Here is a 51,688-nt window from a genome sequence, read left to right as displayed (position 1 = left end):
TAATGTTGTCATTGATTTCTTTATGGGTTTTCTCATTTCTTAGCTTCCTTACTTTAAGAGTACCGAAGAAGCTTCCTATAACTATCGCTATGACTGCCCCATAGCCTTCAAGAGAAAACTTTAGACTCTCATCTATTTGAAAAAGGGTGTCTACAAAGAACTGATAAGCAGGGACCGAGAAGAAAAGAAAGACCGTTCCAGGAACGACTTTTCGAAGTTTCTTCAGAGTTGATAATTCCATAGTGTTTTGGCTCACATATCTTCTTTGCGATTTATGATCTCAGAACCGCAGGCATTTAACGCCGCACACAGGGGACGGCCAATAAGCGCAACGTTTTGACGGTCACAGCGACTAACGGGAGCGACTGCTGTGCCTTGTTATGCTTTAATATTGCTAAATATATACGCTGCATACAGGGTATCAATTAAACTTCTTATTAAATGCTTCTTTACTGATCTTGCGCTCCATCTGAGAATTACATTTGGGGCACATTACTTGCTTTTTACCGCCAATCGTCCATTTATAGTAGGTCTTTTTAATCGACTGACCACAAACATCACAAGAGGAAGGTTTCCCGAATATTGCGCCCAAAATAATTATTACAATTATTCCGATAACCCATTCCATGTTTCGCACTCCATAATATGACCTAATCAGCATAACAGCTGTATAGTGCGCATGCGCGTTTTAGTCCTCAGAGGAGTGTAAACGCGCATCGCCATCTGTTTGTATTAGCTGGATATAATTGAGTTTAGTCTTAATATCCCTTGCAGCTAAACGCGCATGCGCGGTTTCCAAACCTATTATCTACTCGCTGTATTTTTTAACTTTATGAATTTAATAATATTTCCTAAAATGTTACGGAAATAACGCGCAAACTTAGCTGCAAATTCCCGGCATATTGTCAGGAACGTCAATAATACTGTATAAAAAATCAGTTCTGAGGTGCTTTTCATGAGCGCCGTAAACGCTACAACCCAAGCCCTACAAAAAGCGTTAAGTAAAGCCATGGCTACCGCACGGGTGCAAACTCTGTTCGCCCCTGTATTCCGCTGAAAACGGAAAAATGCTATTGCTTTCCGCCTTAAGCTTAAGGAAGTGCTAAATTCAAGCTATTGAATTGGTTATACAATAGCTAGCATTGGATGTGAAAACAATTAGCCAAAGGTCAAGTTTTTGACAAAGACTACAAAACCCTGTTGCATTCTTCCCTGTTTTCAACGGTCACAGTCCCACCTAGTACTGGCCGAGCTTCCGGCCACGGTGTAGCCAATCACCTGCAGTGCGCCTTTCGCACAGGCGAACCAGGGATGGTGAGCTGGCCGTTAAACAGGGAAGTTGTTGTGAACCCGTCCATGTAGCCTCGACGAAAACGTCCCTGTTTTCGACGGTCACAGTTCCGCCTGTGCCTGAAAATGAGGTGTATGCCTGCAGATCTTTCAAATAGTTCAAGTTACTCAGGGCTAACAGAATTGCACTAATTCCCCCCTCGGTGTCGCCGAAAGCCGTTGGCGCAAATAACGTGGCTGAGGCATGGATGCCGAAGCAGCGCCAGTCGAATCAGGGATGAGCGTCTGAAGCGGTAGTTATTTGCGCCATTAGGCCGAGGGGCTTTCGACACCGTGTGGGGGCGGCAAGGGAGATCCAAGAGGGGATTGCTGCAGATCCTCTCTTGGTCGGGTGTGGGGCGAAGCTCCACGACTTTAGGCCGCTGGCACAGCGGCTATCATAGCTTCCAGCTAAAAGTTCCTAAATTAGTACTGGCCGAGCTTCCGGCCACGGTGTAGCCAATCACCTGCGGTGCGCCTTTCGCACAGGCGCTCCTGTGACTCGGCGAGAGTTGCATAGCAACATGCTTTCGAGCGCGAACCAGGGATGGTGAGCTGGCCGTTAAACAGGGAAGTTGTTGTGAGTACGTCCCTGTAAGCTCTGCCTCGCCATCCCTGGCTCGGAAGGTCACAGTTCCGCCTGTGCCTGGAAATGAGGTGTATGTCTGTAGAAATATAGGCAATTTTAAGCAACGTTATTTTTGCAGAATTGCACCAATTCCCCTTCGGAGCCGCCGCTGGCGTTGTTGCAAAGTGGCGTAGCCTAGACAGGTGAGTTGACGCAGTGCACAAATGGGGCTTATTCGCAGCTTCCTTATTCGCACCTTCAGCCCCTTTGTTTTTTGATTGGTTTTCTTGAGATTAAGCCAAGATTATTTCCATTTATCTCTGAGGAACTCAGGCTCCATATATTCGTCGGGATAACGTCTCTTGCTGTCCCGGCGGCGTTGTTTGACCCGTTTGTTCTTTTGCTTACCTCTGACATGATCTCCCCATGGAGCATCGTTGTCGTCGAAATCATAGTGGTTTGACATGATCCATTTCCAATAACACAGTGCATATAGGTTGCACCGCTCCTTTTTACCTAAAGCGCCGGTCAAGCTAAAGTGAGAAATTTAGCGTCTCAAGGTAAAAATTATTGCATGTCTGTCCACGGTTATCTTCAGGCATAAACCTGACTCTTGCTAGCCTTGTTTACGAAAACGAACAACAAACATCCCATCTGCATTGGCTTCAAAGGGCCAAATCGTCAAATACTGCGTCTGTTCACCGCTGAATGGGTGGCTGAGCGTTTCCAGAGTAAACTCGGTCCGCTTGGTCAGGAAGGCATCGACCACCTGGCGGTTTTCGCTGTCCGCCAGGGAGCAGGTGGCGTAAACCAAGGTGCCACCTGGCTTGATTGCATCGCAGGCGCGGCTGAGTATGTCGAACTGCAGCGCGGGTTTATCGCTGATGGCCTGGCTGTCATCCAGCCAGCGCATGTCCGGATTTCGGCGCCAGGTGCCGGTGCAGCTGCAGGGGGCATCGACCAACACGCCGTCGAAGGCTTCTCTGGCAACCGGCAGGGCATCGCTGCGCCAAGGCGCAACCTTGATGTTGAAACCGGCGCGTTTGGCACGCTTTTCCAGTTCATTGAGCGCAGCCGGGCGGATATCCGAGGCGGTAATAGTGCCAAAAACGCCTTTGGCGGCGCTATCTTGCTGCATCAGCGAGCTGAGTTGCAGGCTCTTGCCACCTGCGCCGGAGCAGGCGTCCCACCAGTTTTCGCCAGCTCTTGGGGCGCAAACCTGGCCTATGACCTGGGAGGCCAGATCCTGCACTTCAATAAAACCTTCTTTATAGAGTCTGATTTCATTGAGATTGATACTCTTGCTGCCAAGGCTGATGGCGTCATTGAAGACGGGCGCGGCGCTTGCGTCGACTCCGGCGCTTCTGAGTTCGGCCAGGGCCTTGGACAGCGGCATATTTTGCACCCTGGCCCAGATAGGCGGGCGACTGCAAAGCGCGTCTATCAGCAGCTCTTCCCGGGCCTCTGGCAGCGGCGCCACGGCCTGCCAGAACCAGTCCGGCGCCAGGTCTCTTGCCAAGACATGTTGGCCAGAGACCTTGAATACCAATGCGGCGGCGGCTTTGGGGGCCAGAGCCTGCTCAGGCAGGGCGAATGACTTGCCCGCTTGTTGCTGCCAGGCACTGATAATGTCCGTCCAAGGGTGAGCTTCTATTGCCGCCGCCAATGCCAGGCGCTGAAACCACAGGCTTTGCTCATCGATAGCTTCAAGTTGTCGCAACCAACCCCACCAACGAAACAGGGCAAACAGGGTCTCCCGAATGACTCTTCTGTCTTTGGAGCCGTGTTTCTTGTTGCTGCGGAAATAGTTCGCCAGCACCCGATCGGCACTCTGACGACTGTCGAGGATTTCGGTGAACAGTGTGTTGATGGTGTTGGCATAACTGGCGGCACGTTTTTGGGCCGGAGTCAGTGAAGGGCTTGGCGCGGTCAAAGGTTTCTCTGCATCAAGTAGGGATAGCAATGGCGCCAATATTAACAGAAGTGCCGTGGCCTGTCCCCGGCACCTTGTTTTGCTAATGTTTAACTAATGTTTACCACACTGCTCAGACTTAGCGGGTAACCATTTGCGCTATCTGTTTGGCCCGGTCTTCATCACTCAACTGGTCCCTGGACTCTGGGGTGACTATGCCTTTTTGACAGGCCGGGCGCTGGGCCAGCGTATCCAGCCAACGTTGCAGATGAGGCAGGCCTTGAATATCTATGCCGCTCCAGTCGTAGATCCGCACCCAGGGCCAGGTGGCCATATCGGCTATGCTGTACTCATCACCGGCCAGATAGGCATGTTTGGCCAACTGATTATCCATCACCTCAAACAGGCGCCGGCCCTCTTTTTGATAACGCTCTATCGCGGCCGGGATCTTCTCCGGAAAATAGCGGTAGAACACATTGGCTTGTCCCATCATGGGGCCTACGCCGCCCATCTGGAACATCAGCCATTGGATGACCTTGGAGCGATTCTTGGCATCAACAGGTAAGAATTTCCCCGTTTTTTCAGCCAAGTAAAGCAAGATGGCACCGGATTCAAACACCACGAAATCATCGTTATCCCTGTCTATGATGGCCGGGATCCGGCCGTTGGGATTGATGGCTAAAAACTCGGGCTGTTTCTGTTCATGGGCACTGAGGTCCAGATGGTGTACCCGGTAGGGCAAACCCATCTCTTCCAGGGCTATACTGATTTTAAAGCCGTTGGGTGTGGCGGCGGTATAGAGTTCAATCATGTGTGTCTCCTAGATTTTATCCTTGCTTTTATCCTTGTTTTGGCTGGCTTATTGCCTGGCGTTGTCCGGTTTGCTCATACCAGCTCTGCAGTACAGGGAAAGGCTGCAGTGAAATCTGCAGATTTTTGATGAATCCCAATAAGATATAGGCGGTAATATCGGCAATGGAGTAGTTTTCACCGGCCAGATAAGGGGATTCACTCAGGCGCTGCTCCAGCAGAGGCAGGAAAGATTCCAGACGCTTGCGGGATTCTTCGCCCCAGGCTTGAATGCAGGTTTCCCGGTCGCTGTAGATGCCGCTGATATTGCGAAATGCCTGAAAGGCAGGTAACAACCCCTGCAGTTCAACGATGCGCTGCCACATCTCCACCTTTGCTCGCTCCAGCGGCGTGCTACCAAAGAGCTTGAGCTCGGTAGGGAACAGCTCGTCGAGATAACGACAGATGGCCACAGACTCGCACAGATAACTGCCATCATCCAGCTCCAGCAGCGGAATGCGGCCATTGAGACTCTTGGCCTTGAATTCGGCCGAGAGATTTTCTCCGCCGCGAAGATCGACGTTTACCCGCTCGATATCTATGCCTTTCTCCGCCATGAAAATACTGACTCTGCGGGCACTTGGGGTAGGTCCGAGTTCATACAGCTTCATCTATCTTTCTCCATCTGTCTTGGGCCGTTTTGCCCCTGTATGAGGGAAGGTGCGAACAAGTCCTCGCGGCACTCTGGCTTACACAGCAATTGGCATTCAAGGCATCTGACTGAAGGCATGCCGGGGCCTGTCGAAGTCGGATAACGCAGAGAGCCGATTGTTGTGCAAGCCCCGAAGGGCGTGGCTTACAAGCCTGCCTGCTGTGTTGTGCTTCTTGCAAAGGACTAGGGCCATTTGCTGCGAGCCACGCCTTGCATCCAGGCTTGTAAGCCGACGCAGAGCACGCATGGGACTTGTTCGCACCTTCCTTAGTTATTTTCCCTGGCTTGGCTGTCAGGAAAATGTATTCAAATCTTTTTCGGAACGATCGTTTAGGTTAGACTTTAGGGGATATCAGAACGATCAGTCAAGAATTAATTTGGCTAAATATACAGCACGTCATTCGCTGGAAACGCTTGGGAGCAGTATGGCAAGAAGTTGCAATTTTGACCGGGAAGATAAGCTGAAATTGGCAATGGAGCTCTTTTGGCAAAAGGGTTATGCCGCCACCTCAGTAGCGGATCTGGTCGAGCATCTGGGGATCAACAGATTCAGTCTCTATAACACCTATGGCGACAAGCTGAATCTGTACCGGGAGGCGCTGCGTCTGTATCTGCAGCAAAACTCTTTGCCAGCGCTCGACAGCCTGCGTGCCGAAGGCGCAGGGTTACAGCAGGTAATTGATTACCTTGAACAGTTTGTGGCCCTGCAGCGAGAGCAAAAATACGGCTGTTTCCTGCAAAATGCGCTGCTGGAGATGAGCCTGGAGGATGCTGTCGTACAGCAAGAGAGTCGGCACTTGTTTGACTCCATCAAGGAGGCGTTTGCCAAGGCGTTGACCCACGCCAGAGAGCGCGGCGAGCTTAACAGCGACAATACCGAGGCGCTCGCAGCCTGGTTACTGCTGCAACTGCAGGGAATTCGGGTGCTCGGCAAGGCCGGTTTGCATCAGGAGTTGCAGCAGGCACTGAGTGTGATGCGCGCTCAGCTTGGACGTTGAGCCAGATTGTACCTGGGCGGTTTAAGCCCGGGTACGGCAATCAATAATCCAGGAACAGACATCAATAATCCAAGTCCAGGGCGAAACACAGATAACGCATCAACGCCTGGGTGTGTTGGAACTCACTGGCACAGAAGTCGACAAAATCGCTGCGACAAACCTGCTCTTTTGTCAGCATCTTAAGCGCCACATAGTCTTTGCGTTTCAACTCGTTTATCAATGGGTGGCTTTTATCGAACCCCTTGGGGGGCCGCACCAGGCTGTCACCGTCCATCGTAAACCCCTGGCGCTGTAATTCCTCCAACGCCTTGCTGTAGGCGCGTGGGTTGTCGTCGATACATTGCCTGATGGCGCCGAGCACCTTGGATTCGGGGCGCCAGATCCCGGCAGCGATAAAGCAGCCATCGTTGGCCAGATGCAGATACAACCCGGGAGCGTGAACATCCTTACCCTGAAAATGGCGAAACTGGATCCCGACATTGAGCTTGTAGGGCGACTTGTCGTGACCAAAGCGAGTGTCCCGCTGTGGTCGCATCAAACTGCCTCCGACCTTCTTGGCGACCGCCGTCAATCTGGGAGACAAGGCCTGAATAGGCTGCTGCATCTGTTCAATAAATGTCAGTGCCGGCCCCCTGAGCAGGGTTTCATATTCGTCCTGATGTTGCTTGAACCAGGCTCTGTCGTTGTTGTTTTCCAGCCGGGTCAGAAAGGCAAAACCTTGTTCGCTGAAGCTCATCTTTGTTCTCCATTTTCTTCACGGCGATATCTCAGGTGAAAGCCTGTTGTGAGTCAAGCGGTTTTACATTTTTAAAACAAAGATAACCAAATTGGATCCTGTGTAAATATCGGTGAGAATAATTCTCATTTGTCAGCTTGATTCTTATAATGCCGCCTTATTTTTAAGGGGAGATGATAGATGACAAGCGAACAATCCCGGCGAATGGCGCCGAGCGGCAAGCTGCCATTACTGCTGTGTGCCTTGGCGCCCTGGCCCTTGCTGGCCGCCACTTCTCAGCCGTCCAAGAGTGGTAGCAGTGTGCTGGGTGAGCCTAAGGTGGAAGCGATAGAGATCATAGAGGTGCGTGGCCAGCCTTTTCGTCGGGAACTGACGCTGACCCGTCCGGGCGAAGCCTTGGTGACATTGGAGGACATAGAGGAGCAACAGGCGGGAAACTTTGCCGAAGTGCTGGACACTGTGCCCGGCATCACTCTTGATGGCGGCCCCCGCAGCGGTGGTGAGAAAATCAATGTCTGGGGCTTTGGTGAGACAGAAGATCTCAATGTCTATGTCGACAACGCCCCGGTCGGGTTTGAACAGTATCGCTACGGCTCTTTCTTTATCGACCCGGATATGGTCAAGCGAATTGAGGTGATCAAGGGCGCCCACGATCCCCGCTCCGGCAATGGTGGTTTCGGTGGCTCCATGTATGTGGTGACCAAGAGTGCCGATGATTTTCTGGATTACGGCAAAAACTTGGGTGCCAGAGTCAAGGCCAGCTATGCCGATAATAACGGCTTGGAGACTTACACAGGTACGCTTTATGGCCGCTTGAACTCAGGGCTGTCGGCACTTGTTAACTACAGCTATAAAGATGCCGGCGATCTTGAGCTGGGCAACGGCCAGGTGTTTCGTTTCTCAGGCTATCGGCAAAACAACCTCCTGGCCAAGCTGGATTATGAGCTAGGGGCGCATAAGTTGTCTGTGAGCTATACCTCCTACGATGATGAAGGCCGTAAACCCTGGGCCAACCGTCGCGGCGAAATGCCCACTGTATCTGAGTTCAATATCAAAAAGTACGGCTCTTTTGAGGCGGCAGAATACGCCAATACCGCCCTCAACAGTTACAAAGACCGCACAGTTTCACTCAACTACCGTTATACACCGGCCAGTCCGCTGTGGGATCTGCAATTGGCGCTGTCCAGCAGCAGTAACGACAGGCACTGGGTAAGGCCCCAGATAGCCTTCGATAAGATGTTTGTTTCTGTGGGTAACTTTGGCCACGAGTCTTGGCTCGAATACGACAGGGACTTTATCGATATCAACAACACCAGCCAGTTGGGTGACCACTTGCTGACTGTGGGGCTGCAGTACCGCTCGCTCGATCGCCGCTCACTGGTATTCAACAAGAGTTATCAGAACAAGGCGGAGAAAAACTTCGGCCTGTACACGCCTTACTACCAGCCTGGAGGTCGCCAGGATACCTACGCCTTTTATATCAGCGACAGCATTGCCCTGACGGATAACCTCATTCTAAAACCATCGCTGCGTTTCGACAGTATTTACAGCATAGGCCATGGCAATCTGGCGCCGGATTACAACGACCCCAGTGTCGGCCATGATTTTTCCTCTACCCGCCACAGCGGTTGGTCGCCAAGACTTGGGCTGGAATACCGTCTCGGTGATGTCAGTTTCCTGACCCTGGACTATGCCTACAGCCTGCAAGCACCTGTGGTGGATGAGATTTATGCGGTGCAATATGCCAAGGCCAGTAGTGCTCAGGCGACCAGTCGCGGGGTAGATGTCGAGCGGCTGCACGCCTACAAGCTTGGGCTGAGCAGCGCCTTTGATGGGGTCTTCGCCGGCGATGACAGGCTCTCGACCCAACTGACTCTGTATTGGAATCAGGGAAAACAGGATATCGCCCAGCGCAAAGGGCTCTGGGTCGACAAGAGTCAGCCATTTGAGAGCGGCTATGTGAATCTCGACGGCTACCATATCTACGGTGGCGACTTCGAGGCTCAATACCGTTGGCACGATTGGTTTGCCGACTATACGGCTTCCTATACCCGAGGCAAGCACAGCGGCAGCCTGCGTGACAGCAGTGGCAGGGATGAAAACCTGGCGGACATTCCTCCGCTTAATATGCGTCTGCACCTGGGGTATTACCTGACTCCCGAGCTGTCACTCTCCTGGCGTGGCAGTTGGTATGATGCGCAGCAGAAGGTGCCGGATGAGGGCCTGTTTGTCAGCGACAGACCCAGCCAGGCCTATTTTCTGCAAGACTTGTATCTTGCCTTCCAGCCGGAAGATATGTTGCAGGGGCTTGAGCTGAGGCTGGCGCTGCGTAACCTGACCAACCAGTATTACAGTCCGCATCTGGCCGATGGCATTGCGGCTCAGGGACGGGACATTCGCCTCAGTCTGGCGTACCAGTTCTGATAAAACCCCAGTTATTTTGTGCTTTTGTGAGCTGCAAACCTGATCAAGCTCTGATTTTGCGGCATAATGTGCGTTTTGCCTGACCGAAGAATATTAGTAATGACTTCAGAAACTGAACTGCAAAGCCGCTGTGGCGGGAAATGTGAACTCTGTGGAGCCGAAGGCGCTCTGTCTGTCTACGATCTGCCTCACTCGGGTGATCGCACCGACGGCGACATCATGATCTGCGCTACCTGTGAAGGTCAGATTGCCGCCCCGGACACCATGGATGTTAACCACTGGCGTTGCCTGAACGACAGTATGTGGAGTCAGGTTCCTGCCGTACAGGTAATGGCTTACCGCATGCTCAAGCGCCTCAGTGGCGAAGGTTGGGCCCAGGATCTGCTGGATATGCTTTATCTGGAAGAGGATCTCAAAGCCTGGGGCGATGCCGAGTCTCTGGCGGCCGACAGCGATGATTCGGCGCCGACACTGGACAGCAATGGTACTCAGTTGGCCGCCGGTGATACCGTAGTGATTATTAAAGATCTCAACGTGAAGGGCACCAGCTTTGTGGCCAAGCGCGGCACCGCCGTGCGTAACATAGCTCTGACCAACAACCCTGAGCATATCGAAGGCCGGGTCAATGGTACCCGCATCGTTATCCTGAGCTGCTATGTGAAGAAATCTTAAGCGGAGCTGTTCGCTTCTTCGCTGATTAATTCAGTTAAAAAAACGCCGCAGAGATCGATTTCTGCGGCGTTTTTCATTTCAGGGCTTGGGATTTGTCGCACGCTGGAATATGATTCCTTGTTAAGAATCTTGTTATCGAGATAATTATGTCGCAGGAAGAGCTGAAAACACAAACCCACAAGCCACAAGCCCACAAACCACAAGCCAAAGATATCAAGGATGGCGTAGACACCATAGTCAGTCAGTGGCTGGCCGCCGGTGTTACTGACGATCTGCAACCGATGGAAGTCTTTGGTCGCCTGGCCAGAATACATAAGCATATAGAAACCGAAATCCTTCGCTGCCATGGCGAGTTCGGTCTGCGTCAGGGGGAGTTTGATGTGCTGGCAACCTTGCGTCGCAGCGGTGAGCCTTACACTCTGACCCCGGGGCAATTGCACCAGAGCATGATGCTGACCTCAGGCGCCATGACCAGCCGTTTGGATAAGCTGGAGCAGAAAGGGCTCATCTGCCGCAGTCACTGTACCGAAGACCGTCGGGCGGTGAATGTACAGCTTACTGCCGAAGGCAAGGCCAAGGTAGAGGCCGCACTGCCGGCCCATATGGCGGCTCAGCAGCAGTTGCTTAAAGGGATCTCGGTCAAAGACAGGCAGAAACTGGCTGCGCTGCTCAAGGGCTGGCTGGGTGAACTTGAGTCCTGAGCCTGATGAGCTTCCGGTGCAGACGACCGCGATGATCCGCCCCGGCAAGCCGGGGATTAAAAGCAAGCTGGCCTTTAAGTGACTTCAATCCTCCAGAGGGTGCAGATCCGCCACCAGATAGACCAAACACAAGCTGTTCAGTGGCATTACAGGGTTACTCCAGATCATCCGGGTGTGGCGTCCGGCTTCACCGAATACCGCCAGCAGCAGATCCGAGGCACCATCCAAGGCTCTGGGGTGGTCGAAAAAGCCGTCGGCCACATTGAGCACTCCCTCGAGGCGGATAATCTGTTTTATTCGTGAGAGGTTTCCCAACGCCTGTTGCAATTGGGCTATGGCGTTGAGCGCCGCCAACTGACAGGCGGCATAGCCATCCGACAATTGCAGATCTACCCCTAGCCGACCCTGATACTTTATCTTGCCATCTTCAAAGGGAAACTGGCCTGAGGTCAGTAGTTGATGGCCGCTGATCACTACAGGCTCGTAGTTGCCGAGCGCCGAAGCGACCCGGGGCAGACTCATTCCCAGGGCGTTGAGCCGCTGCTCAGGTGTGTCATGCATCATGGTTCGATTCCTCACAGGTTTGACGACGCCAAAGGGGAGACAGCCATTGGGACAGGATAACCGGATGAGCACTCAGCCAACGTCCGGCAGCTTCTTCTGCGCTAAGGCCTTCGCGGTTGATGGCATAGTCCAGCTCGGCAATGTCCCTATTGAGCATCCGAATATTATCCAGCACCCGCAGCTGAGCCTGAGTAAAGTGACCGGCGGCATTTTCTGCCAGCAAGAGTACGGCGCGATCTTTGCCACCCAGCAGACCTTTGGGATCCTTGAGTTCCCGTATCTTGTATTTATGATGCAAAAACTGGGGTTGCCACAGGGGCACCACGGCCCAGGCCTTGTGTTGCAGTGCATCCTCAAAGGCGTCGAAACATTGCTGCTCAGTGCCGGTATGGAACTCATAGCCGGCCTGTTGCAGACCATAATCCTGCATCATCTGTTTTGAGAAACGGCTGATGCCGGCACCCGGGCCAATGCCTTGAATGTGGCGGCGCATTTTCTCCAACACGCCTGGGCGCAGCAGATCCGTCACCGAATCCACTTGCTCTTGCGGCACATATTCTGGCACGCCCCAGAGGGCATAGGGTTCATAATGCAGCCCCAGTTCCCGCACTTCTAGATTTTGCCTGACCTTATCCAGATAGATGCCGTGGCTGTGGGGTAACCAGGCGGAGCAGAGCAGATCAAGCTCGCCCCGGCCCAGGGCGTCGAAGTTGGCCTGATGATCGGCAAAACTCAATTGCACCGATTTACCCATGATATCCAGCACATGGACAACAATGGCGGCAGTGGCCCGGTGAAAGCTGAGATTGGTGACTCCCAGCCGCAGCGGCGTTTCCTTTGATGCTGAAGAGACTGCTTGGTTTGGTATCGGGTTTGGCATGGGGTTTCTCCTGTCAATGGTATGGCCGTTAGGATCAGCGAAATCTCAGCTTGGGCATGGCTTCTCCCAGGACCTTATTGTCCGGTGAGAAGGGAAAAATCATCTCGACGGTAATGCCGTTGGGGTCTTCCAGAAACAGTTGATGTTCAAGAATTTCAGGGACCTGCCGCTCACGAAAACGCAGTTCAAGTTCAAGCAGTTTGTGCTGCATGGCACTTAGGTCTGCGCCGCGAAAGGCCAGATGATCCACGACGCCGGAGCCATTGGTGCTGCGCCTTTGTCCCAGGTAGGCCTCGAGTGCCGGGTTTTGCTCGGCGGCCACCAGATGCAGCACAGGTTTGTCTGCGGCATACAACCAATAGCCCGGAAAGGCGAACGCAGGGCGGTAGCCCTCGCTCAAGCCGACAACCCGGCAGTAGAAATCACGGGTCTGCTGCAGCTTACTGCTGCGCAGCGTGTAGTGATCCAATCCCTGAATATTCATGATGGACTCCTTGGTTTCAGTTTCCTGCTACACCAGCGCTCAAAGGTTTGAAGCGGAAGATGTAGTAAGGGGGTTGGTTTTCGGCCTTGCCATCGTTCAGTGGCGCAGACAGCGGCAGCTGTGCGGCGGCGCTGTAGAGGAAGCCATCGGCACCCAGGCTGACACCGTCTGGCCAGATCATTCTCGGATCTGCGGCAAAGGGGCGATACTCACGACTGCTTGCCGGAATAATGCCGATACGGCGCTCGCCGACTTCGGTGAGATAGAGATTGCCGTCGACATCTATGCTCAGGCCGCCGTTATTGGGTTTGCGGGCCCAAAACTGCACCTGATTGGCCAGCACGCTTGCCGGCAGGGAAGGATTGGCCAACGCCAACATGGGGATCCGGTACAGCTCCCCCTTGTTGAGCGGGGCAAAGTAGAGCCACTCTTCATCTTTATCCATGGCAATACCATCGACGCCCACATAAACGGGAATCGATTTCTGCCCGGCTGTGCCGGCATCTATCACTATCGGGCGCTTGGTGTCGGGCATCACGCTCGGATGGCCCTGCAGTACCCGGCGGCTCTGGCCTGTTTTGAGATCTACCACTACCAGAGCAGCCTTGTCGCCCACAGGCCCGGTGGCAATGCCTTCATCGGCGATAACAATCAACTGATGCTTGGGGGATATCAGTAAGTCATTGTGCTGCGACTCCGGCAGGGATACAGGTGATGGCAAGTGGATAATCCGCTCCAGCTTGTCGGTATTGCTGTTCCAGGCCACCAGTTTCGGGATGACTCTGGGGCTGGCCTGGCCCGAGTCCAGCAACCAGACAATGCCGTTGGCATCGGTACGCAGACCAAGAACCCAGTTGAGGCAGGTATCGGGATCTTTCTGGCTGCCGTCGGCGCGAACACAGCCTTGCCAGTCGCGGTTTGGAAATGGTTTGCTGCTGCCATCGGCGAGGATTTCCGCCACCTTGGTTTCAGGCTCGTAAAAGGGGTGAAAACTCACCAACATACGCCCGCTAGGCGTGAAGCTGATACCACCGACAGCCTGCTCTGTAGTGCGGTAAACCTGAACTTGGCTCTCAGAGAATTGCGAAGCGGGTGCCGCGGCGGCTGAGATACCAAAGGAGGCCAGTGCGCCGGCCAGTAGGGTAGACAGAGTCAGGAGTTTCATCGGGTTGACTCCTTTCTTGGGCCGGCCAGCAGCACGAGTTCGCTCTTGGCCAGAGTGTGTTGCCAGAGGAAGAAGCCGGTCAGCGCCGCCGAATAGTCGGGTTTTACCGGCAGTTTGGCCACATCCAGCGCATGGACTGTCCACTTGTATCTGTGCTGACGTCCCTCGGGTGGGCAAGGGCCGAAGAAACCGGGTTTTCCCAGATCTGTGTTTGACTCAATGGCGCCTTCCGGTAAGGGGCCGCCATCTTTGCCGCCTGGCAGGCTGTGGACATTGGCGGGAATGTCATATACCACCCTGTGCCAGAAGCCTGAACCAGTGGGAGCATCCTGATCGTAAAAGGTGATGGCAAAACTCTTGGTTCCTGCCGGCGCATTTTGCCAGTCCAGCCTGGGCGCCAGGTTGGCACCGCTGCAACCGAATTGGTTCCAGTAGTAGTCTGCCGGTATGACTTGATTGGCCGTTAATGAGCTTTTCAGTTGTAAATCTGCGCCATGGGCCAAGGGTTGTAATGCCAGAGCACCAAGCCCCAAAAGGTATCCGATACCGTATTTCATGGTGTAATATCCTTTAAATTAACGTGAATTTGGTTGATTGGCGTTATCATAGAGAAAAGCTTTCCTGGGATAAGCAGGCAGCCGTTGGCTTTAGTTTCAAAAATTTTTTGAAAAAGGCGGTTTTGACTGAACCCGGGCTGACAGGAATTCAGATCCCGGCTGCGGCCATTAGGCTTTGGGGTTAAGGTAAGTCTGTGTGCCGATATGGCCGGGTTTGTGTGTTAACGGGATGGATTATGAAGCTGTTTATTCGTGTGGCTGTAGTGTTGGGGCTGGTGTTTCTGGCGGTGATCGCTCTTGGGATCTACAGGTTCAACTTCACCGAGGATGACCTCTATGTCAGGGAAAACGATATGGTGCGTCCACTGGCTGAATTCGATGGCGGGGCCAAGGGGGTGATGAAGCGGCTGTTCAGTCTGGATACCCGTGAACAGTTCAGGATCCGTTTGCCGGACAGCAACAAGTCAGTCACTCTTACCGGCTTTAAGGAAGAGCAGCATCTGGCGTTTGGCGAATATCAGGATGAAGTGGTTCGTGGGGAGGTGTTGCTCGATTACCGTAAGCTGACCCCTTTAAACTTGCCCGGCAATGCCGAATCCATGCAGTTTGTTGTTCCGTTCGCGGTGACAACCCAGGGCTCAGGTGTGTTCTGGTACCTGGGCATGTTCAGATTCGACTATCAAACCGGCGCCATTGCGCATCTGGCCAGCCAGTTTCTCGGCGACCGGATTGAGATTGAAGCCATTACCCCCAAAGAGCCGTTCGACCCGCCTTATAGCGTGACTCTGGCGCTGAAGACCCGCACCCAGGAGCAATCCATGGCCGAAGCGCCGGGCGAGTATATGGAACGCACTTTCTTTGTGACGCTTACCTCGATTCTGCCGTCTTCTTCCCAATAGGCGCCCGACTGAATGAGCCATGAATCTATGTCTCATCAGGCCGCTTTTCAGGCGCTGACAGACTTTTTCCTTGAGTTGGGGCTTGAACCCAGTGCTTTGGCGCCACTCTTGGATAAGGCTCAGTTGAAAAGTTGTCAGGCAGGTGAGGTGCTGCTGGCACAAGGTGGCAAACAGCAGTCGGGCTTTTTATTGCTCAATGGTCTGCTGCGGGCCTGCCACTATCTGAGTGATGGGCAGCAGCGCTGCAAAGAGTTCTATTTCCCTGGCGAATTTTGTCTGCTTTACAGCAGTTTTCTCAGTGCTGAGCCTGCCCGTTATCAACTTGAGGCACTGGAAAACAGCACTCTGGTGGTTGTGCCCCTGAACCTGTTTGAGCTTGGCGGGTTTCAGCGCGCCGAGCTTTCATTGCTGCGTGCCCAGCTGCGCTACAAGGAGCAGAAAGAAGCTTTTCTATTGCTCAAGTCGCCAGAGCAGCGCTACCTGTGGTTAAAAAATCACTGGCCACACTGGATAAGCGCCCTGAGCCAGGTGCAGTTGGCCAACTATATCGGCATCACCCCTGAGAGTCTCAGCCGCATTCGCCGGCGTCTTAACCTAAGTTAATGCCATCGCCTCAATGGCACAGCACAATAGCGGCCGGTTTCAATCTTCCGGGATACTGTGTTGTCCATTTTTGTTATTTCACAGCTGTTGGTCACTCTGGCGCTGTTTAGCGATCTTTTGTCATTCCAGTTCAGGCATAGGCGCGCCGTGCTCGCTTGTCTGGTGGTGTCGGGCCTGCTGATCTCAGCGCATTTTATCTTGCTCGACCACTGGAGCCCGGCCATTTTAATGTTGGTTGCCAGTGTCAGATTCTTTGTCAGTATCTTCACCGTTGACAGACGTCTGATGTGGCTGTTTATGGCCGCTTCGGTCACGGCCGTGGCCCTGAGTTTCAATCAATGGCTCGATCTTTTGAGTCTGGCCGGCAGTTTGTTGCAGACCAGGGCGGCCTTTTGCCGTGATGACAAGAGATTAAGGGAGCTGATGTTTTTCGGCAGCGGTTGCTGGCTGCTGAATAACATCCTGTTGGGTTCGCCGATGGCGGTATTGATGGAGTCTGTGTTTATCGGCAGCAATCTGTTGGGATACTACCGTTTCTATCTGCGCCGCAAAGGCTCTGCGCCCGTACAAGGGGGCTAATTCATGCGCGCCTTGCCACCGATAATCTTGAATGCAGGCACGCCGCGGATCAGTGCCTGACGGGCGAAGACCTGGCCGCAGCCGGGGCAGGTACAGGGCGTTTGCGTATGATCTGTCAGGATCCGTTCGACAAAACATTTAACCAAGGCGCCTTTGCCGCCCTTTCGATATTTGAACAGTTTTGCCTTGCAGCCGCAGCAGATGATTTCCACCGTCTGTTGCGGTCCTTTTTTATTGGGCTTACTCACTTGCCCGGCAGTTCGGTTTCCAGCTCAATATCAGTGCAGCCTTTGGGGCAGCGGATGCTGGCAAGCTCTGAGGTGGATTTTGCCGATGGCAAGGTGGCACTCAAGGCTTGTTGGCATTTAGGGCAGGGCACTTTTTTACCGGCCAGCAGTTGTTTGATCAGATTCTTCTGCGCCTTGAAGGACTGGGCGCTGCTTTGGTTGATATTGGAAAAGTCGGCGGATTGAGCTGTCATAGGCAGTATCTGAATTCGTCTGTTACGGGTAAGTAAGTCTGCAGCGATTATAGCCTTGCCGGCGTGGCAAATAAAAGAGGGGCGCCTGGCGCCCCCCTTTATCAATGCAGCTTGAGGTGGGGATGGATTATCCGGGTTATCCCCTTGGCAAACATCAGCAGGGTGCCCTTGACCACGCCGTGCAGCTCTATCAAATGGCGGCGATAGAGAGAGGTATAAACAAATCTGGCTATCTTGCCTTCGACCATGACGCCTCCGCCAATGAAAGACATCAGGTTGCCGACCGTGTGGAAGCGTGACAGGTTCACCAGTGAACCGAGATCCTTGTAAAGGTACTCTTTCGAGGGAGTCTTGCCGCTGAGCATGGCTATGATGTTATCCGCTGTCATCAAGGCCATCTGCCTGGCGGCTTGGCCCCTTGGCGGCACCCAGCTGCCGTCCGGCTGCGGACAAGCGGCACAGTCCCCAATGGCAAAGATATGCTCATCCAGCGTGGTTTGGGCATTGGGTTTGACCAGCAGTTGATGGATATGATTGCTTTCCAGGCCGCCAATGCCGTGGAGAAACTCAGGCGCCTTGACCCCGGTGGACCAGATCACCATATCACTCGGGATCTCTTCGCCTTCACTGGTTGTCAACGCCTTGGCCGTCACCTGGGTGATACGGGTATTGGTCATCACCCGGACTCCCAGAGTGCTCAGCTCTCTGGCGACTGCGGCCGAGATCTCTTCCTTTTCCACCTTGGGCAGTATTCGTTTGTCGGCCTCAATCAGGGTGACTTCCAACAGGCTGGTATCTATCTTGTAGCCAAAGCCCTTGAGCTGATCCACTGCGTGATGCATTTCGGCCGACATCTCCACCCCGGTGGCACCGGCGCCGACGACGGCGATTTTGATCTTCTCATCCAACTGTTGATGGCTGGCATAACGCATAAACTTGTTCAACAAGCGCTGGCGGATGGCCATGGCCTGCTCTGTGTTGTCGAGGAAGACGCAGTGTTCCCGCACCCCGGGAATATTGAAGTCGTTGGCGATACTGCCGATGGCAACCACCAGATAGTCATAGTCGATGCGCCGTGATGGCAACAGTTCTTCACCTTTGTCATCACAAATGGGCGCCAGTATCACTTGCTTGGCTTTGCGGTCTATGTCCGTCATGGCGCCTTGCTGAAAGTGATAGCCGTGAGCGGCTGCGTGACTGCGGTAACTGATGGCATCAACCCCGACATCCAATGCGCCTGTGGCGACCTCATGGAGCAGGGGTTTCCAGACATGGCTGTCGGCGACATCGATAAGCGTGACTCTGGCCTTGGCTTTGCGGCCCAGTTTATGGCCCAGTTTGGTGGCGATCTCCATACCACCGGCGCCGCCGCCGACGATGACGATATTGGCTAACTCGTGCATTTAATGGCTTTCCTGTTGCAGATTTAAAAACAAATTCTGTTATTCCGGCAGGCGAACTCGGTCGTCCTGATTTGCATCAACCCCGCAAGGCCTGAATGATTGAGATCTTTAGACTTTGGCCCGCGGTGGAAAGTCTAGCAGTGGCAGGGTTTGCCAACAATTGGCCTAAAAATGGATTATATTTGGGGTAAGTTTGAGTTTTCTTTTATTAGCTTTTGAAAAATAAGGAAATGATTTTCTCAGAAATGATATTATCTATCGGATTTGTGCCGGAATGAATTGAATAACTGTGATCTATCGCCGTTGTCCGTAGTAAATCTGTGAACTGGCGCTTGTTTGGCCGTATCTTTACCAGGAGATGACAAGGATACGGCCAATTGAGAGCATTGCCTATGGAAGCTTGATTGACTCAGGGGGAATCGGCTCCAGGGCGGTTCAACCAAGGCTTTCCAGGCGAGCTTGACAGTCTTGATATATGTGCTCCACTATCTCTTCGACAGAGGTGTCTTTGGTGCACTTGTCCATAAAAATTTTGAGCGTGACCAGGGCATGGCCGCTGGGTTTTAATCTCTCGCTGATCATGGCGAAGTAAGCCTCCTCCTTTTCAGCCTTACGCACCACTATGTTCTGAAAACAAAATACCCTGTTACCAGAGTGAGCATGCCACTTACTGAGTCGGTCGAGGGCGATTTCTGCCGAGTGATTGATTTCGATGTGATTGCGCCATGTCGCTTCGGCGCTCTGATCCTGATAATGGGGGCAACGAACTGTGTAATTGATTATCTGGGTAATGGCTGTCATAAGGTATCCTGCCTGGTTGATTCCTGAATTTATCATAGGGGCTGAACTAACAATCGGCCACTGTGACAAGGGTTACAAACGCGGGGTGTACTCCTTATTGCTTGTTGCTCTTAATCTCATTTAGCCTGTATTCGACAGAAATAAACCGGGGACAGATCTCAAAATTTAGCTGTTGCCGAATAACCGTTGAAATGCTGAGCTGATGGGCTTGGAAGCTTGAAGAGAGTGGTAACTGAAAGAGAAGAGGCCCGCTCGGTGAGCGGGCCTCTTGTACAGCTTTCTCATTGCAGGGAAAAAGCAGACTATGAAATTATATTACATATGTATCAAAGTGCGTTAGTGAAAATTTGGCAAATTTCCTCGTGAGTCGCCTGTTTGGGGTTGGTAAAGCCGCAGGCGTCTTTCAGAGCATTCTCTGCAAGTACAGGAATATCTTCGGCTTTTACTCCAATTTTTGTCAGGTTTTCAGGGATTTTTACTGCCGCAGCCAATTCTTTAATCGCCTTGATTGCTGCCGCAGCACCCTGTTCATCGCTCATGGCACTGACATCAACACCCATGGCTTTGGCAACATCTTTCAGTCTTGGAGCCGCGACCTGAGCATTGTATTCCTGCACATAAGGCAGCAAGAGTGCGTTACAAACGCCATGGGGTAGATCGTAGAAACCACCCAACTGGTGCGCCATGGCATGTACGTAACCCAGGCTGGCGTTGTTGAATGCCATACCGGCGAGGAACTGGGCGTATGCCATCTGTTCACGGGCCTGGATATTGTCACCATGCTCTACCGCATCGATCAGGTTGGCATGAATAAGCTCAATAGCCTTGATGGCGCAGGCATCAGTGATAGGGTTGGCGGCGATGGAAACATAGGCTTCTACCGCGTGAGTCAGCGCATCCATACCGGTTGCCGCTGTCAGGCTGGCAGGTTTTTTCAGCATCAGCTCAGGGTCGTTGACCGAGATGATGGGGGTAGTGTGCTTGTCGACAATGGCCATCTTAATATGACGGCTTTCATCTGTGATGATGCAGAAGCGGGTCATTTCACTGGCGGTGCCGGCGGTTGTGTTGATAGCCACCAGCGGCAACTGCGGCTTGGTGGACTGATCCACGCCTTCGTAATCTTTGATGGAGCCACCATTGGCTGCAACCAGGGCAATACCCTTGGCGCAATCGTGTGGTGAACCGCCGCCCAGGGAGATCACGAAGTCACAGTCGTTGGCGCGCAACAACTCAAGGCCTGCTTCCACGTTACCAACGGTTGGGTTCGGTTGAACGCCATCGAATACAGTGGCGGTAATGCCTGCCTGACCCAGCTTTTCGGCGATCTGTCCCACCAGACCTATGCTGACCAGAGGTTTGTCTGTCACTATCAATGCCCGTTTGAATCCCAGAGTTTGGATATCACCGATAGCATCGTCTACAGCGCCCTGACCCAGGACGTTTACTGAAGGGATAAAGAATTTAGCAGCCATAAGTTCACCTATATATGCTGTTGAAAATGAAATCTGTATCTCTCTCTTGATGTCAAATTACCAACTCATCCGACCAAAAAGTGTGAGACAGCGCCAAGAACTGCGCCGAAAAGAAGGAAAATTAAGAGAAAGTTGAAACTAAGTGACATAAAAGCTGTTTTTATGACACAGATGCAGATAACGCCTTTCTTTCCATGATGGCAGCGGCTCCCACGGCCACCATATTACCCCTTAATACTTGTAGGGCCATTAGCCGAAAGCATGGAATTCTCGCGGATGGGGCGGGGAATTGCACCTTATGCTTGCCAGTAATATCGGGATATTGGGAAGTCAGGTTTACATTTTGGGTTGAACAAAATTTAAGCGATTGATTTGTGCCATAGGTTCATGCTCTCTATCTGACCGCCTATTTGGGTATTGAGATGCAGACGGCCGCCATAGCGGTAATCTGCCGCGGCAAAGGTGCGGTTCATACCAACGGAAACGGCTCTGGCTATGGTATAGGCGGTTCGGTAGCCCTGGTGGAATATTGCTTGTTCCATATGTGCGAGCAAGGCTCTGGCGCAGCCTTGTCCGCGGGCCTGTGGCAGAGTGGCGAAGTCTGTCATCTCTGCACTGAGACTCTTGGGATCCTTTTCGGCCGAAGCCAGGGCTATCAGTTGCCCTTGTTGGCGGATCCCAAAGTAGTCGACATCACTGGCCATGTTCTGCCGTAAAAATTCCGGATCTTCAATGGGGAAGGGGTAGCTGGGAAACACCTCGCTATAGAGCCTAGCCATCTGTGGCAGGTCCTCTTCGTGGCAGCGACTGACCTCGGCCGCTGAATGGAATTCAGGCTTGATATCCGCCCTGGCGCGCTCCAGCAGGGTATCCAACTCCGGCATGGTGCGAAACTGCCTGGTTTTGTCCTGGTAGCGGGCGAGAAATACGGCGTCCTGGCCTTGATAAAAATTGGGGATCCTGGCTTCTTCGCTGAAACCATATGCCAAAAACAGACCGGCCTTATGCTCAGGTAGCTTGGCGATGATTTTGCCGTAGCCATGTTGCAGCGCCAGGGCACTCAGTGCATCCAGTAAAGGCCCGGGTTCGGCATTACCAAGGGAGATCAGATAGATGCGATCATTGGCCGGGCCATGCTGGATGTGGGCGCCGAGTAAGTTGAGCTGCGTATCAAATTGAGCTTGGGTCATGAGTGTGAACTGTCCTGATGCGAGGTGAGCCGGGGCTTGGGAGCTGGTTGGTGAATGATGTTGACCAGTAGCAACAAAGCGGCGGAAACCAAAATGCCATAGATACTGGGATCCAGACCGAGTTTAGCCAAGCCATCCGGCAGCTTGAGCAGCTCTGTCAGTAGCGCCAGCGCCGTGAGGCCGCCCCCTAACATGGCGCAAAGTGCCGCCGTGGAGCTGACTCTGGGCCAAAACAGCGCCGCCAGAGTCGGGACAAACAGCCCGGAAACCATAAAGGCATAAGCATAGAGAATGGCATCCAATACCTGCCTGGCCTGACTGGCGAGATAGATGGCTGCCAGCCCCAGCAATAGAGTGGCAATCATCGACAGTCTCAGGGTGTTGTTCCCTCTGGGATCCAACCCGAGCAGATCTTGGGTCAGGTTGCCGGATGCCGCCATCAGGCAACTGTCGGCGGTGGACATGATGGCGGAAAAGTATGCCGCGATAATCAGCCCGGTAAAGCCCATTGGCAAGAGATCGCGGATCATCGCCGGCACCGCCATTTCACTGTCCATATGTGGCAACATGACTCTGGCGCACATCCCCAATAAAACGCCGGATATCGCCATCAGGGGATATTCAAGCACCCCGGCCAGATACCAGGCGCGCTTGGCGGTGGCGCTATCTTTACAGGCAAACATTCGCTGATAGAGAGTCATGGCAATTAGCCACACGGGTGTGATGGTGAGTAGCCAATTGATGGCCGTGATGGGATCTATAGCGGTCAGTGACATATGGGACGGCGGCAGATTGCGGCTCAGCCCTTGCCAGCCACCAACCTCGACCAGGGCGTAGGGCAGGGTAAAGCCAATCAAGCCCAGCAATAAAATGAGCCACTGGACGCTGTCGGTATAGATAACCGCCTTGAGACCCCCAAATACAGTGTAAAGGATGGTGGTTCCGCCTATAACCCAGAGTGCCAACTGCAGCGGCGGCAAGGCATCGAAGCCCTTTGGCAGCAGGGTCGCGGCCGCCAGTTTGGCACCGGCGAGGATCTGTGCGCCGGTAAACCCCAGATACCCGATACAGGAGATCAAGGCGGCCAACATGGCGACTCTGGTCCCGAATCTGTGCTTGAGCAGATCCGGATAGGTATAAAAGCGCTCGCCCTGCTCCAGACGTTTGACCCTGGGAATAACAAACACAGCAGATAACCATGCCCCCAGCAAACCGGTAAACAGCAGCCAACTGCCCGCCAGCCCCATACTAAAGCCGAGACCGGCAAGACCTATGGAAAATCCGCCGCCCACATCCGTGGCGGCAATGGAAAAGCCTACGTGCCTGGCTTTGATATTGCGGCCACCGAGATAGTAGTCATCGCCGTCACTGTGGCGTTTGAAGTGGAAGTAACCAAACCCCAGTAAACCTACGAGGTACGCCAGGAAAATCCCATAATCCAAAGGGTGCATGGATCACTCCTGTAGCAGGAATGATACGTCGGCACTGCGCCCCTCAAAGTTGGTGGCTATCAGACGCTCGCCTTCCGGGCCTGTTTGCCTGCTGACATATTCCGGCTGCACCGGCATCTTACCCAGACCGCCGACGCCATCGACGATAAAGGTGGGAATTGCCGGGCCGGATACCCAGCCGCGGATGCCATGATAGATTTTCAGCATTCGCTGATAACTGACCTGAAATTTGCTGTTGCCCGGCGCCGGATCCATGGCATAGACGTAATAGGGACGTATGCCTATGGATACCAACTCCATCACCAGTTCCTGCATAGTATCTATGCTGTCGTTGACGCCTTTGATCAGCACGCTCTGGTTGCCGAGCATGATGCCGGTTTCCCTGAGCATGGCGATATGTTTGCTGAATAAGGGGGTGATTTCTCTGGGGTGGTTCACTTGGGTGTTGATCAGTGTGACTCGGTTACGCTTCAGTACCCGGCACAACTCGGGCGTGACCCGGGTGGGAAGCTGCGCCAATAAACGGCTGCCGATACGCAGTATTTTCAGATCCGGTCTGGCCTCTCGGATCATCGACAGAATTTCATCCAGCTTGTCATCAGTGAGCAGCAAAGGATCGCCGCCCGATAGGAGCACGTCCTGCACTTCTGTATGTTGGCGCAGATACTCCACCGAGCGACGGATCCTGTCCATGGAGATCACGTTGAGCGGATCGGACACCATGCGTTTGCGGGTGCAGTGACGGCAATAGGAGCCACAGATGTTATGCACCAGGAACAACACCCGATTGGGATACCTGTGCACTATCGAGGTGCCTTCTGGCATCATGTCATCTTCCGCCAATTGATCGCCCATTTCATGAGGGGCGACCTCCAACTCATCCTGTTCTGGAACATACTGCAACCGAATTGGGCAGTTGGGATCATCTTTGTCCATCAGCTGGGCTATATAGGGGGTGATCCTGGCGGCAATCACTTCATAAACTTGGTCATCGACCGCGCGAATATTGTTGAATACCTGGGATAGTTGCTTGTCATTCTTAAAGCTCAGTGACAAGGTTTCCCGCCAGGAGTGATTGGCAACATCAAACTGCATCAGCGCCTGATGGCTGGAAAATGGCCGCTTCTCTGTGATGACTTTCAGTGGAATAGGATTTTCTTCGCTCTTGTACTTCAGGCTGGTGGCCGACATGGGGATAGTCCTTTTCTGATAATTAACACTCAATAATTAATTTGAGCTCTAATCGTTAGTTATCTAATGATTGCACTATGAGGTTTTTGTATCAACAAAAGATGAGCAATTTGTTGATCTGAAGTTGCATTTGTCGGCGGTGGTATTTTTGAAAACTCAGCTATTGAGTCGATGGGCTATGAGTTTGCAGAGCTTTTCTGATAAGCTGGCGCCTTTCGGCTAGCTGTGATTTCAGTAGCCCTTTTCGAACCAGTGTGAGTAGGAAGTATTCATGGAAAAGTATGAGCAGTTATTAATCTCGCTGCGCAAAGTGATCCGCGCCATCGACCTGCATTCCAGGCAGCTCAGTAAGCACTCGGGCCTCACCGGACCGCAGCTTATGGTGATGCAGAAAATCGCTTCCATGGGATCGCCGCTCGCCAAACAGGTGGCGACCGAGATCAATCTGAGTCCTGCCACAGTCACCACTATCATCGACCGTCTTGAAGCCAAGGGCTTGGTTATACGTCAGCGCAGCCAAACCGATAAGCGCAAGGTACACCTATTGCTGAGTGAGTCCGGTGCTGCCTTGCTGGCACAGGCGCCCAAACCGCTGCAGGAGCACTTTATTAAGCGCTATCAGGCGCTGGAGGCCTGGGAGCAGAGCCAGCTCTTGTCGGCCGTGGAGCGTATTGCCACCATGATGGATGCCGAAGAGCTGGATGCCGCCCCCATGCTGTTGGTGGGACAAATTCAGCCGAGCGATGAGCCGGAAGCTGTGACCCCAAAGCAAACCAAGAGCTGAGTTTTCCTCTTTACAAGCGGGTCGCCGTCAGCGGCCCCAAGATTGATTTCTGTCTGACCCCCGTTTTCCACCCCTGGTTGCCAATCCCGGCTTTTGTCGGCGATGTCTTGCACTCAATTGGTGAAAGATTGCACAGTCTTGAGTCATTGGTGCAACTCATTTACCTTTGGTGCCTTTTGCGAGACGCTCGCCCAACATCAGGGCGAATTTTCACAAGCTACTGAATTAAAATATTAAATACTTGTCACTTGGCTGACACACCTCTGTCTTATTGCTGTTATTTTGCCCTGGCATGCTATCTGCTCACAGGGAACTTAAGGTGATTGGCGTGGAGTGCTGAGATGGGACTGGAGAAGTTGCTGTATCTGCAAGGGATAGGGGACGGCTTCAGCGACAGCTATGGGCGTTTTTGCCCTACATCGGCCGGCACACGCAAACAGATCCTCTGCGCCATGTGTGGCCCTATACCCGAAGAGGCGAGCGAGCTCTGGATTGAGCGGCGGATCCATCAGCTCGATGCCAAACCCTGGCAGCAGCTGTTGCCTTCATTTCAGTGGTGCTATCTCGACAGTCTCGGTCTGAGGTTCAGACTCGAGGCGCAGTCTTTGCCATCCAAGGTGCTGCAGCTGACGCTGACGAGTGAACTGGGTGAGGAGTTTGTTGTCAGCTTTTCAGCGGCAGACTGCCCGGTGCGCGGCGATTATCGTATCGGTGAGCGCTGCTATCTTGAGCACGAGCTTAAACTGGACGAGGTTTCCGGCAACTGTGGCATCGCCCCCGGACTTGGCTACCATAGGGTGTCTTTATCTATCATCGAACGTGAGGGCGATGAGAGGCTGCTTGCTATGGGCACCTTGATGGTGGCGCCAAGGCAGGCCTTCCAAGGCGTACTGCAAAAAAACACGGCGTGGCAAAACGAGCCTCATCGCAGGCCCTGGGGCGTCAGCGTGCAGCTGTTTTCGCTCTGGCAGGAGGATACTCCCGGCCCTGAGACCATGGGTGATTTTGGAGCCTTACTGAAGCTGATAACCCAACTGGCCCACAAGGGGCTGGACTTTATCTTGCTCAACCCCCTGCATGCGCTGGAGCTCACTGAGGATGCCTCCCCAAGTCCCTACAGCCCAATAGACAGACGCCGCCTGCACCCCTTGTATATCTCGCCGCCGCTCTGCGCCGAAGGGACTGCACCAATCTGTGATGCTGAATCTTTTGCCGAGCAAACGGCCTTCAGCCCTTGGCTGGATTATGCCGCTGTCAGCCGTGATAAGTGTGCCCGCCTCAAAGCAATGTGGCAGCGTTTCAACGCTTTGCCCAAGGATGCTCCCAGGCGCCAGGGCTACGAGGGCTTTGTGCGCCGGGAGGGACTGGCGCTGCAGCACTATGCCCGGGAGCAGGCAAGTTTCGCCACCGGAGACTGGCCCGCAGATGCCAATTTTTATCTCTATCTGCAGTTTGTTGCCGAAGAGCAGTTGGCCTTGTGCCAGTCCCGCGCCATAGAAGCTGGCATGAGTATCGGCCTTATCCGGGATCTGGCTGTCGGCACAGTTGGCAGTGGCACTGAGGTGAGTCAGCATCGGAGTCAGTTTTGCCAAGGTGCCAGCATAGGGGCGCCGCCGGATGCCTTTGCGCCCCAAGGGCAGAACTGGGGGCTGACGCCTCTGGATCCCGTCGGTCTCAAGCAAGCGGATTTTAGCCACTTTATTGAGTTGCTGCGCACCAACATGCGCCACTGTGGTGCCATTCGGATAGATCACGTGATGTCGCTGTTTCGTCTCTGGTGGTGGCCGGCCGAGGCCGAAAACCAGATTGAAACTGCAGCCGAAACTGAGTCTGGCGAGCCTGAAGGCGCCTATGTTTATTACCCCTTCGATACCCTGCTGGCAATTTTATTGCTGGAGAGCCAGCGTGCCCGCTGCCTGGTGATTGGTGAAGACCTTGGGCTGGTGCCACCGCAAATCGTAGCGCCGCTTAAGCTTGGCGGGCTGTACTCCAATGAGCTGTTCTATTTTTGCCGTGAGCAGCAGGATTTCCCTGAATTTGGTGGATTTCGGCCGCCAAATGACTACAAGCCAAACGCCATCATGATGCTGAGCAACCATGATGTAGCGCCGCTCAAAGCCTGGCTGGAAGAAGAAGATCTCCGGCTCAGGCGGGAGCTTGGCCTGCTGGGTGCTGAACAATACGCAAGGGAAAGCGATGACCGCCGCAGGGATATTCAGGCTCTTGAAGTTTGGCTGTCGCAATTTTATCCCTTTGAAAACAAGATAAAAGTTGCACTTGATCCGGACTCTGTCACCTATACCCAAAACTTGATCCATAACCTCGCCGTCACAGTCGCCTCGGGGCGCTGTGCACTTTTCAGCCTGCCGCTGACAGATCTGCTTGGCGATAAGGTGGCGGTCAATATCCCGGGCACCAGCGCTGAGTATCCCAACTGGCGCCGACGTTATTCGTTGGCCGTGGAAAGGCTCAATGATTCCGAGCTGCTGCAAAACCTGCTCAGGGATATCCGCCGGGTGCGCGAGCAAAGTGGCAGCGCTGAACCGGAGCGGCTTCGATCTCAATCAACAGGAGATGCAGATGAAACAGCAAATCGTCGCCAATGAACCCGCGCCGCACTTTAGTGAGCCAATGCAGGAAAGCCTGGTCCCTGAACTGGACTTTGCCGCTGCCTGCGCTTTGGCCGAAGGGCGCCATGGCGATCCCTTCGCCTGGCTCGGAATGCATCTGGTCGAGCAAAATGGCCGCAGCCGCTTGCTACTGCGCGCCGTGCTGCCCGGCGCCGCCGCCGTCGAGGTGCTGGATGCGAAAACCGGCCGTAAGGTGGCCGAGCTTACCCCTGTCGTTGGCGCCGAGCCCCTGTTCTGTGGCTTTATGGGGCGCAGGGTCAAACCCTTCGACTATAGGCTCCGCATCAGCTATCCCCAGGCGGAGCTGGTGCTGGACGACCCTTACCGCTTTGATGCTTCGCTCGATGAACAGGCATGTTTTCTCTTCAATGAAGGCAGTCTGCTGAAGGGCTGGCAGTTGCTCGGTGCCAATTGGCTCGAGTGCCAGGGCGTAAAAGGTGTGCGTTTTTGTGTTTGGGCTCCCAATGCCAAAAGTGTGTCTTTGCTGGGGGATTTCAACCATTGGGACAGGCGTCGCCACAGCATGCGCCGCCACCCGGCCTCAGGCCTTTGGGAGCTGTTTTTGCCGCAAGTCCAGGGCGGTGAGCACTATAAGTTTTTGCTGCAAACCCAGGATGGCAGCTGGCTGGAAAAGGCCGATCCCTGCGCCAGACAGATGCAAGGTGCGCCCCACAACGCCTCGATAGTGCCGATGGCAGACAGTGATTGGCAGTGGCAGGACGATGATTGGATGGCCGCCAGGGCGCAAAGCGCCTGGCACCGACAGGCGGTCAGTATCTATGAGCTGCATCTGGGATCCTGGCGGCGTAACGGCGAAGGCGGTTTTCTCAGCTACGCAGAGGTGGCCGAACTCTTGGTGCCTTACCTGCAATCTCACGGTTTTACCCATGTGGAATTTATGCCGCTGAGTGAATACCCCTTCGACGGTTCCTGGGGCTATCAACCCGTGGGGCTGTATGCTCCCAGTCATAGGTTTGGCGATCCCGAGGGGCTTAAACTGCTGGTGGATGCCTGCCACAGGGCGGGTATCGGTGTGCTGCTCGACTGGGTGGCGGCACACTTTCCTTCCGACCCCCACGGCCTGGCGTATTTTGATGGCACTTGCCTGTATGAACATGAAGATCCCCGCCGTGGCCGTCATCCCGACTGGGACACCTTGATCTACAACTATGGCCGCAAAGAGGTGCAGAGTTTTCTGCTCAGCAATGCCTGCTATTGGCTGGAGGAGTTTCACTTCGATGGCCTGCGCCTCGATGCCGTGTCCTCCATGCTCTATCTGGATTACAGCCGCGAAGAGGGCCAGTGGCAGGCCAACGAATATGGCGGCCGTGAGAATTTGGAAGCGATAGCCTTTTTGCAGCAGCTCAACATGCGTCTCTACCATGAGTACCCGGGGATCATCATGATAGCCGAAGAGTCCACTGCCTGGGATGGCGTCAGCCGGGATGTCGCTGCCGGCGGCTTGGGATTCGGCTTCAAATGGAATATGGGCTGGATGCACGACACCTTGGATTATCTCACCAAGGAGCCGGTACATCGCAGCTATCACCACGGGCAACTGACTTTTTCCCTCATCTATGCCTATACCGAGCAGTTTATTTTGTCGCTGAGTCACGATGAAGTGGTGCATGGCAAGCGCGCCTTGTTGGAGAAGATCCCCGGCGATGACTGGCAGAAGTTTGCCACACTGCGGGCTTTTTACGGTTTTATGTGGGCTCATCCGGGGAAAAAGCTGCTGTTTATGGGCGGCGAGTTTGGCCAGCGGCGCGAATGGCAACATGACTTCAGCCTCGACTGGCACCTGCTGCAGTATCCGTCTCATCAGGGGCTCAGCGATTGGGTGCGGGATCTTAACCTCTGTTACCGCCGGCAGCCGTCATTGTGGCAGTGTGACGGCGAGCCGCAAGGGTTTCGCTGGCTCGACTGCAACGACAGTCAGCACAGCCTGCTGGCGTTTACGCGTATCGATTCCGACGGCAACATGGTGCTGGTTATCTGTAACTTTACCCCTTGTGTCAGGGAAGGCTATCGACTGGGATTGCCAGAGCCCGGACGTTACCGCGAGCTGCTCAACAGCGACAGCGCATTCTACGGCGGCAGTAATCAAGGCAACGCCGGAGGCATAGAAGCCGAGGAGATCCCCTGGCAGGGCATGCCATACAGCGCGCTTATCCGGGTGCCGCCACTGGCGAGCGTCTATTTCGCCTTGGAGCGTGGCTGATGCAGATGCTTGCAGGCAAACCCTGGCCTCTGGGCTCGACTCTGGTGCATGAAGCCAATGGCGAGCAGGAAGGGGTGAATTTTGCGCTGTTTTCGGCTCATGCAACCCGGGTAGAGCTGTGCCTGTTTGAATACAAAAATGGCCAATGGCAGGAGTCGGGCCGTTTCGAGCTTATGCCGTCCTCGCAACAGGTGTTCCATGGTTTGCTGCAGGGGGCCGGTGAAGGACTCTGCTATGGCTATCGGGTGCATGGCCCTTATCAGCCTCAGGAAGGGCACAGATTCAATCCGGCCAAGCTGCTGCTGGACCCTTACGCCAGAGCCTTTTGTGGTCGCTGGCAGTATGGGCCCTGGCAACTTGGCTATGCCAGAGTCGATGAGCAGGGCCGGCCATTGGCCGCTGTTTGCCATCCGGGGGATGCTGAATCCCCAGTACCAGGGTCCCCGGAGCGGGAGTCCGGTAGTGCCGGAATAGGTGATGACTTATGGGCCGATCCCTGTGACAACGCCTGGGCCATGCCCAAATGCCAAGTGGTAGCCGATACCCGCTTTACCGGCAAGCGCTTACCGGGCGGCCAATGGCGTAATGAAGTGATCTACGAGATGCACCTCAAGGGCTTCACCGCCGCCATGGCCGGGATCCCCCCTGAGCTTCGCGGCACCTTTGCCGGTTTGGCGCACCCGGTGGCGATAGCTTATCTCAAGTCGCTCGGGATCACCTGTGTCGAACTGCTGCCGGTGCACGCCTTTCTGTCCGAGCCTTTTCTGCTGGATAGCGGGCTCAGCAATTACTGGGGTTATAACAGCATAGGTTTCTTCGCTCCCCATGGGGCATATTCGGCCTCTGACGATGCCATTGGCGAATTCAAGCAGATGGTCTCTGCCCTGCATGATGCCGGTATCAAACTCGTGCTGGATGTGGTCTTTAACCACAGCGCCGAGGGTAATCGTCAGGGGCCGACCGTCAGTTTTCGCGGCTTGGACAATCTCAGCTACTACCGTTTGCATCCGGCAGATAAGCGTTTTTATATCAATGACTCTGGCTGTGGCAACTGCCTGGATATCAGCCATCCAAGAGTCGTACAGCTGCTGATGGACTCGCTGCGTTACTGGGTCGATATCATGGGGGTGGATGGCTTTCGTTTCGATCTGGCCACCAGCCTTGGCCGTGAGACGCAGGGGTTCAGCAATCGCGCCGGATTGTTCGATGCCTTGCTGCAAGACCCTGAACTGCAGCAATGTGTGCTGATAGCCGAGCCCTGGGACATAGGCCCGGGCGGTTATCAGTTGGGGCAGTTCCCCAATCGCTTTGCCGAATGGAACGACAGATATCGCGATACCCTGCGGCGTTTCTGGCGCGGTGATGCCGGGCTCTTGCCCGAGCTTGCCAGGCGCCTTTCCGGCTCCGGCGATCTGTTTGAACACTCGGGGCGCGGCCCACAAAGTTCAATCAACTTTATCTGCAGCCATGATGGATTCACCCTGAGAGATTTGGTGAGTTATCGCGAGCGGCACAATCAGGCCAACGGTGAAAACAACCGCGATGGACACCACGAAAACTTCAGTGCCAACCATGGCGTGGAAGGCGAGAGCAAAGATGCCGCCATATTGGCCCTGAGGGCGCGCCAAAGCCGTAATCTGCTGGCGAGTTTACTGCTCTCCCAGGGCACGCCCATGTTGCTGGCCGGCGATGAGTTCGGCAACTCCCAGAGCGGCAACAACAACGCCTATTGTCAGGATAACCCATTGGGCTGGCTCGATTGGCACAGGGAGGATACTGCGCTGGGCGCCTTTGTTCGCCGGCTTATCCATATTCGCCGGGATTGCGGCTTTTATGACAGCGATGACTATGTTCACACCGATGCCCTCCAGGCTCCCAGAGCCCTGGCTTGGTTTGCTGCCTCCGGCGAGGCCATGACACCCGGTCATTGGGGCGAAGTCCAGTGCCGCAGCTTGCAGTTGATGCAGAGCCGTCAGCTCAATAAGAGCCTTCAGCGGGCAGAGAGCCGTCAGCTGAAAAAGAGCCGTCAGTTAGATATGAGCCCTCAAGGAGAAAACAAACTTCAGACCGAAGCTCTGCTGATCCTGCTGCATGCCGGTGACAGCAACAGCCATTTTTGTCTGCCAGCTCCGCCGCCCGGAGCCGGTGAGCAGTGGCAGCTGCTGTTTTCCAGCGAAGCCGGACGGGATGAACTGCAATCCTGCTATCCCACAGCTTCATCTTTCGCCGTTGCCGCCTTCAGTTTTCAGCTGCTGGCCGCAGGTGGCCGTTATCTGTCGTCCTCAGCCAAAGGAGCCAGCCATGACTGATACTTCAAGGAATAGAGTCAAGAGCCGCAGTAAGAGCCAATCGACAACAGCATCAAAAGCCGCATCGCCAATAGCACCCGCTAGTCAACAAGCCCCAGGCCATCTGGCGCACCAAGACTGCGAGCCCTGTGATTCACTGCCGGCGGCCTTTGCCAGACAGCTGAGATACGATCTTAACCGCAATGAGCGCAGGCCACAGGAGCTCTATCAGGCGTTGGCCCTGAGTGTCAAAGAGCAGCTGTTGGACGATTGGTGCGCCAGTCGCAGCCAGGACGCTTTGTACCAGCGCAAACAGGTGGCTTATCTGTCGCTGGAGTTTTTGATGGGCCGAAGCCTGGGCAACGCCTTGCTCAATCTGGACCTGACCGACGAGTGCAGGGAGATGCTGCAAGGCTATGCGGTAGCACTTGAAACCTTGCAACAGCAAGAGCATGACGCCGGTCTGGGGAACGGCGGTCTCGGGCGGCTGGCGGCTTGCTTTATGGACAGCTGCGCCAGTCTCGGGCTGGCTGTCACTGGCTATGGCATTCGTTATGAGTACGGCATGTTTGCCCAGCAGATAGTCGATGGTTACCAGCAGGAGCAGCCGGACCGCTGGCTCAGGGATGGCAACCCCTGGGAAGTGCGGGCCTCACAGCACAATGTGACAGTGCCTTTCTTCGGTCATGTGCAGAGCCATGTCGACCGCGATGGCCGCCGGCACAGGGCCTGGATGGATACCCAGGATGTACTGGCGGTTGCCTATGATATGCCGGTGCCGGGTTATCGCAACGGCCGGGTCAACACCCTGAGGCTTTGGAAGGCCGAGGCCACGGATGAGTTTGACCTTGCCGAGTTCAACCAGGGTGATTATACCGAAGCCGTGGCGGCCAAGAATCTGGCCGAGCAGATCACCATGGTGCTGTACCCCAATGACAGCAGTGAAAACGGCAAAGAGTTGCGGCTGCGGCAGCAGTATTTCCTGTCCTCTGCCAGTTTGCAGGATCTGTTGACGACCTGGGTTGCCAACAAAGGCCGGGACTTCAGTGAGTTTGCCAAGTTTCATGTGCTGCAGCTCAATGATACCCATCCGGCGATTGCGGTTCCCGAGTTGATGCGCCTGCTCATCGATGAATATCAGCTGGAGTGGCAAGCCGCCTGGGACATTGTCAGCCATTGCATGGCCTACACCAACCATACCTTGTTGCCGGAGGCGCTGGAGCGCTGGCCGGTGCGCATGTTCGCCCAGATGCTGCCGCGTATTCTGGAGATCATCTATGAAATCAACGCCAGATACCTGGAGTTGGTGGCGCATCACTGGCCCGGCGATGTGTCACGTCTGCGGCAGATGTCCATCATAGAAGAGGGGGATGAGCCCCATATCCGTATGGCTTATCTGGCAATAGTGGCCAGCTTTTCGGTCAATGGGGTGGCGGCGCTGCACTCAAGGCTGTTGACCACAGGGCTGTTTCGGGACTTTTACGAGCTCTGGCCGCATAAGTTCAACAACCGTACCAATGGTGTGACGCCCAGGCGCTGGCTGGCTCACTGTAACCCCCGTTTGGCCGCGCTCATCAGCAGCCGCCTGGGGCAGGATTGGCTGAGCGACCTAAGATGCCTGACTGCCCTCAACGCCTTTACCTCGGACAAGCCATTTATTGCCGCCTGGCGCGAGGTGAAGCAGGCCAATAAACAGGCGCTGGCCGAGCTGGTGGCGCAGCGCTGCCAGGTGAACTTCGACCCCTCCATGATGTTTGATGTGCAGGTTAAGAGGATCCACGAATATAAGCGGCAACTGCTGAATATCATGCATGTGATCCATCTCTATCAGCGGATTGTCAGTGGCGATACCCAGGGGATGCAGCCACGCTGCGTCTTGATTGGCGGCAAGGCGGCGCCCGGTTATGCCATGGCGAAACTGGTGATCAAACTGGCCAACAACGTGGCTCATATGGTCAATGAGGATCCCAGAGTCAGTCCCTGGTTAAGGTTTGCCTTTTTGCCCGACTATAACGTCAGCGCCATGGAGGTGATCTGCCCGGGTACGGATTTGTCAGAGCAGATATCCACCGCCGGCAAGGAAGCCTCGGGCACAGGCAATATGAAGTTCATGATGAATGGCGCCCTGACCATAGGCACTCTCGATGGCGCCAATATCGAGATGCTCGAAGAGGTTGGTGAAGACAACTTCTTTCTATTTGGCCTCAATGCCCTGGCGGTGGAGGAGCTCAAGGCGCACTACTGCCCGGCGCAATATATAGCGTCTTCGGCGGCGCTCGGCGGCGTAATGGCGCTGCTCAAAAGTGGTCACTTTAATCTGCAGGAGCCCGGGATCTTCGACCCCATCATAGCCGCCATTGAGTCGCCCCAAGATCCCTGGATGCTGGCGGCCGACTTTGAAACCTACCGTCTGGCCCAGCTGCAAGCCGCCAAGGCTTATCAGGATCCTCAGCGCTGGACAGCCATGAGTATTCGCAACATCGCAGTCAGTGGCCGCTTCTCCAGCGATGTCACCATAGCCGGTTATCGCGACCATATCTGGGGCGCGCAGTGAGCGCCTTTTTCTGTTAATTGGGAGCATGCTTTTATGCCGAATCCGAGTCCGCGTTATATCAGTAACCTTACCCGTGAAACCTATGCCCTGATCCTGGCCGGAGGCCGGGGTTCCCGCCTCCACGAGCTGACCGATTGGCGGGCCAAGCCGGCGCTCTATTTCGGCGGCAAGTTCAGGATCATCGACTTTCCGCTGTCCAACTGCATCAACTCGGGGATCCGCCGGGTAGGGGTGGTGACCCAGTACAAGTCCCATTCGCTTATCCGCCACGTGACCCGCGGCTGGGGGCATTTCAAAAAGGAGTTGGGGGAGTCGGTGGAGATATTGCCGGCATCTCAACGTTATTCGGACAACTGGTATCAGGGCACGGCCGATGCTGTGTTTCAGAACATAGACATCATACGTCACGAGCTGCCGCGCTATGTGATGGTGCTTTCGGGCGATCATATCTACCGCATGGATTACGCCGGTCTGCTGGCCGCTCATGCCGAGTCCGGCGCCGATATGACGGTTTCCTGTATGGAGGTGCCGGTGGCCGAAGCGGCTAACGCCTTCGGGGTGATGGAGGTGGACAGCAGCAACCGTATTCTGGGTTTTGAAGAGAAACCGGTCGAACCCAGGCCCTTGCCGGATAACCCCGAATCCTGCCTGGCATCCATGGGCAACTATGTGTTCAACACAGAGTTTTTGTTTGAACAGCTGAAAAAAGATGCCCAGAATGCCGATTCCAACCGGGATTTCGGTAAGGACATTATCCCGGCCATCATAGAAAAGCACCGGGTCTATGCCTATCCGTTTCGCAGCGCCTTTCCCAATGAGCAGGCCTACTGGCGCGATGTGGGAACTCTGGATTCTTTCTGGCAAGCCAATATGGAACTGCTGTCGCCGACGCCGGCGCTCAATCTCTATGATGCCAAATGGCCCATCTGGACCTATCAGGAACAACTGCCGCCGGCCAAGTTTGTATTTGACGATGATGACAGGCGCGGCATGGCGCTGGACTCTGTGGTTTCCAGCGGCTGCATTATCTCAGGTGCCACTGTGCGCCACTGTGTTCTCTTCAATGAGGTCAGGGTTTGTTCTTACTCAGAGGTGGAAGACTCAGTGATCCTGCCCGATGTGGTGGTGTTGCGTCATTGCCGCATTCGCAAGGCTATTATCGACCGGGGCTGCATTATCCCCGAGGGGATGGAGATAGGCTTCAACCATGACCACGACAGGGCCAAGGGTTTTCGGGTCTCGGAAAACGGTGTAGTGCTGGTGACCCGCGACATGTTGGGACTGCCTGTGGGGTACGAATAATGGCGGCGAAAGTAAAACTGCAGGTGTTGATGTTGGCAGCGGAAAACGCTGCCCTGGCCGGTGCCAAAGTCGGCGGTATGGCCGATGTGCTGGCCGAGTTGCCTCCGGCGCTGCAAAGCCAAGGCGTGGCGGCGCATATCATAATGCCGGACTATGGCTTTTTGGCCAAGGAGCAGGGGGCCGATTTTCTGTGCGAGTTTGAATTTGCTTTCGGCGCAGGCAACACCCGGGCGCGGCTGTATCGTATCGCCAATCCGGCGGTTCAGCCTGACTCCCAGGGGGTGTGGATCTATCTTCTGGCTCATGAAGGTTTTTGCGGCGTTAAGCGTGAAGTCTACAGCCTGGATGGCCCTGAGCGCCCCTTTGCCACAGATGCAGGCAAGTTTGCCCTCTTCGGCGCTGCAGTGGCGGCGGCGCTGAAACAGGGATTATTGCCGCTGCCGGACAGGTTTCACCTGCACGACTGGCACTGCGGCGGTTTTGCCATGTTAAGAGCACTGGATCCCGCCTATCGCGGCCTATCAAAAGTGCCCTGTGTTCTCAGTATCCACAATCTGGCGATGCAGGGTGTGCGGCCGCTTGCCGGCGAGGCATCTTCCCTGGCAGCTTGGTATCCCTGGCTGTTGGCCGAAGGGGTAAACTCCAAACTGCAACTGGCGCTGGATACCCGCTACCCCGGGTGCATCAATCCGCTGCGGGCGGCGATTCAGTTCTGCGATGTTATCCATCTGGTCTCGGCGACTTACGCCAAGGAAGTGTTGCGTCCGTCACAGCCTGAACTGGGCTTCTTTGGCGGCGAGGGATTGGAGGCTGACCTGCAGGCCAAAGCCAAGCTTGGCCAGGTGTTCGGCATTCTCAACGGCTGTGACTATCAAAAAGGACTACCGCTCGCGGCCGGCAAGCGGCGGCAACTCAAGTTGCAACTGTCCAAGATAGCCACAGAGGCATTATTGAGTAAACTCGGGCGCAGCGAAGCAGTGACGCCGGCAGATATGATTGCTCAAATCCGCTTGGGGCAGATATCTGACTCACCGGGAATGCTGCTGACCTCGGTTGGCAGGCTCACTGAACAGAAGTTACTCTTGTTGTGTCATCCCTGGCAGGGCAAGACAGTGCTGGAAGAGCTGCTGCTAAGGCTGGCGCAGTTTAGCGACAGCGCCTGTTTTTGGCTGCTTGGCAGCGGCGATGAGCAGATAGCGGCACTCTTTGGCCGCATCGCCGCGAGCAACAGCAATTTTCGCTTTATCAATGGTTATCATCAGGAGCTGGCCGATGCCCTCTATCAATGCGGCGATCTGTTTGTGATGCCAAGCTCCTTCGAGCCTTGCGGTATCAGCCAGATGCTGGCTTTGAGAGCAGGCCAACCCTGCTTGGTGCATGCCACAGGCGGGCTGGCCGATACCATCAGCGACGGTGACAATGGCTTGGTATTCTCGGGGGCCGGGCTGGATGAACAGGCCAAGGCGCTGCTCGACGCCCTGTCCCGGGCCTTGGAGCTCTATTCCACAGCCAACTGGAATGCTCTTAGAAAAAGAGCCTCCGCCAGTCGCTTTTCATGGCAAGACAGCGCAAGGCTTTATCTGACCCAACTCTACCAGGTGGAAAGTTGCAGCAAGGATGAGCGGCGCCTAGTGGAAAGCGCCATAAATTAGTCAGGTTTCCGAAGGTGCTCTGCTACACTAGACCTGTAGATTTCTTCTTTGTTATTCACAGGCTTGGGGGCAGATGGAGCAGAGCATTTTCCTTCCTTTGGCACAAAATGCCGCATTTTTGCTGGCATTGGTGTTTATTTATGATGCTATTCCCAGACAGCAGCAGCGGGAGTACTTCCTGCTGTGGCGTTTGTTGATTGGCGTCATTATCGGTGGCATCTGTATTGCGGTGATGCTTACCCCCTGGAGCTACGAGCCGGGGATCTTCTTCGATAGTCGCTCCGTACTTTTAAGTATCTCAGGCCTGTTTTTCGGCGGCCTGCCGACCATAATCGCCTGCGTGATTACCGCCGCTTTTCGCATCTATCTCGGTGGCGGTGCTGTTTGGGTTGGTGTTGGAGTGATCTTCTCCAGCGGCTTGATAGGCCTGTTGTGGCGCAAACGGCGCAAGCAATCCCTCGCCGATATAGGTTACCCGGAGCTGGCCGGCTTTTCCCTGTTGGTGCATCTGGTGATGCTGGCCTGGATGTTACTGCTGCCCTGGGAAACCGCCAAAGGGGTGCTTGCCAGTATCAGTTTGCCTGTGTTGACCTTGTTCCCACTCACCAATGTGTTGCTGGGGCGCTTGCTGTCGCGGCGGCTGGAATTTGAGCGCGACAACCGCATTCGGCTGCAGGATGACTTTCTGTTTCGCTCCCAGTTCCATGTGGGCAACATAGGGATTTCCATCACCTCGCCGGATCAACGCTGGCTCAAGATAAACCCCCATATGTGCCAAATGTTGGGTTATACAGAGCAGGAGTTGTCGCAGCTGACCTGGTCTGAGCTGACCCACCCGGATGATCTGCCCGCCGATATGGCGCAATTCAGGCGGATGCTGGATGGTGAAATCGACGAGTATGAGATGGAAAAACGCTTCGTCTCCAAGCAGGGACAGTATGTCTATACCCATATGACAGTGGCCTGCCAGCGCCATCATCAGCAGGTACAGTTGGTGATAGCCGGCTATATCGATATTACCTCGGCCAAGTTGGCCGAGCAGGCGATTGCCGCCAGTCGCGATCAGTTGGAGCTGGTGCTGCAAAGCGGTCAACTCGGCTTCTGGGACTGGGACCCAGTCAAGGATACCGTAGTGCGCAACAAACGCAGTGCCGAAATTCTCGGCTGCTCCCTTAACAATCTCAACGACAACAAACGCCTGTGGTTAGATGGTATTCATCCCAAGGACAGGGCCTGGGTACTGCGCTCTTTGGATGAGCATCTGGCGGGCAAAACCGAGCAACACAAGGTGCAGTACCGGCTGATCCGTCCGGACGGCGAACTGCGCTGGGTGCAGGATACCGGCAAGGTGGTCAGTCGTGACGAGAAGGGCAGGCCGCTCAGGGTTTGCGGTGTGCATGTGGATATTACCGAACAAAAACAGCTGGAAGCTTCCCTTAAGCTGGCGGCTTCCGTCTATGAAAACTCCAGCGAGGCGATGAGTGTGCTGGATGATGTCGGCACCATAATGACGGTCAATTCGGCGTTCAGCGCCATCACTGGGTATCAGCCACAAGATGTGCTGGGCAGTAACATAGATATGCTCAAGTGCGACGACCATGATGAGAGGTTTTACCGTGAGCTGAATCATGATCTCAGCCACAAGGGGCGCTGGCAGGGAGAGATGTGGCTGCGCTGCAGTGATGGCCGCAAGATAATGATTTGGCTCAGCATCAATACCATTCACAGCACGGATGATACCCCTCTGAGAAGGGTGGCGCTGTTTTCCGATATCACCGACAAGAAGCAGAATGAACGTCTTATCTGGCGTCAGGCCAACTATGATGCCCTGACAGGTTTGCCGAACCGGCGCATGTTCACCGAGCATCTTGGCAATGAAATCCGTAAGGCCAAGCGCCATGGCCATGGTTTTGCGCTGCTGTTTCTGGATCTGGATTTCTTCAAAGAGGTTAATGATACCCTAGGCCATGACATGGGTGACTTACTGCTGGTGGAAACCTCGGAGCGGCTGCAGGCCTGTGTGCGTGAGTCCGACGTGGTGGCCAGACTCGGCGGCGATGAGTTCACCTTGCTGCTCTCGGATGTGCAGGATCATAACGGGGTCGAGCGGGTTGCCAACCATATTCTCAGCAGTCTGGCCGAGCCCTTCAAGTTGGGCGATGAAACCGCCTTTATCAGCGCCAGTATCGGCATTACCCTGTATCCCGATGATGGCCAGACAGTGGAGTTGTTGCTTAAACATGCGGATCAGGCCATGTATGCCGCCAAAGATCAGGGCCGCAACCGTTTCAACTATTTCACCGCCTCTATGCAGGAATACGCCAAATACAGGATGCGGCTTATTCAGGATTTGCGTCAGGCATTGGAGCGGCGCGAATTCGAACTCAGGTTCCAACCCATAGTCGAGCTGGGCAGCGGTAAGGTGTTCAAGGCCGAAGCCTTGCTGCGCTGGAATCACAGTGAGCGCGGCAGTGTCTCGCCGGCTGAGTTTATTCCGGTGGCAGAAGACACAGGGCTTATCTTTGAAATCGGTAACTGGGTGTTTGAGCAGGCGGCGCGTCAGAGCGCCGCCTGGCGCGAGGCTTATGGGAGCGAGGTGCAGATCAGTATCAACAAGTCGCCAATTCAGTTTCGCGACGAAGGCAACCGCTTTGCCGAGTGGCTTGAGTTGCTGACAAGTCTGGGTGTCTCTGGCTCGGGGATCTGTATAGAGATAACCGAAGGCCTGTTACTGGATGCCAATATGGGAGTGACCGAAAAGCTGTTGGCCTATCGGGATGCCGGTATTCAGGTGTCTCTGGATGACTTTGGCACCGGCTATTCCTCCCTGGCTTATCTGAAGCGGTTTGATATCGACTATCTCAAGATAGATCAATCTTTTACCCGTAATTTGGAAACAGATGAGAGTGACCTGACCCTCTGTGAAGCCATCATAGTCATGGCACACAAGTTGGGGATGAAGGTGATAGCCGAAGGGGTGGAGACAGCCGGTCAGGCCGAGATCTTGACCCGCATAGGCTGCGACTATGCCCAGGGTTACCTCTACTCCCAGGCGTTGGATATCGAAGGCTTTGAGCAAAAGTATCTTGGCAAGCATCAGGTCATAGGTGGTGGAAATGCCAACTGATAACTTGTGTTTGCGGTATACTCGCCGACCTTTTTATGTTTCAGGTGTTGAAGATGCAGTTTTCTGAAACCCAGCTGCCGGGAGCGCTGCTCGAAGCCGTTGCCCAGTGCGGCTATCGTGAGTTGACGGCGGTGCAGCAGCAGGTATTGCCGGCGGCATTGGCCGGACGGGATATTATGGCTTCGGCCCAGACAGGCACAGGTAAAACCGCGGCCTTTGGCTTGCCGCTGTTGGCCGCCTTGATTGATGAGTGGCAGCAACAGGGGCTCGCTGAGCCTGAGTATGGCGCTGCGCCCAGAGTGCTTATCCTGACACCAACCCGTGAGCTGGCGCAGCAAGTGGCGACTAAGTTGGGTAAATACGCCGCCCATACGCCATTTCGCATTTTGGCCATTTTCGGCGGCGCCAACTTCAACCCTCAACGCAAGGCGATAGCGGCTGGTATTGAGGTGCTGGTGGCGACGCCGGGGCGGCTGTTCGATCACCTGAGCCAAGATCACCTCAGGCTGGATAAGGTTAAGGCCCTGGTGTTGGATGAGGCCGACCGCATGTTGGACCTGGGGTTTTTGCCGGATATTGAGCGTCTGGGGCGCTATCTGCCAGATGGGCATCAGACCATGTTGTTTTCGGCGACCTTCCCCGAGGCGGTCAAGCGCCTCGGGCACAAGCTGCTCGATAAGCCAGAATGGTTTGAAGTGGATAAAGAGAGCCGCACTCAGGCGCAGATCCAGCAAAAGGTGTATCCGGTGGATTATCGTCGTAAAGCCGAGTTGCTTGCCGAGCTTATTGGTCGCAACAACTGGCAACAGGTGTTGGCCTTTGTCAGTACCAAGGAGAGTGCCGAGCAGTTGCAGCAAGAGCTGAAACTCGACGGCATCAAGAGTGCCTGTTTTCACGGTGACAAGACTCAAGGCGCCCGCAGCCGCGCTCTGGCGCAGTTCATCGATGGAGAAGTTAGGGTATTGGTGGCAACCGATGTCGCGGCTCGAGGCCTGGATATTCCGGCCTTGCCAAGGGTTATCAATCTCGAGCTGCCATCCCAGGCTGATGACTATATTCATCGCATCGGCCGTACCGGCAGAGCCGGGCGCAGCGGTGAAGCCATCTCTTTGGTGAGCCCGGCCGAAGAGCAAAAACTGGCTGAAATAGAAGCCCTGCTCGGTTACAAGCTGCCAAGAGAAGTACTGCCGGGTTACGAGAAGGGCGCGCCGCTGCCGGAGCGCTATTTACAGCCAATAGAGAAACCCCGACATGCCAAGACTCACAGGGGCCATAAACCCGGCCGCAAGGGTCCGCTTCCCAAAGGCCCAAGACGCAGATAATGCAATCTGCCCTGCTATACTCAATGCGTTGCCTCAATAAGCCGTCGGCAGCGCAGCCCCCTTAGCTTAAGGAATAGTAAAGGTATCAGGAGATGAGTATGTTGCGAAAATTAGTGATCTTGCTGTGGTTGAGTATGCTTGTGGCTTGCAGTTCCATTCCCAAAGACTGGTCCGGTATGAGTTCAACCGAGATAGCCTCCTGGAAAGAGGCAGGTTTTGACTCCCGAAGCGCCCAGCAGTGGCATGTTGCCGGTTTCGATGCCTCAAGCGCAGGCGCCTGGCAGGATGCAGGCTTTAAACTCCAAGATGCCAAAGAGTGGCACTTGCAGAGCTTCTCTGCGGCTGAGGCCAAAGGCTGGCGTGCCAGCGGCTTTGACTTGGAGGATGCCATGAAAAACCGTGCCAAGGGGCTGACACCGATAGTGGATCACGAACTCAAGCCCTAACCGGTCAGGTTCACAGAAATGGGCGCTATCCGCGCCCATTTTGCATCTGTTTACAATTTCGAGCTAACTCTTTCCCTGCTTGGGTTACACTCTGCTGCCTCAATGCTGTAAGGAATGGAGTCACAGATGATCCTCAAACCCGTTGCCACCAATCTGATCACCGGCTTTCTCGGCTCAGGCAAAACCACCTTTATTAAAGCGCTGCTGGCCAATAAGCCTGCGGGCGAGACTTGGGCGGTATTGGTCAATGAGTTCGGTGAAATAGGAATAGATGCCGGTCTGATGGGGCAGAGTGACTCCGGCGTTGTCATACGAGAAGTGCCCGGCGGCTGTTTGTGCTGCGCTGCCGGGGTGCCGACTCAAGTGGCGGTGACTCAGCTGCTTGCCCGGGCCAAACCCGACAGATTACTGATAGAGCCAACAGGCCTTGGTCATCCCAAAGAGATTTTGAAAACCCTAAGCTCGAAACAGTTTGCCGAAGTGCTCAGCCTCAAGGCCAGTATCTGTCTGTTTGACCCGCGTAAACTCAGTGACAAGCGCTATACCGAACATGAGAATTTTCTCTCCCAGCTGCAGATAGCCGATATCCTGCTGGCCGGCAAGCAGGACCTCTGGCAACACCAGGAGCCAATGGTTCTGCCTGGGGATGAGCCGCTAAGTGCAAAAGGGGATGAGCCGGAAAGTGAGCTGGAGAGTAAGCGGCTAGCTGCACACTTGAGGGAACAAATAGTCGCCTTTATTGCCGCTCAGCAACTGCAAGGGGAGCTGTTCTACTGGTCCAAAGAGCAGAAGCTCAATGATGAATTGTTGCGTTCGCTGGCTCGGCCGGCAAAGGCCAATTTGAACGCTAAAGCCACTCCCTTAGGCGCCGGGCTGCTGCGGCAAAATGCCGGTGTGTTTGCCATCAAGCCACTCGGCGCCGAGCCGCAGAGCCCGGAAACGCCCGAGTGGGACGCTCGCGGCATAGTGTTCAAGAGTAACAAAGGCGAGGGCTGTTACAGCTATGGCTGGATTTTTGCTCCGGATTGGCTGTTCGATCTCGAGCGCCTCTATCGCTGGGTCAAGGCACTCGATGTGGTGCGGCTAAAAGCTGTGATGATCACCGCAGACGGCATAGCGGCGCTCAATATGCTCGATGGTGAATTGAGCGTTGAAGAGCTCGATGATGCCATGGACTCCAGGTTGGAGCTCATCAGTCGCGCCCCTTTGCAACCTGAATCTTTGGAGCAGCAACTGCTCGCCATCAAAGTCGCCGCATAACGCCCTATTCAAGGCGGTGGCATCCAGGCTGATAACTCGGGTACAATCCGCCATCCACTTTTTCCGAGGTGATTGATTTCGGAGTGCTAATTTGAATGGAGGCCGAGCTGGCGCCTCCTAATATGGCCTCTGATATCGAACTTATGGTTTAACACCTTTGATGTTGAGAAAGCGTCATGACCCCAAACAGCCCACAGACTGAGCAGGATCTCGCCTTACTGCAGCAACCTGTCAGTAAACTCTTTTGGCGTTACACAGTCCCCACTGTGATGTCCATGTTGGTGACCGGAATTTACGTCACCATAGACGGGATGTTTATCGGCCACTACCTGGGGGAAACGGGTCTGGCGGGTATTATGCTGGCTTACCCTGTGGGCGCCATTCTCTATGCGCTCGGTGCGCTTTTGGGCATGGGCGGCGCCGCGCTTATCTCCATCAATCTTGGCCGCGGTGATGTCGCCAGGGCCAGAAAAATTCTCGGCAATACCTTCAGTCTTTGTCTGTTGAGTGCATTGGTGGTGTCGCTTGCCGGAACCATGTTGACCGATGACATTCTGCGCTGGCTGAAAGCCGAAGGTGAGGTCTATGAAGGCGCCTACCAATACCTGTTCTGGTACTTTGCCTTAGGCATTTTCCCCATCATCTCCATGGCCTTCTCGGCGCTTTTGCGTAATGACGGTCGCCCCAGTTTCGTCACCTGGATCCTGGTATTTGGGGGCGTGCTTAACACCCTGCTGGATTGGCTGTTTATTGTGGTCTTTCCATTCGGCCTTGCCGGCGCCGCCATTGCTACCATGTTGTCCCAGGCGGTCACCGGCGGCCTGTGTCTGCAACATTTCTTTGGCAAGCGCACCCGGCTCAATATCGACTGGCAGCAGATGAAGCTGAGCCTGGAGCTGGTTTGGGAAATCGTCAAGCTGGGGATGCCCAGTTTCCTGATGAATCTCTACCTGTCGATTGTATTGACCATGCATAACATGGCTCTGCTCTGGACCGGCACTTCGCTGCATGTGGCCGCCTATGGCGTGGTGAGTTATACCGAAGCCCTGTTTTACTTTGTGTTTGAAGGCATAGCCCTCGGCACCCAACCCATTCTCAGCTTCAATGCCGGTGCCGGTCGATATGACAGGGTCAAGCAGACCGCCAAAATGGCGTTTTCCGTCACCTTAATCTGCGCCTTGCTGGGCTTGGTGCTTATCTACAGCCGCCCGGAATGGATGGTGTATCTGTTTGCCGGTGACAACCCGACCCTGGCCCCGGTTGCCATTGAGGGCATGTATCTCTATTTCTGGGGCTTGCCGATGGAAGGCTTGATTTTGGTGGGAGCCAGTTTCTTTCAGGCTATCAATCGTCCGGCAGAGGCCTCGATACTCACGGGCAGCAAGTTGCTGCTGATAGGCCTATTCCTCTGGGTGTTTGCCTGGGCCTTTGGCGTGCCGGGCGTGTGGATCTCCTTGGCATCCTGCAGCAGCCTATTGTGTCTGTGGATGTTCTACAGTTTGAAGCGCACCAAGGTGGCATTACACCAGCCTTGAGCGACAGGAAATGATGGCAAATATTCACCTGCATCAGTGATATATAAAGAAATATTAATTTAGAACTCAGGTTATTTTTGAGCAGGATCATGTTATAAAAGACTATCTTGCATTAGTTCATACTCTTGGGGGAATTTGTGACCAGTAAGCGGATTTTAATTGTGGGCGGCGGCGCCGGAGGATTGGCGCTGGCTTCCAAGCTGGGACGCAAATTGGGCCTGAAGGAAGAGGCTGAAATAACCCTGATAGACAAGAGTCCGGTACATATCTGGAAGCCCAAACTGCACGAAGTGGCCGTTGGGGTGATAGATCAATCGGTAGAAGGCTTGCTGTATCGCGACCATGGCCTGAAAAATGGCTATCGCTTCCTGCGCGGTGAAATGCTGCAATGCGATCCCGAGGCCAAGACCATCACCCTGGCCGGAGTCAGCAATGATGACGGCGAGCAGATTATCGCCGAGCGTGAGTTGCCCTACGACTATCTGGTAGTTGCCATCGGCGGGGTGGCCAACAGCTTCAACACCCCGGGTGCCAAAGAGCACTGTATCTTCCTCGACAGCCTCGACAGCGCCAATCAATTTCACCACAAGTTGCTGGACAACCTGTTGCTGCTGGATGAAACCAGCGAAAAGCTCAGTATCGGCATAGTGGGCGCCGGCGCGACCGGGGTTGAGCTGGCCGCCGAGTTGCATCATGTGCTGGACTCGGTCAAAGAATACGGTTACCTCAATGTCGACAAGCATCATCTGGAAATTCACCTGATTGAGGCGGCGCCCAAGATATTGCCGGCTCTGCCGGACAAGGTGAGCTCCAGAGCCCAGTCTGTACTGGATCATATCGGAGTACGCTTGCACATAGGAGTGCAGGTCAAAGAAGTGACCAAGCAAGGCTTTATTACCCAAGAAGATGTGCTGATCCCTGCCGGGCTTAAGGTTTGGGCTGCCGGCGTCAAGGGGCCGGATGTACTGCAGCAGTTTGATAAGTTGCCGGTCAATAACCGTAACCTTATCGAGGTCGATGCCTGTATGCGGGTCAAGGGCCATAAGGATATCTACGCCTTGGGCGACTGCGCCTTTTTGGTGCAGGACAACGGCAAGCCTGTGCCTCCCCGGGCACAAGCCGCATCGCAGATGGCGGAAACCCTGTATAAGAATATTCTCAACCGCTTGAAGGGCAAGGCAGAAAATCCTTTTGTCTACCGCGACTATGGTTCATTGGTGTCACTGAGCCGTTTCTCGGCGGTGGGCAATCTGATGGGCAACCTGAGATCCGGCTCCCTGTTTATTGAGGGTTACGTGGCGCGGATGATGTACATGTCCCTGTATCAACGCCATCTGGCGAGTTTGTACGGTTGGTTTTCGGCGTTGGTGTATCGTCTGGCGCAGCGGCTGCTGAAGTGGCACAGGCCCAAGCTCAAGCTGCATTGATAAAGTGATTTTTAATCTTATCGCAAAGGCGCTCTGTAGAGCGCCTTTTTAGTGGCTGGAATTTCAGCTTGCTTGCACTCTGGCGCTCGAGTCTCTGATAACCGGCTCTGGGGTGAAGATCTCGCTGCGAGCGCTCTGCTCACGGCGATTGGCGATCAACAGCTCGGTAGCTATCTGGGCAATCTTGCCGTTGGGCTGATGCACTGTGGTCAACTTGGGCCAGGTTTGGCGTGAGAAGGGGCTGTCCTCAAAGCCGACAATCGAGAGCTCGGTGGGAATATCCACCCCTTCCAGCCTGGCGGCAAACAGGGCTCCGGCGGCGATTTCGTCGTTACAGGCCACTATGGCGCTGGGCCGGTTAGCCCCTTTGAGCAGCTTCTTGGCACCTTCAACTCCGGATTCAAACGAGTATTCACCCTCGACAATCAGCTCGGGAGACTCGTCCAGGCAGTTATCCCTCAAGGCCTGACGATAACCTTCGAGACGCTCCTTGGTGGATTGGTGATGATAGTCGCCGCTGAGAAAGGCGATCTGCCGATGCCCGAGATCGATAAGATGTTGGGTAATGGCCACGGCGCCGGATCTGTCGTTAACCAATACCGCCAGCCCGGTATCGGCCAGCACTCTGTCACCGGCCATGATGCGAACATAGTTGGCGCCTATGGCATCCAGGGCGGAGAGTACCTTGGGATCTTCCGACAGCGGCGGCGTCAGTACCAGTCCGGCCAGGCGGGCATGTTTCACCATAGTAGTCAGTTGTTCACAAATACCATCGGCCTTGGCATCACAGGGGTGGATCAGCAGCTCATAGCCCTTGTCCCGACAGGCGGAGAGAATACCGTTCTGCATATCGATAATGTAGTAGGCATTGGGGTTGTCATAGACGAAGCCTATGACATAAGAACTGGTGGCAGCCAGGTTGCGGGCAGCTAAATTCGGTTGGTAATTCAATGCCTTGATTGCAGCATTGACCTTGTCGATAGTGGCCTGCTTAACCGAAGGCTCATTATTGGTGACCCGGGATACTGTCTTGATGGAAACGCCGGCATATTTAGCCACGTCATTGATGGTTACTTTCATTCAACTTAGTCCGAGATGTCAGGCGAATACTCACAGCCAGCGGGGGCCGGAAGCGGCATGGCCGCTTGTCGAGCATCTTATACTGCTGACTTTTAGCCAGTTTGGCAACGCAGAATTTAGGGAAGGTGCGAATAAGTCCTCATGGCCTTCTCTTTTGTAGAGAGTGGCTTGCACAGCAATTAGCTTTCGGCGTTATCCGACTTCCTTAGTGATTAGGTCATTATATAAATTCGTTTCCCGCTATTGTTAACACGCTTGGTTACATAAACTTCTGCCTGGACAGTTTTTGACCAGAATAAAAATCTGTTTTCTCCCATTAACACAGCAATATGACAGTTTTTATTCACTCTGGCGTTATTTTGTTGTGGCAAGACTGTTAATTATTGTGTAATGTTTATCTCCAGACATGACAGCGTTGTCATTCTCTTGAAGGGAATGGTTATGGCAACAAAAAAGATAATAAAGTGATGGAAGGGAAACGAGATGCGAACATCTACCTTTAAGAAAACTGCCCTCGCTGCAAATATCGCTATCCTCCTTGGGGGAGCGGTATCTGTTGGCGCGCTGGCTGCCGAGGCAGCAGATAACAACAGCAACGAAACTGCCAATATTGAAAAAATTGAAGTCCGTGGTATGCGTGCCTCGATGAAGGCTTCGGTCAATACCAAGCGTTTTTCAGATGCCGTGGTCGATGCGGTAACTTCAGAAGATATAGGTAAATTCCCCGACAGTGATGTGGGGGAATCTCTGGGACGTATTCCAGGGGTTGCCGTTAACCGCCAGTTCGGTCAGGGGCAACAGGTTTCTATCCGCGGCGCCTCGGCGCAGCTGACCAGTACCCAGCTTAATGGCCACTCGGTAGCTTCTACCGGTTGGTTCGATCAGCAGGCCATCGACCGCAGTTTCAACTACACCTTGCTGCCGCCAGAGATGGTGGGCTCGATTGAAGTCTACAAATCTTCCCAGGCCGATATTGCCGAAGGGGGCATAGGCGGTACTGTCATAATCAACACCCGCAAACCGCTGGATTTGGATGCCAATTCGATTTTCCTGAGCGCCAAAGGGGACTATGGTAGCGTCTCGGAAGAGATAGATCCTGAAGCCTCCGGTCTCTACAGCTGGAAAAACGAAGATGAAAACTTCGGTGTATTGCTGGCAGGTTCCTGGAGCCAGACGGACTACCAGCGCAATGGCATCGAAACCCTGCTTGGCTGGGGTGAGATAGTGCCAACCACCTTCCAACAGGATCGTGAGCGCACCGCAATCAATCTGGTGTTGCAGTATCGTCCCACCGACAGACTGGAATTGGGGCTCAACTACATGAATCTGGAGCTGGACGCCAACAACGCCAACACCTCCATCTTCCTGTTTCCCACTCAGCGAGGCGACTACACCTGTGAACAGGTCAATGCCGCCGGCGTTTGTACCAAGATAAATCACAGCGATCAGGGCGGTTTTGCCTGGGCACAAACCTGGGCCCGTAAGGCGAGCATGAGCTCGGATACAGTGGATTTCAACTTCAACTATGAAGCGGATAACTTCACCGTTGAAGGTCGCATAGGCCGCACCGAAGCAGAGGGCGGTACCGACTTGACTGCCAACTATGGCAACTCAATCGGTGTCCCGGCTGACTTTGCCGGTATCTATGACGCCACCGGCGACAAGATCAACATCGACATCGCCAACAAGTATTTTGAGGCCGGTGACTTTAACGACCCATTGGCCACTGCCGGCTGGGCGCTGAAGAAGCAGCCCAACACGGATGAAGAAACCTTCGCTCAGTTGGACTTCAACTTCCCGGTAGCCTGGGGCGTTATCAGTGCCATCAAGACAGGTGTGAGCTATGCCGATCATGAAGTCACCCAGATGACAGATGCGGCGATAGTCAATGACGCCAAGGTACTGACCAAGGACGCTTCTGCCTACTACAATGGCACCATGTCATCCGGCGCCGGTTTCACTCTGCCTGAGCCGATATTTGATGCCATGATTGCCGATGCCTATGCCGCCATCGATGGCTTTACCGTCGACAAGTCTGGTTACGGTACCATCCAGGAAGAGAACCTGGCTCTGTACGCCATGGCTACTTTTGCCGGGGAAGGATTCCGCGGTAACTTCGGTTTCCGTTACATCTCTACCGACATTGAGTCTGACTATTACGCGCTTAACGATCAGGGCCAGTTTGCCGATGATCTGAGCACAGATAAGTCCAGCTATAACGACGTACTGCCGAGCGTTAACATCGCCTTCGACTTGAGTGAGGATGTGATACTGCGCGCCTCAGCCGCTCAGGTGATCTCTCGCCCCAACTACGCCGAGCTGTTTGCTACCTCGACCCTGCCGGGTTACAACGACGGTACACCTTTTAATGAAAAACTGGTGCGTGGCAGTGTGGCGCTGGAACCATTCAAGGCGACCCAGGCTGACCTGAGTCTGGAGTGGTACTTCAGTGATTCTGGCCTGTTTGCCGCCACTTACTTTATCAAGGATGTCAGCTCCTTTATCACCACCAAACAGAAGCTGAATCAGCAGATAGGTATTGAAGATCCCAACCTGGTAACCGAAGGTGAAAGTTCTTGTGGCGTAGGTATCTATGACTGCTGGACTGTGAGCGAGAAATACAATGCCGACGGCGGCAGCATAGATGGTATCGAGCTGCAACTGCAGGACTCCTTCGACAACGGTTTGGGTTACTCAGTGAACTACACCTTTGCCGATGCATCCTCTCCGGCAGAAAACTATCCTGATCGTGTGGGCGTGTTCTCTGACTCATCCAAGCATACCGTCAACCTGGTAGGTTACTATGAGATGGACGACTTTAGCGCTCGTCTGGCCTATAACTGGCGCTCCGAGTATATGATGCGCGAGCTGCCTGGCTTCTACGGTAACCGTCAGCACGAGTCTTACGGGACCTTGGACCTCAGTGCCAGCTACTCGGTAACCGACTATTTGGATATCACTTTTGAAGCGGTCAACATCACTGAAGAAGACAGCATACAGACGGGTGTTTCCCCAATTAGTGCAGAGGATGTGATCAGCGAGTTCAAGGCCGATTACCCAGTGTGGAGCTTTGAAGGCGAAGCCAGATATAAAGTAGGTGTAGCCCTGCGCTTCTAAGTACAGGTCTTTATCTTCGATACCAAAGCCGACCCCAGGGGCGGCTTTTTGCATCAGCTCCCTGAGCGCTTTCCCTGTATCTTTATAAAAATCTTCCTCGGCAAGTCACAGTTTCGCCAGTGCCAGGGAATTAAGTGTATGTTTGCTGACATTTCAGAAACTTCAAGTAACGTAATTCTTGCAGAATTGCACCAGCTCCACGATGTTAGGCCGCTGGTACAGCGGCTAGCATAGCTTTCAGCTCAAAATAGCCAAATAGCATTGGTTGGGTCTCCGGCGATGGATGTTTCTCATTGCCTGCCGCAGGCTTATGCACAGGCGATACTGTGACACGGCGTGAATACGTCCCTGTAGCCTCGACGAAAACGTCCCTGTTTTC

At 54.3% G+C, this 51,688-nt stretch carries 42 protein-coding genes; 21 read left to right on the top strand and 21 right to left on the bottom strand.

The window, feature by feature from the left end:
* The 6 genes from ON072_RS17820 to ON072_RS17795 form a co-directional block, all read right to left on the bottom strand.
* Positions 1–256 (bottom strand): hypothetical protein (locus ON072_RS17820; protein ID WP_274626125.1); only part of this gene is annotated, 256 nt, incomplete at its 3' end.
* A 165-nt stretch (positions 257–421) separates the two neighbouring features.
* Positions 422–628 carry a hypothetical protein gene (locus tag ON072_RS17815; protein WP_274626124.1) on the bottom strand — a complete coding sequence of 69 codons (207 nt, stop codon included), beginning with the start codon at positions 626–628 and terminating at the stop codon, positions 422–424.
* Between the two features lie 1,573 nt (positions 629–2,201).
* Positions 2,202–2,363 (bottom strand): hypothetical protein, encoded by a 162-nt coding sequence (locus ON072_RS17810; RefSeq protein ID WP_037437387.1) that lies wholly within the window; start codon positions 2,361–2,363, stop codon positions 2,202–2,204.
* A gap of 150 nt (positions 2,364–2,513) precedes the next feature.
* Positions 2,514–3,830, bottom strand: a complete 1,317-nt coding sequence (locus ON072_RS17805; RefSeq protein ID WP_274626123.1) for an RsmB/NOP family class I SAM-dependent RNA methyltransferase — start codon at positions 3,828–3,830, stop codon at positions 2,514–2,516.
* A gap of 118 nt (positions 3,831–3,948) precedes the next feature.
* Positions 3,949–4,620 carry a glutathione S-transferase family protein gene (locus ON072_RS17800; protein WP_146508573.1) on the bottom strand — a complete coding sequence of 224 codons (672 nt, stop codon included), beginning with the start codon at positions 4,618–4,620 and terminating at the stop codon, positions 3,949–3,951.
* 28 nt (positions 4,621–4,648) lie between these two features.
* Positions 4,649–5,269: a glutathione S-transferase family protein gene (locus tag ON072_RS17795; protein ID WP_146508571.1), complete on the bottom strand. Its 621-nt coding sequence runs from the start codon at positions 5,267–5,269 to the stop codon at positions 4,649–4,651.
* Positions 5,270–5,735: 466 nt separating this feature from the next.
* On the opposite strand from ON072_RS17795, the gene ON072_RS17790 reads away from it, so the two are divergent.
* Positions 5,736–6,308, top strand: coding sequence for a TetR/AcrR family transcriptional regulator (locus ON072_RS17790; protein WP_037468223.1), 573 nt, complete (start codon positions 5,736–5,738; stop codon positions 6,306–6,308).
* A gap of 61 nt (positions 6,309–6,369) precedes the next feature.
* Here ON072_RS17790 and ON072_RS17785 read toward each other — a convergent pair whose 3' ends face one another.
* A complete protein-coding gene (locus ON072_RS17785) occupies positions 6,370–7,044 on the bottom strand; it encodes a DUF2461 domain-containing protein (RefSeq protein ID WP_144135653.1) in 675 nt (224 codons plus the stop codon).
* Positions 7,045–7,224: 180 nt separating this feature from the next.
* On the opposite strand from ON072_RS17785, the gene ON072_RS17780 reads away from it, so the two are divergent.
* From ON072_RS17780 to ON072_RS17770, 3 genes are all read left to right on the top strand, one after another.
* Positions 7,225–9,468 (top strand): TonB-dependent receptor domain-containing protein, encoded by a 2,244-nt coding sequence (locus tag ON072_RS17780; protein ID WP_274626122.1) that lies wholly within the window; start codon positions 7,225–7,227, stop codon positions 9,466–9,468.
* Between the two features lie 99 nt (positions 9,469–9,567).
* Positions 9,568–10,140, top strand: a complete 573-nt coding sequence (locus ON072_RS17775; protein WP_025890059.1) for a PhnA domain-containing protein — start codon at positions 9,568–9,570, stop codon at positions 10,138–10,140.
* Positions 10,141–10,286: 146 nt separating this feature from the next.
* The gene (locus ON072_RS17770) at positions 10,287–10,841 is read left to right on the top strand and encodes a MarR family winged helix-turn-helix transcriptional regulator (protein ID WP_159352354.1); all 555 of its coding nucleotides are present in this window, start codon (positions 10,287–10,289) and stop codon (positions 10,839–10,841) included.
* An 84-nt stretch (positions 10,842–10,925) separates the two neighbouring features.
* Here the strand turns inward: ON072_RS17770 and ON072_RS17765 are convergent, their stop codons facing one another.
* From ON072_RS17765 to ON072_RS17745, 5 genes are read right to left on the bottom strand one after another with little or no spacing between them, the layout of a single operon-like run.
* Positions 10,926–11,405, bottom strand: coding sequence for an Atu1372/SO_1960 family protein (locus ON072_RS17765; RefSeq protein WP_274626121.1), 480 nt, complete (start codon positions 11,403–11,405; stop codon positions 10,926–10,928).
* Positions 11,395–12,285, bottom strand: coding sequence for a glycine betaine ABC transporter substrate-binding protein (locus tag ON072_RS17760; protein ID WP_274626120.1), 891 nt, complete (start codon positions 12,283–12,285; stop codon positions 11,395–11,397). Before ON072_RS17760 ends, ON072_RS17765 begins: the two co-directional genes overlap by 11 nt.
* A 34-nt stretch (positions 12,286–12,319) precedes the next feature.
* Entirely contained in the window at positions 12,320–12,769 is a 450-nt protein-coding gene (locus tag ON072_RS17755) for a VOC family protein (protein ID WP_274626119.1), read from the bottom strand.
* A 16-nt stretch (positions 12,770–12,785) separates the two neighbouring features.
* A complete protein-coding gene (locus ON072_RS17750; protein ID WP_274626118.1) occupies positions 12,786–13,934 on the bottom strand; it encodes an L-dopachrome tautomerase-related protein in 1,149 nt (382 codons plus the stop codon).
* Positions 13,931–14,491, bottom strand: a complete 561-nt coding sequence (locus ON072_RS17745; protein ID WP_208124331.1) for a YbhB/YbcL family Raf kinase inhibitor-like protein — start codon at positions 14,489–14,491, stop codon at positions 13,931–13,933. Before ON072_RS17745 ends, ON072_RS17750 begins: the two co-directional genes overlap by 4 nt.
* 236 nt (positions 14,492–14,727) lie before the next feature.
* On the opposite strand from ON072_RS17745, the gene ON072_RS17740 reads away from it, so the two are divergent.
* The 3 genes from ON072_RS17740 to ON072_RS17730 are packed head-to-tail and all read left to right on the top strand — an operon-like array spanning position 14,728 to position 16,572.
* A complete protein-coding gene (locus ON072_RS17740) occupies positions 14,728–15,390 on the top strand; it encodes a hypothetical protein (protein ID WP_044733953.1) in 663 nt (220 codons plus the stop codon).
* Between the two features lie 12 nt (positions 15,391–15,402).
* The gene (locus ON072_RS17735) at positions 15,403–15,993 is read left to right on the top strand and encodes a Crp/Fnr family transcriptional regulator (protein WP_274626117.1); all 591 of its coding nucleotides are present in this window, start codon (positions 15,403–15,405) and stop codon (positions 15,991–15,993) included.
* 60 nt (positions 15,994–16,053) lie between these two features.
* Positions 16,054–16,572 carry a YgjV family protein gene (locus ON072_RS17730; protein WP_208144642.1) on the top strand — a complete coding sequence of 173 codons (519 nt, stop codon included), beginning with the start codon at positions 16,054–16,056 and terminating at the stop codon, positions 16,570–16,572.
* On the opposite strand, the gene ON072_RS17725 is transcribed toward ON072_RS17730, so the two are convergent.
* From ON072_RS17725 to ON072_RS17690, 8 genes are all read right to left on the bottom strand, one after another.
* Complete coding sequence (locus ON072_RS17725) at positions 16,569–16,820, bottom strand: hypothetical protein (protein WP_028778989.1); 252 nt, start codon at positions 16,818–16,820, stop codon at positions 16,569–16,571. The two genes, ON072_RS17730 and ON072_RS17725, sit on opposite strands and share 4 nt — an antisense overlap.
* Entirely contained in the window at positions 16,817–17,053 is a 237-nt protein-coding gene (locus tag ON072_RS17720; RefSeq protein WP_044733954.1) for a hypothetical protein, read from the bottom strand. The genes ON072_RS17725 and ON072_RS17720 overlap by 4 nt, the downstream gene beginning before the upstream one ends.
* Before the next feature lie 101 nt (positions 17,054–17,154).
* The gene (locus ON072_RS17715) at positions 17,155–18,456 is read right to left on the bottom strand and encodes an NAD(P)/FAD-dependent oxidoreductase (protein ID WP_025889419.1); all 1,302 of its coding nucleotides are present in this window, start codon (positions 18,454–18,456) and stop codon (positions 17,155–17,157) included.
* A 435-nt stretch (positions 18,457–18,891) separates the two neighbouring features.
* A complete protein-coding gene (locus ON072_RS17710) occupies positions 18,892–19,257 on the bottom strand; it encodes a cytoplasmic protein (RefSeq protein WP_107005650.1) in 366 nt (121 codons plus the stop codon).
* Between the two features lie 326 nt (positions 19,258–19,583).
* Positions 19,584–20,732, bottom strand: a complete 1,149-nt coding sequence (yiaY, locus tag ON072_RS17705) for an L-threonine dehydrogenase (RefSeq protein ID WP_045282928.1) — start codon at positions 20,730–20,732, stop codon at positions 19,584–19,586.
* Positions 20,733–21,091: 359 nt separating this feature from the next.
* Positions 21,092–21,922, bottom strand: a complete 831-nt coding sequence (gene ablB / locus ON072_RS17700; RefSeq protein WP_208163474.1) for a putative beta-lysine N-acetyltransferase — start codon at positions 21,920–21,922, stop codon at positions 21,092–21,094.
* Positions 21,919–23,373: a sodium:solute symporter family protein gene (locus tag ON072_RS17695; protein WP_156020050.1), complete on the bottom strand. Its 1,455-nt coding sequence runs from the start codon at positions 23,371–23,373 to the stop codon at positions 21,919–21,921. The genes ablB and ON072_RS17695 overlap by 4 nt, the downstream gene beginning before the upstream one ends.
* A 3-nt stretch (positions 23,374–23,376) precedes the next feature.
* Complete coding sequence (locus ON072_RS17690) at positions 23,377–24,564, bottom strand: KamA family radical SAM protein (protein WP_025889420.1); 1,188 nt, start codon at positions 24,562–24,564, stop codon at positions 23,377–23,379.
* A 271-nt stretch (positions 24,565–24,835) separates the two neighbouring features.
* Between ON072_RS17690 and ON072_RS17685 the strand changes: the two genes are divergently transcribed.
* The 13 genes from ON072_RS17685 to ON072_RS17625 all read left to right on the top strand — a co-directional run bounded on the left by ON072_RS17685 (position 24,836) and on the right by ON072_RS17625 (position 47,112).
* On the top strand, positions 24,836–25,348 hold the full coding sequence (locus ON072_RS17685; RefSeq protein WP_025011422.1) for a MarR family winged helix-turn-helix transcriptional regulator: 513 nt from the start codon (positions 24,836–24,838) through the stop codon (positions 25,346–25,348).
* Between the two features lie 341 nt (positions 25,349–25,689).
* Positions 25,690–27,954 carry a 4-alpha-glucanotransferase gene (gene malQ, locus ON072_RS17680; RefSeq protein ID WP_261752845.1) on the top strand — a complete coding sequence of 755 codons (2,265 nt, stop codon included), beginning with the start codon at positions 25,690–25,692 and terminating at the stop codon, positions 27,952–27,954.
* 25 nt (positions 27,955–27,979) lie between these two features.
* A complete protein-coding gene (glgB, locus tag ON072_RS17675) occupies positions 27,980–30,199 on the top strand; it encodes a 1,4-alpha-glucan branching protein GlgB (protein ID WP_208162274.1) in 2,220 nt (739 codons plus the stop codon).
* The gene (gene glgX, locus ON072_RS17670; RefSeq protein WP_208162044.1) at positions 30,199–32,508 is read left to right on the top strand and encodes a glycogen debranching protein GlgX; all 2,310 of its coding nucleotides are present in this window, start codon (positions 30,199–30,201) and stop codon (positions 32,506–32,508) included. Before glgB ends, glgX begins: the two co-directional genes overlap by 1 nt.
* Complete coding sequence (locus ON072_RS17665; RefSeq protein WP_190535077.1) at positions 32,501–35,041, top strand: glycogen/starch/alpha-glucan phosphorylase; 2,541 nt, start codon at positions 32,501–32,503, stop codon at positions 35,039–35,041. Before glgX ends, ON072_RS17665 begins: the two co-directional genes overlap by 8 nt.
* 33 nt (positions 35,042–35,074) lie before the next feature.
* Positions 35,075–36,343, top strand: a complete 1,269-nt coding sequence (glgC, locus tag ON072_RS17660) for a glucose-1-phosphate adenylyltransferase (protein WP_044733960.1) — start codon at positions 35,075–35,077, stop codon at positions 36,341–36,343.
* On the top strand, positions 36,343–37,995 hold the full coding sequence (locus tag ON072_RS17655; RefSeq protein ID WP_261752846.1) for a glycogen synthase: 1,653 nt from the start codon (positions 36,343–36,345) through the stop codon (positions 37,993–37,995). Before glgC ends, ON072_RS17655 begins: the two co-directional genes overlap by 1 nt.
* Positions 37,996–38,068: 73 nt before the next feature.
* Complete coding sequence (locus tag ON072_RS17650) at positions 38,069–41,122, top strand: EAL domain-containing protein (protein WP_221055910.1); 3,054 nt, start codon at positions 38,069–38,071, stop codon at positions 41,120–41,122.
* A gap of 53 nt (positions 41,123–41,175) precedes the next feature.
* Positions 41,176–42,444: a DEAD/DEAH box helicase gene (locus ON072_RS17645; protein ID WP_261752847.1), complete on the top strand. Its 1,269-nt coding sequence runs from the start codon at positions 41,176–41,178 to the stop codon at positions 42,442–42,444.
* Between the two features lie 98 nt (positions 42,445–42,542).
* Positions 42,543–42,890, top strand: a complete 348-nt coding sequence (locus ON072_RS17640) for a hypothetical protein (RefSeq protein ID WP_234505548.1) — start codon at positions 42,543–42,545, stop codon at positions 42,888–42,890.
* Positions 42,891–43,016: 126 nt separating this feature from the next.
* Positions 43,017–44,150 (top strand): CobW family GTP-binding protein, encoded by a 1,134-nt coding sequence (locus tag ON072_RS17635; RefSeq protein ID WP_274626116.1) that lies wholly within the window; start codon positions 43,017–43,019, stop codon positions 44,148–44,150.
* A 176-nt stretch (positions 44,151–44,326) separates the two neighbouring features.
* Complete coding sequence (locus tag ON072_RS17630; protein WP_062794005.1) at positions 44,327–45,685, top strand: MATE family efflux transporter; 1,359 nt, start codon at positions 44,327–44,329, stop codon at positions 45,683–45,685.
* Between the two features lie 137 nt (positions 45,686–45,822).
* A complete protein-coding gene (locus tag ON072_RS17625; protein WP_261752849.1) occupies positions 45,823–47,112 on the top strand; it encodes an NAD(P)/FAD-dependent oxidoreductase in 1,290 nt (429 codons plus the stop codon).
* 63 nt (positions 47,113–47,175) lie between these two features.
* Here ON072_RS17625 and ON072_RS17620 read toward each other — a convergent pair whose 3' ends face one another.
* Positions 47,176–48,192, bottom strand: a complete 1,017-nt coding sequence (locus ON072_RS17620; RefSeq protein WP_123115898.1) for a LacI family DNA-binding transcriptional regulator — start codon at positions 48,190–48,192, stop codon at positions 47,176–47,178.
* Positions 48,193–48,675: 483 nt separating this feature from the next.
* Here ON072_RS17620 and ON072_RS17615 point away from each other — a divergent pair, with 483 nt between their 5' ends.
* Positions 48,676–51,309 carry a TonB-dependent receptor gene (locus ON072_RS17615; protein WP_261752850.1) on the top strand — a complete coding sequence of 878 codons (2,634 nt, stop codon included), beginning with the start codon at positions 48,676–48,678 and terminating at the stop codon, positions 51,307–51,309.
* Positions 51,310–51,688: the final 379 nt, after the last annotated feature.

It is taken from the genome of Shewanella sp. K8, from assembly GCF_028823715.1.
Classification (GTDB): Bacteria; Pseudomonadota; Gammaproteobacteria; order Enterobacterales; family Shewanellaceae; genus Shewanella; species Shewanella algae.
The sequence above is the reverse complement of the archived record's forward strand: the minus strand, read 5'-3'. Positions and strand labels throughout refer to the sequence as shown.

Coding starts and splice junctions, on each gene's coding strand:
- ON072_RS17655 (WP_261752846.1), top strand. CDS start 36,343: ATGGCGGCGAAAGTAAAACTGCAGGTGTTGATGTTGGCAGCGGAAAAC.
- yiaY (WP_045282928.1), bottom strand. CDS start 20,732: ATGGCTGCTAAATTCTTTATCCCTTCAGTAAACGTCCTGGGTCAGGGC.
- glgC (WP_044733960.1), top strand. CDS start 35,075: ATGCCGAATCCGAGTCCGCGTTATATCAGTAACCTTACCCGTGAAACC.
- ON072_RS17715 (WP_025889419.1), bottom strand. CDS start 18,456: ATGCACGAGTTAGCCAATATCGTCATCGTCGGCGGCGGCGCCGGTGGT.
- glgB (WP_208162274.1), top strand. CDS start 27,980: ATGCAGGAAAGCCTGGTCCCTGAACTGGACTTTGCCGCTGCCTGCGCT.
- ON072_RS17740 (WP_044733953.1), top strand. CDS start 14,728: ATGAAGCTGTTTATTCGTGTGGCTGTAGTGTTGGGGCTGGTGTTTCTG.
- ON072_RS17630 (WP_062794005.1), top strand. CDS start 44,327: ATGACCCCAAACAGCCCACAGACTGAGCAGGATCTCGCCTTACTGCAG.
- malQ (WP_261752845.1), top strand. CDS start 25,690: ATGGGACTGGAGAAGTTGCTGTATCTGCAAGGGATAGGGGACGGCTTC.
- ON072_RS17780 (WP_274626122.1), top strand. CDS start 7,225: ATGACAAGCGAACAATCCCGGCGAATGGCGCCGAGCGGCAAGCTGCCA.
- ON072_RS17635 (WP_274626116.1), top strand. CDS start 43,017: ATGATCCTCAAACCCGTTGCCACCAATCTGATCACCGGCTTTCTCGGC.
- ON072_RS17685 (WP_025011422.1), top strand. CDS start 24,836: ATGGAAAAGTATGAGCAGTTATTAATCTCGCTGCGCAAAGTGATCCGC.
- glgX (WP_208162044.1), top strand. CDS start 30,199: ATGCAGATGCTTGCAGGCAAACCCTGGCCTCTGGGCTCGACTCTGGTG.
- ON072_RS17790 (WP_037468223.1), top strand. CDS start 5,736: ATGGCAAGAAGTTGCAATTTTGACCGGGAAGATAAGCTGAAATTGGCA.
- ON072_RS17770 (WP_159352354.1), top strand. CDS start 10,287: ATGTCGCAGGAAGAGCTGAAAACACAAACCCACAAGCCACAAGCCCAC.
- ON072_RS17650 (WP_221055910.1), top strand. CDS start 38,069: ATGGAGCAGAGCATTTTCCTTCCTTTGGCACAAAATGCCGCATTTTTG.
- ON072_RS17755 (WP_274626119.1), bottom strand. CDS start 12,769: ATGAATATTCAGGGATTGGATCACTACACGCTGCGCAGCAGTAAGCTG.
- ON072_RS17720 (WP_044733954.1), bottom strand. CDS start 17,053: ATGACAGCTCAATCCGCCGACTTTTCCAATATCAACCAAAGCAGCGCC.
- ON072_RS17615 (WP_261752850.1), top strand. CDS start 48,676: ATGCGAACATCTACCTTTAAGAAAACTGCCCTCGCTGCAAATATCGCT.
- ON072_RS17690 (WP_025889420.1), bottom strand. CDS start 24,564: ATGTCGGCCACCAGCCTGAAGTACAAGAGCGAAGAAAATCCTATTCCA.
- ON072_RS17695 (WP_156020050.1), bottom strand. CDS start 23,373: ATGCACCCTTTGGATTATGGGATTTTCCTGGCGTACCTCGTAGGTTTA.
- ON072_RS17775 (WP_025890059.1), top strand. CDS start 9,568: ATGACTTCAGAAACTGAACTGCAAAGCCGCTGTGGCGGGAAATGTGAA.
- ON072_RS17810 (WP_037437387.1), bottom strand. CDS start 2,363: ATGTCAAACCACTATGATTTCGACGACAACGATGCTCCATGGGGAGAT.
- ON072_RS17785 (WP_144135653.1), bottom strand. CDS start 7,044: ATGAGCTTCAGCGAACAAGGTTTTGCCTTTCTGACCCGGCTGGAAAAC.
- ON072_RS17745 (WP_208124331.1), bottom strand. CDS start 14,491: ATGAAATACGGTATCGGATACCTTTTGGGGCTTGGTGCTCTGGCATTA.
- ON072_RS17760 (WP_274626120.1), bottom strand. CDS start 12,285: ATGCCAAACCCGATACCAAACCAAGCAGTCTCTTCAGCATCAAAGGAA.
- ON072_RS17665 (WP_190535077.1), top strand. CDS start 32,501: ATGACTGATACTTCAAGGAATAGAGTCAAGAGCCGCAGTAAGAGCCAA.
- ON072_RS17750 (WP_274626118.1), bottom strand. CDS start 13,934: ATGAAACTCCTGACTCTGTCTACCCTACTGGCCGGCGCACTGGCCTCC.
- ablB (WP_208163474.1), bottom strand. CDS start 21,922: ATGACCCAAGCTCAATTTGATACGCAGCTCAACTTACTCGGCGCCCAC.
- ON072_RS17645 (WP_261752847.1), top strand. CDS start 41,176: ATGCAGTTTTCTGAAACCCAGCTGCCGGGAGCGCTGCTCGAAGCCGTT.
- ON072_RS17710 (WP_107005650.1), bottom strand. CDS start 19,257: ATGACAGCCATTACCCAGATAATCAATTACACAGTTCGTTGCCCCCAT.
- ON072_RS17640 (WP_234505548.1), top strand. CDS start 42,543: ATGTTGCGAAAATTAGTGATCTTGCTGTGGTTGAGTATGCTTGTGGCT.
- ON072_RS17795 (WP_146508571.1), bottom strand. CDS start 5,269: ATGAAGCTGTATGAACTCGGACCTACCCCAAGTGCCCGCAGAGTCAGT.
- ON072_RS17815 (WP_274626124.1), bottom strand. CDS start 628: ATGGAATGGGTTATCGGAATAATTGTAATAATTATTTTGGGCGCAATA.
- ON072_RS17765 (WP_274626121.1), bottom strand. CDS start 11,405: ATGATGCATGACACACCTGAGCAGCGGCTCAACGCCCTGGGAATGAGT.
- ON072_RS17735 (WP_274626117.1), top strand. CDS start 15,403: ATGAGCCATGAATCTATGTCTCATCAGGCCGCTTTTCAGGCGCTGACA.
- ON072_RS17620 (WP_123115898.1), bottom strand. CDS start 48,192: ATGAAAGTAACCATCAATGACGTGGCTAAATATGCCGGCGTTTCCATC.
- ON072_RS17800 (WP_146508573.1), bottom strand. CDS start 4,620: ATGATTGAACTCTATACCGCCGCCACACCCAACGGCTTTAAAATCAGT.